General features: G+C 64.4%; 59 protein-coding genes, 4 tRNA genes and 1 other RNA gene (2 of these 64 running past the window's edge). 36 read left to right on the top strand and 28 right to left on the bottom strand.

What is annotated here, in order from left to right:
• The 6 genes from GXY01S_RS04895 to GXY01S_RS17955 form a co-directional block, all read left to right on the top strand.
• Positions 1 to 1094: the 3' portion of a TSCPD domain-containing protein gene (locus tag GXY01S_RS04895; RefSeq protein ID WP_174520910.1), read on the top strand. 469 nt of this gene lie to the left of the window's left edge; 1094 of the gene's 1563 nt are visible here — the last part of the coding sequence; the start codon falls outside the window, past its left edge; it ends in the stop codon at positions 1092 to 1094.
• A 43-nt stretch (positions 1095 to 1137) separates the two neighbouring features.
• Positions 1138 to 1605: a RidA family protein gene (locus GXY01S_RS04890; protein ID WP_061272444.1), complete on the top strand. Its 468-nt coding sequence runs from the start codon at positions 1138 to 1140 to the stop codon at positions 1603 to 1605.
• A gap of 78 nt (positions 1606 to 1683) precedes the next feature.
• A complete protein-coding gene (locus GXY01S_RS04885) occupies positions 1684 to 2838 on the top strand; it encodes a GNAT family N-acetyltransferase (RefSeq protein WP_061272442.1) in 1155 nt (384 codons plus the stop codon).
• A gap of 219 nt (positions 2839 to 3057) precedes the next feature.
• Positions 3058 to 4044, top strand: coding sequence for a zinc-dependent alcohol dehydrogenase family protein (locus GXY01S_RS04875; protein WP_061272437.1), 987 nt, complete (start codon positions 3058 to 3060; stop codon positions 4042 to 4044).
• A gap of 285 nt (positions 4045 to 4329) precedes the next feature.
• Positions 4330 to 6120, top strand: coding sequence for a DEAD/DEAH box helicase (locus GXY01S_RS04870; protein WP_061272435.1), 1791 nt, complete (start codon positions 4330 to 4332; stop codon positions 6118 to 6120).
• Between the two features lie 50 nt (positions 6121 to 6170).
• Positions 6171 to 6395 carry a hypothetical protein gene (locus tag GXY01S_RS17955; protein WP_110570407.1) on the top strand — a complete coding sequence of 75 codons (225 nt, stop codon included), beginning with the start codon at positions 6171 to 6173 and terminating at the stop codon, positions 6393 to 6395.
• Positions 6396 to 6439: 44 nt separating this feature from the next.
• On the opposite strand, the gene GXY01S_RS04865 is transcribed toward GXY01S_RS17955, so the two are convergent.
• A complete protein-coding gene (locus GXY01S_RS04865; RefSeq protein WP_061272433.1) occupies positions 6440 to 6922 on the bottom strand; it encodes a hypothetical protein in 483 nt (160 codons plus the stop codon).
• 318 nt (positions 6923 to 7240) lie between these two features.
• On the opposite strand from GXY01S_RS04865, the gene GXY01S_RS04860 reads away from it, so the two are divergent.
• The 5 genes from GXY01S_RS04860 to GXY01S_RS04840 all read left to right on the top strand — a co-directional run bounded on the left by GXY01S_RS04860 (position 7241) and on the right by GXY01S_RS04840 (position 11940).
• Positions 7241 to 7459, top strand: coding sequence for a hypothetical protein (locus GXY01S_RS04860; protein ID WP_061272490.1), 219 nt, complete (start codon positions 7241 to 7243; stop codon positions 7457 to 7459).
• On the top strand, positions 7456 to 8127 hold the full coding sequence (locus GXY01S_RS04855; RefSeq protein WP_061272431.1) for a S24 family peptidase: 672 nt from the start codon (positions 7456 to 7458) through the stop codon (positions 8125 to 8127). The genes GXY01S_RS04860 and GXY01S_RS04855 overlap by 4 nt, the downstream gene beginning before the upstream one ends.
• Positions 8128 to 8215: 88 nt before the next feature.
• On the top strand, positions 8216 to 10021 hold the full coding sequence (lepA, locus tag GXY01S_RS04850; protein WP_061272429.1) for a translation elongation factor 4: 1806 nt from the start codon (positions 8216 to 8218) through the stop codon (positions 10019 to 10021).
• A 144-nt stretch (positions 10022 to 10165) separates the two neighbouring features.
• A tRNA-Ser gene (locus tag GXY01S_RS04845) sits at positions 10166 to 10256 on the top strand.
• Between the two features lie 859 nt (positions 10257 to 11115).
• On the top strand, positions 11116 to 11940 hold the full coding sequence (locus GXY01S_RS04840) for an SDR family NAD(P)-dependent oxidoreductase (protein ID WP_082770718.1): 825 nt from the start codon (positions 11116 to 11118) through the stop codon (positions 11938 to 11940).
• An 18-nt stretch (positions 11941 to 11958) separates the two neighbouring features.
• On the opposite strand, the gene GXY01S_RS04835 is transcribed toward GXY01S_RS04840, so the two are convergent.
• Positions 11959 to 13326 (bottom strand): 8-oxoguanine deaminase, encoded by a 1368-nt coding sequence (locus GXY01S_RS04835; protein WP_082770717.1) that lies wholly within the window; start codon positions 13324 to 13326, stop codon positions 11959 to 11961.
• A 136-nt stretch (positions 13327 to 13462) separates the two neighbouring features.
• Here GXY01S_RS04835 and GXY01S_RS04830 point away from each other — a divergent pair, with 136 nt between their 5' ends.
• Positions 13463 to 14026 carry a DsbA family protein gene (locus tag GXY01S_RS04830; protein ID WP_061272426.1) on the top strand — a complete coding sequence of 188 codons (564 nt, stop codon included), beginning with the start codon at positions 13463 to 13465 and terminating at the stop codon, positions 14024 to 14026.
• Positions 14027 to 14123: 97 nt separating this feature from the next.
• On the opposite strand, the gene GXY01S_RS04825 is transcribed toward GXY01S_RS04830, so the two are convergent.
• A tRNA-Thr gene (locus tag GXY01S_RS04825) sits at positions 14124 to 14198 on the bottom strand.
• A 239-nt stretch (positions 14199 to 14437) separates the two neighbouring features.
• Complete coding sequence (locus GXY01S_RS04820) at positions 14438 to 16558, bottom strand: AsmA family protein (protein ID WP_061272423.1); 2121 nt, start codon at positions 16556 to 16558, stop codon at positions 14438 to 14440.
• A gap of 220 nt (positions 16559 to 16778) precedes the next feature.
• Here GXY01S_RS04820 and ilvD point away from each other — a divergent pair, with 220 nt between their 5' ends.
• Positions 16779 to 18641 carry a dihydroxy-acid dehydratase gene (gene ilvD / locus GXY01S_RS04815; RefSeq protein ID WP_061272421.1) on the top strand — a complete coding sequence of 621 codons (1863 nt, stop codon included), beginning with the start codon at positions 16779 to 16781 and terminating at the stop codon, positions 18639 to 18641.
• A gap of 84 nt (positions 18642 to 18725) precedes the next feature.
• On the opposite strand, the gene GXY01S_RS04810 is transcribed toward ilvD, so the two are convergent.
• Positions 18726 to 18938, bottom strand: a complete 213-nt coding sequence (locus GXY01S_RS04810; protein WP_061272419.1) for a hypothetical protein — start codon at positions 18936 to 18938, stop codon at positions 18726 to 18728.
• 494 nt (positions 18939 to 19432) lie between these two features.
• On the opposite strand from GXY01S_RS04810, the gene GXY01S_RS04805 reads away from it, so the two are divergent.
• Complete coding sequence (locus tag GXY01S_RS04805) at positions 19433 to 20089, top strand: hypothetical protein (protein ID WP_255210359.1); 657 nt, start codon at positions 19433 to 19435, stop codon at positions 20087 to 20089.
• A gap of 91 nt (positions 20090 to 20180) precedes the next feature.
• Here GXY01S_RS04805 and GXY01S_RS04800 read toward each other — a convergent pair whose 3' ends face one another.
• Entirely contained in the window at positions 20181 to 20363 is a 183-nt protein-coding gene (locus GXY01S_RS04800) for a hypothetical protein (RefSeq protein ID WP_061272417.1), read from the bottom strand.
• Positions 20364 to 20432: 69 nt separating this feature from the next.
• Here GXY01S_RS04800 and GXY01S_RS04795 point away from each other — a divergent pair, with 69 nt between their 5' ends.
• Complete coding sequence (locus tag GXY01S_RS04795) at positions 20433 to 21278, top strand: DNA/RNA non-specific endonuclease (RefSeq protein WP_255210358.1); 846 nt, start codon at positions 20433 to 20435, stop codon at positions 21276 to 21278.
• 156 nt (positions 21279 to 21434) lie between these two features.
• Positions 21435 to 21698 carry a hypothetical protein gene (locus tag GXY01S_RS04790; protein ID WP_061272485.1) on the top strand — a complete coding sequence of 88 codons (264 nt, stop codon included), beginning with the start codon at positions 21435 to 21437 and terminating at the stop codon, positions 21696 to 21698.
• 94 nt (positions 21699 to 21792) lie between these two features.
• On the opposite strand, the gene rpsI is transcribed toward GXY01S_RS04790, so the two are convergent.
• Entirely contained in the window at positions 21793 to 22296 is a 504-nt protein-coding gene (rpsI, locus tag GXY01S_RS04785) for a 30S ribosomal protein S9 (protein WP_061272413.1), read from the bottom strand.
• A gap of 5 nt (positions 22297 to 22301) precedes the next feature.
• Entirely contained in the window at positions 22302 to 22784 is a 483-nt protein-coding gene (gene rplM / locus GXY01S_RS04780) for a 50S ribosomal protein L13 (RefSeq protein WP_061272411.1), read from the bottom strand.
• A 232-nt stretch (positions 22785 to 23016) separates the two neighbouring features.
• On the opposite strand from rplM, the gene GXY01S_RS04775 reads away from it, so the two are divergent.
• Positions 23017 to 24363: a hypothetical protein gene (locus tag GXY01S_RS04775; RefSeq protein ID WP_061272483.1), complete on the top strand. Its 1347-nt coding sequence runs from the start codon at positions 23017 to 23019 to the stop codon at positions 24361 to 24363.
• Positions 24363 to 25229: an NAD(P)H-binding protein gene (locus GXY01S_RS04770; protein WP_061272409.1), complete on the top strand. Its 867-nt coding sequence runs from the start codon at positions 24363 to 24365 to the stop codon at positions 25227 to 25229. Before GXY01S_RS04775 ends, GXY01S_RS04770 begins: the two co-directional genes overlap by 1 nt.
• Positions 25230 to 25275: 46 nt before the next feature.
• Here GXY01S_RS04770 and GXY01S_RS04765 read toward each other — a convergent pair.
• Positions 25276 to 25351, bottom strand: a tRNA-His gene (locus tag GXY01S_RS04765).
• Positions 25352 to 25412: 61 nt separating this feature from the next.
• Complete coding sequence (locus GXY01S_RS04760) at positions 25413 to 26600, bottom strand: aminotransferase (RefSeq protein WP_061272406.1); 1188 nt, start codon at positions 26598 to 26600, stop codon at positions 25413 to 25415.
• A gap of 154 nt (positions 26601 to 26754) precedes the next feature.
• Here GXY01S_RS04760 and GXY01S_RS04755 point away from each other — a divergent pair, with 154 nt between their 5' ends.
• The 6 genes from GXY01S_RS04755 (at position 26755) to GXY01S_RS04730 (ending at position 33488) form a co-directional block, all read left to right on the top strand.
• On the top strand, positions 26755 to 27093 hold the full coding sequence (locus tag GXY01S_RS04755) for a P-II family nitrogen regulator (protein ID WP_061272404.1): 339 nt from the start codon (positions 26755 to 26757) through the stop codon (positions 27091 to 27093).
• Between the two features lie 122 nt (positions 27094 to 27215).
• Entirely contained in the window at positions 27216 to 28676 is a 1461-nt protein-coding gene (gene glnA, locus GXY01S_RS04750; RefSeq protein WP_061272402.1) for a type I glutamate--ammonia ligase, read from the top strand.
• Between the two features lie 185 nt (positions 28677 to 28861).
• Positions 28862 to 29938 (top strand): NAD(P)H-quinone oxidoreductase, encoded by a 1077-nt coding sequence (locus tag GXY01S_RS04745; RefSeq protein WP_174520909.1) that lies wholly within the window; start codon positions 28862 to 28864, stop codon positions 29936 to 29938.
• Positions 29919 to 30710 (top strand): alpha/beta fold hydrolase, encoded by a 792-nt coding sequence (locus GXY01S_RS04740; RefSeq protein ID WP_061272399.1) that lies wholly within the window; start codon positions 29919 to 29921, stop codon positions 30708 to 30710. Before GXY01S_RS04745 ends, GXY01S_RS04740 begins: the two co-directional genes overlap by 20 nt.
• 127 nt (positions 30711 to 30837) lie before the next feature.
• Positions 30838 to 32004, top strand: coding sequence for an energy transducer TonB (locus tag GXY01S_RS04735; RefSeq protein WP_061272397.1), 1167 nt, complete (start codon positions 30838 to 30840; stop codon positions 32002 to 32004).
• Positions 32005 to 32033: 29 nt separating this feature from the next.
• Positions 32034 to 33488 carry an AMP nucleosidase gene (locus tag GXY01S_RS04730; protein WP_061272395.1) on the top strand — a complete coding sequence of 485 codons (1455 nt, stop codon included), beginning with the start codon at positions 32034 to 32036 and terminating at the stop codon, positions 33486 to 33488.
• 133 nt (positions 33489 to 33621) lie between these two features.
• Here the strand turns inward: GXY01S_RS04730 and GXY01S_RS04725 are convergent, their stop codons facing one another.
• From GXY01S_RS04725 to GXY01S_RS04705, 5 genes are all read right to left on the bottom strand, one after another.
• Entirely contained in the window at positions 33622 to 34437 is an 816-nt protein-coding gene (locus GXY01S_RS04725; RefSeq protein WP_061272393.1) for a TIGR00282 family metallophosphoesterase, read from the bottom strand.
• A 15-nt stretch (positions 34438 to 34452) separates the two neighbouring features.
• A complete protein-coding gene (locus GXY01S_RS04720; protein ID WP_061272392.1) occupies positions 34453 to 35064 on the bottom strand; it encodes a 5-formyltetrahydrofolate cyclo-ligase in 612 nt (203 codons plus the stop codon).
• Between the two features lie 9 nt (positions 35065 to 35073).
• A non-coding RNA gene (gene ssrS, locus GXY01S_RS04715) (6S RNA) lies at positions 35074 to 35232 on the bottom strand.
• Between the two features lie 9 nt (positions 35233 to 35241).
• Positions 35242 to 35583: a cell division protein ZapA gene (locus GXY01S_RS04710; RefSeq protein ID WP_061272389.1), complete on the bottom strand. Its 342-nt coding sequence runs from the start codon at positions 35581 to 35583 to the stop codon at positions 35242 to 35244.
• A gap of 3 nt (positions 35584 to 35586) precedes the next feature.
• The gene (locus GXY01S_RS04705) at positions 35587 to 35853 is read right to left on the bottom strand and encodes a hypothetical protein (protein ID WP_061272387.1); all 267 of its coding nucleotides are present in this window, start codon (positions 35851 to 35853) and stop codon (positions 35587 to 35589) included.
• An 80-nt stretch (positions 35854 to 35933) separates the two neighbouring features.
• Between GXY01S_RS04705 and GXY01S_RS04700 the strand changes: the two genes are divergently transcribed.
• From GXY01S_RS04700 to thiE, 3 genes are all read left to right on the top strand, one after another.
• Complete coding sequence (locus GXY01S_RS04700) at positions 35934 to 36320, top strand: hypothetical protein (RefSeq protein ID WP_242501209.1); 387 nt, start codon at positions 35934 to 35936, stop codon at positions 36318 to 36320.
• Between the two features lie 59 nt (positions 36321 to 36379).
• Positions 36380 to 37300: a class I fructose-bisphosphate aldolase gene (locus GXY01S_RS04695; RefSeq protein WP_061272383.1), complete on the top strand. Its 921-nt coding sequence runs from the start codon at positions 36380 to 36382 to the stop codon at positions 37298 to 37300.
• An 83-nt stretch (positions 37301 to 37383) separates the two neighbouring features.
• Positions 37384 to 38016, top strand: coding sequence for a thiamine phosphate synthase (gene thiE, locus GXY01S_RS04690; RefSeq protein WP_061272381.1), 633 nt, complete (start codon positions 37384 to 37386; stop codon positions 38014 to 38016).
• A 56-nt stretch (positions 38017 to 38072) separates the two neighbouring features.
• Here thiE and GXY01S_RS04685 read toward each other — a convergent pair whose 3' ends face one another.
• From GXY01S_RS04685 to epmA, 3 genes are read right to left on the bottom strand one after another with little or no spacing between them, the layout of a single operon-like run.
• On the bottom strand, positions 38073 to 39089 hold the full coding sequence (locus GXY01S_RS04685; protein ID WP_061272379.1) for a hypothetical protein: 1017 nt from the start codon (positions 39087 to 39089) through the stop codon (positions 38073 to 38075).
• A 25-nt stretch (positions 39090 to 39114) separates the two neighbouring features.
• Complete coding sequence (locus tag GXY01S_RS17950; RefSeq protein WP_146222774.1) at positions 39115 to 39336, bottom strand: hypothetical protein; 222 nt, start codon at positions 39334 to 39336, stop codon at positions 39115 to 39117.
• Positions 39308 to 40333, bottom strand: coding sequence for an EF-P lysine aminoacylase EpmA (epmA, locus tag GXY01S_RS04680; RefSeq protein WP_061272377.1), 1026 nt, complete (start codon positions 40331 to 40333; stop codon positions 39308 to 39310). Before epmA ends, GXY01S_RS17950 begins: the two co-directional genes overlap by 29 nt.
• Before the next feature lie 51 nt (positions 40334 to 40384).
• On the opposite strand from epmA, the gene GXY01S_RS04675 reads away from it, so the two are divergent.
• The 6 genes from GXY01S_RS04675 (at position 40385) to GXY01S_RS04650 (ending at position 46100) form a co-directional block, all read left to right on the top strand.
• Positions 40385 to 41449, top strand: a complete 1065-nt coding sequence (locus GXY01S_RS04675) for a lysine-2,3-aminomutase-like protein (protein ID WP_061272375.1) — start codon at positions 40385 to 40387, stop codon at positions 41447 to 41449.
• 86 nt (positions 41450 to 41535) lie between these two features.
• Positions 41536 to 42102 carry an elongation factor P gene (gene efp / locus GXY01S_RS04670; RefSeq protein WP_061272374.1) on the top strand — a complete coding sequence of 189 codons (567 nt, stop codon included), beginning with the start codon at positions 41536 to 41538 and terminating at the stop codon, positions 42100 to 42102.
• A 105-nt stretch (positions 42103 to 42207) separates the two neighbouring features.
• Entirely contained in the window at positions 42208 to 43029 is an 822-nt protein-coding gene (locus GXY01S_RS04665) for an inositol monophosphatase family protein (RefSeq protein WP_061272372.1), read from the top strand.
• A gap of 72 nt (positions 43030 to 43101) precedes the next feature.
• A complete protein-coding gene (locus GXY01S_RS04660; protein ID WP_061272370.1) occupies positions 43102 to 44052 on the top strand; it encodes an OmpA family protein in 951 nt (316 codons plus the stop codon).
• A 12-nt stretch (positions 44053 to 44064) separates the two neighbouring features.
• Positions 44065 to 45111, top strand: coding sequence for a hypothetical protein (locus GXY01S_RS04655; protein WP_061272368.1), 1047 nt, complete (start codon positions 44065 to 44067; stop codon positions 45109 to 45111).
• A 26-nt stretch (positions 45112 to 45137) separates the two neighbouring features.
• Positions 45138 to 46100: a peptidoglycan -binding protein gene (locus GXY01S_RS04650; protein WP_061272366.1), complete on the top strand. Its 963-nt coding sequence runs from the start codon at positions 45138 to 45140 to the stop codon at positions 46098 to 46100.
• Positions 46101 to 46215: 115 nt separating this feature from the next.
• On the opposite strand, the gene GXY01S_RS04645 is transcribed toward GXY01S_RS04650, so the two are convergent.
• The 3 genes from GXY01S_RS04645 to GXY01S_RS04635 form a co-directional block, all read right to left on the bottom strand.
• On the bottom strand, positions 46216 to 46830 hold the full coding sequence (locus tag GXY01S_RS04645) for a tetratricopeptide repeat protein (protein WP_061272364.1): 615 nt from the start codon (positions 46828 to 46830) through the stop codon (positions 46216 to 46218).
• 76 nt (positions 46831 to 46906) lie between these two features.
• Entirely contained in the window at positions 46907 to 47032 is a 126-nt protein-coding gene (gene ykgO / locus GXY01S_RS04640) for a type B 50S ribosomal protein L36 (RefSeq protein ID WP_003617324.1), read from the bottom strand.
• A 99-nt stretch (positions 47033 to 47131) separates the two neighbouring features.
• Positions 47132 to 48070, bottom strand: coding sequence for a hydrogen peroxide-inducible genes activator (locus GXY01S_RS04635; RefSeq protein WP_061272362.1), 939 nt, complete (start codon positions 48068 to 48070; stop codon positions 47132 to 47134).
• A 127-nt stretch (positions 48071 to 48197) separates the two neighbouring features.
• On the opposite strand from GXY01S_RS04635, the gene GXY01S_RS04630 reads away from it, so the two are divergent.
• The 3 genes from GXY01S_RS04630 (at position 48198) to GXY01S_RS04620 (ending at position 49625) form a co-directional block, all read left to right on the top strand.
• On the top strand, positions 48198 to 48740 hold the full coding sequence (locus GXY01S_RS04630) for a peroxiredoxin (protein ID WP_061272360.1): 543 nt from the start codon (positions 48198 to 48200) through the stop codon (positions 48738 to 48740).
• Between the two features lie 141 nt (positions 48741 to 48881).
• Positions 48882 to 49409, top strand: a complete 528-nt coding sequence (locus GXY01S_RS04625; protein ID WP_061272358.1) for a carboxymuconolactone decarboxylase family protein — start codon at positions 48882 to 48884, stop codon at positions 49407 to 49409.
• 139 nt (positions 49410 to 49548) lie between these two features.
• Positions 49549 to 49625: transfer RNA gene (locus GXY01S_RS04620), tRNA-Asp, on the top strand.
• A 144-nt stretch (positions 49626 to 49769) separates the two neighbouring features.
• On the opposite strand, the gene GXY01S_RS04615 is transcribed toward GXY01S_RS04620, so the two are convergent.
• The 7 genes from GXY01S_RS04615 to GXY01S_RS04585 all read right to left on the bottom strand — a co-directional run.
• A complete protein-coding gene (locus GXY01S_RS04615) occupies positions 49770 to 50591 on the bottom strand; it encodes a fructosamine kinase family protein (RefSeq protein ID WP_061272356.1) in 822 nt (273 codons plus the stop codon).
• A complete protein-coding gene (locus GXY01S_RS04610) occupies positions 50588 to 51061 on the bottom strand; it encodes a low molecular weight protein-tyrosine-phosphatase (protein WP_061272354.1) in 474 nt (157 codons plus the stop codon). The genes GXY01S_RS04615 and GXY01S_RS04610 overlap by 4 nt, the downstream gene beginning before the upstream one ends.
• On the bottom strand, positions 51062 to 51622 hold the full coding sequence (locus GXY01S_RS04605; RefSeq protein ID WP_061272352.1) for a gluconokinase: 561 nt from the start codon (positions 51620 to 51622) through the stop codon (positions 51062 to 51064).
• A complete protein-coding gene (gene rpiA / locus GXY01S_RS04600; protein WP_061272351.1) occupies positions 51619 to 52323 on the bottom strand; it encodes a ribose-5-phosphate isomerase RpiA in 705 nt (234 codons plus the stop codon). Before rpiA ends, GXY01S_RS04605 begins: the two co-directional genes overlap by 4 nt.
• A 98-nt stretch (positions 52324 to 52421) precedes the next feature.
• Entirely contained in the window at positions 52422 to 53171 is a 750-nt protein-coding gene (gene pgl, locus GXY01S_RS04595) for a 6-phosphogluconolactonase (protein WP_061272349.1), read from the bottom strand.
• The gene (locus tag GXY01S_RS04590; protein WP_061272347.1) at positions 53164 to 53994 is read right to left on the bottom strand and encodes a Cof-type HAD-IIB family hydrolase; all 831 of its coding nucleotides are present in this window, start codon (positions 53992 to 53994) and stop codon (positions 53164 to 53166) included. The genes pgl and GXY01S_RS04590 overlap by 8 nt, the downstream gene beginning before the upstream one ends.
• Positions 53995 to 54022: 28 nt before the next feature.
• Positions 54023 to 54216, bottom strand: partial view of a Cof-type HAD-IIB family hydrolase gene (locus GXY01S_RS04585; RefSeq protein ID WP_061272345.1) — the end only. The gene runs 643 nt beyond the window's last position; only the last 194 of its 837 coding nucleotides appear in the window; its start codon lies off the right edge, out of view; the stop codon is at positions 54023 to 54025.

Below are 54216 nucleotides of genomic sequence, written 5' to 3'. Positions count from 1 at the left end.
CCGTGGCCCTGCCCACCGCCAGCGAGACGCATGAACGCCCCACGGTTGCGGGCGCGCTGCTGCTGACCAACCTCGATGCCTGCCTGGCCGGGCTGGGGCTCGATTACGACAGCGAGGCCGGGCGCGACGCGGCATGCAGCATCGTGGCCCTTGCCACCCTCGTGGCCCATGCGGGCGAAGGGGCCGATGCCATGCCCCTGCCCCCCGTGCGCAGCATCCTGCCCGGCGTGAGCCAGATCGCGCGCAGCGTGTGGCAGGAAGCGGCGGTCGAGACCGACCAGCCCGCAGCCCGCGTCGAGACCGGCTTTTCCACCCCCGGCCCCATTGATGCGCTGCTCGGCGTGGAAGCCTGCGGGCTGGCCCCCGTCTTTTCTCCGCTGCGGCCTGACGGGCGGCTGGCCATGAGCACGCTGGCCCGGCTGGCCAGCCGGGGCCTGACGCTGGAGGCAGCCTTCGCCGCCACCCTTGCGGGCGAGAGCGTGCTGCCCCTGCCCGCCGCCGCCTCGCACCAGGCCATGCACCGCGCGCTGAGCGGGTTTGTCGATCGCGTGCCCGCCCGCCCCGACGCCACGCGCGACACGCTGGCCACCCGCGCGGGGCTGGAGCGCGGCGTGCGCCGCCACCTGCCCGCCCGCCATGGCGGCTTTACGCAGAAGACCCGCATCGGCGGCCACCGCCTGTTCCTGCGCACGGGGGAATATGCCGACGGCTCGCTGGGCGAAATCAGTCTGACGCCCACGCGGGAAAGCCCGATGGTGCGCAGCCTGATGGACACGCTGGGCCAGGCCGTGAGCATCGGCCTGCAATACGGCGCGCCGCTGGAAAGCTATGTGGAAGCCTTTGCCTACACCCAGTTCGGCCCCGCTGGCACGGTGGAGGGCGACCCGGTTGCATCCTACGCCACATCCATGCTCGACTATGCTTTCCGCGCCCTGTCTGATGCCTATCTGGGCCGCAGGCTACCCGATGCCCCGCATGAGGAGACGCTGGCCGAAAGCCCCGCCCCCATGCTGCCGCTCGACCTGCCCGGCTCCGGCAATGACGATGGCGATGACACGCCCCCCCGGCGGCGCGGGCTGCGGCTGGTCGGATAACCCGGCCCGGCACCCCGCCGCCTGAATACAAGGATTGTTGCCCATGCCTGATACAACACCCGAACAGCGCCTCAAGCAGCTTGGCATCGTGCTGCCCACGCCTGCCACCCCCGTGGCCAATTACGTGGGCACCGTCATCAGCGGGTCATCGCTGGTGGTGTCAGGCCAGTTGCCGCTGGTTGATGGCAGGCTGCTGACCACCGGCAAGCTCGGCGGCACCGTGGCGGTGGAACTGGCGGTGGAAGCCGCGCGCTACAGCATGATCAACGTGATCGCGCAGGTTAAGGCCGCCCTTGGCGATCTTTCACGCGTGAAGCGCGTGGTGCGGCTGGGCGGGTTCATCGCCTGCACGCCCGACTTCACGCAGCATGCCGCCGTCATGAACGGGGCCTCCGACCTGGCGGTGGCCGTGTTTGGCGATGCGGGCCGCCATGCGCGCTCGACCGTGGGCGTGCCCTCGCTGCCGCTCGACTCCGCTGTCGAGGTCGAGGGCCTGTTCGAAATCGGCTGATGTAACCACCACGCACAAACATAGGGAGCCAGTCATGACCGCACCGCCCCGCACGGCCCGCACCCCGGCGCAGGCATCATGACCGGCACCACCATGACCCTGCACCGCCGGATTGCCGAGATCCCGGCGGTGCAGTGGGATGGCTGCGCGGGCGATGAAAACCCGTTTGTCAGCCACGCCTTCCTCTCGGCCCTTGAAGACAGCGGCTCCACCGGCCCGCAGACCGGCTGGATGCCCCAGCACCTTGCCCTGCGCGACGGCGAAGGCAGCCTGCTGGCGGTCGCCCCGCTTTACGCCAAGGGCCATTCCTTTGGCGAATATGTGTTCGACCACGCCTGGGCCCGTGCCTTCGAGCAGGCGGGCGGGCAGTATTACCCCAAATTGCAGGCGGCCGTGCCGTTCTCGCCCGTGCCGGGGCCGCGCCTGCTCGTTCACCCCACCGCCCCCGATGCCGACAGCCTGCGCCTGCTGGCGGGCCGCGCGCTGCGGCAGGCCTGTGGCGAGATGGGGCTTTCCTCCGTGCATGTCACCTTCTGCACGACGCATGAATATGACCTGCTGGGGGAAAGCGGCTGGCTGCAACGCCTTGGCGTGCAGTACCACTGGGATAATCAGGATTATACCAGCTTTGATGATTTTCTGGGCATGCTCGCCTCACGCAAGCGCAAGGCCATCAGGCGCGAGCGGCGCGATGCCAATGCCTGCGGGCTGACATTCCACACCTATCGCGGCACGGAAATTACCGAGGCGCTATGGCAGGATTTCCATCACTTCTACCTCTCCACCGTGGACCGCAAATGGGGCAGCGCCTATCTGCAACCCGCCTTCTTTCCGCTGCTGTCCGAACGGCTGGGCGACAGGGTGGTGCTGATGATTGCAAGGCAGGACGGCGTGCCGGTGGCCGGCGCGCTCAACCTGATGGGGCGCGATACGCTGTACGGCCGCAACTGGGGGCGGCACGAGGGGGAGTGGCCGTTCCTGCATTTCGAGCTGTGCTATTACCGCGCCATCGACTTCGCCATCGCCCACGGGCTGAAAAGGGTGGAAGCAGGTGCCCAGGGCGAGCACAAGCTGCAACGTGGCTACCGCCCCTGCCTGACCCATTCCGCCCACTGGATCAGCCATCCCGGCCTGCGTGAGGCCGTGGGCGAGTTCCTGCAACACGAGCGCGCGGCCATACGGGCCGAACTGCCCGCCCTTGATGCCATGACGCCTTACCGGACAGAAGAATAGGTCCAGAACCGGTTCAAAAGTTTCTGGTGAAGCTTTTTTCAAAAAGCTTCAGGGAATACCGCCTTGTTGAAAAAAAGGCGGCACCCAAAAACTTCTGTTTTTTGAAACGGCACAGCGCGATGATGCAGGTCATGCCGCAGGGGCCACTGCCATGCTAGCCTGCACGTCATGGCACCGGCGGCCAGCAGGCCGCGCCTGTACAGCCAAAGGAGCGCCACCATGTACGCAATGCGACTGCTCGCCCCCCACACCCCCCTGCAATGGACCGAACTGCCCGACCCGCAGCCGGGACCGGGGCAGATCCGCGTAACCGTGGGGGCGTGTGGCGTGTGCCGCACCGACCTGCATGTGGTCGATGCCGACCTGCCCTTCCCCGGCCATGCCCTCACGCCAGGGCACGAGATCGTGGGCCGGATCGACGCCATCGGCCCGAATGTGGAGAGGCTGCACATGGGCCAGCGCGTGGGCATTCCATGGCTCGGCCATACCTGCGGCTGCTGCCACTACTGCCAGACCGACCACGAGAACCTGTGCGACCACCCGCTTTTTACCGGCTACACGCGTGATGGCGGCTACGCCACCAAGGCGGTGGCGGATGCACATTTCACCTTCCCGCTGCCTGAGGGCGATGACGACGTGGCCACCGCCCCGCTGCTCTGCGCGGGGCTGATCGGCTGGCGCTCGCTGGTCATGGCAGGCGAGGCGGCCCGCAGCATCGGGCTGTATGGCTTTGGGGCCGCGGCCCACATCATTGCGCAGGTGGCGGTATGGCAGGGGCGCAAGGTCCATGCCTTCACCCGCCCCGGTGACACCAAGACGCAGGAATTCGCCCGCTCGCTGGGCTGCGTGTGGGCTGGCGGCTCGGATGAGGCCCCGCCCGAACAGCTTGACGCCACCATCATCTTCGCCCCCGTCGGCTCACTCGTGCCTGCGGCACTCAAGGCGGTGCACAAGGCAGGCCGCGTGGTGTGCGCGGGCATTCACATGAGCGAGATCCCGGCCTTTTCCTATGACCTGCTATGGGAAGAACGCCAGATCATGTCGGTGGCCAACCTGACACGGCAGGACGGGATCGACTTCCTTGAACTCGTGCCGCGCGTGGGCATCCGCACCACCACCACGCCGTATGCGCTCAAGGATGCCAACAAGGCCCTTGATGACCTACGCCACGGCCGCTTTGAAGGCGCCGCCGTGCTGGTGCCCTGAAAAACTGATCAAGTTTCTGGTGAAGGTTCTTGCAAAAAGCTTCAGAAAGAACGCCGCCTTATAAACAGTAAGACGGCATCCAGAAACTTTTTCCCCGCCTCCTGCCGCGCACTGATGGTGCCTGAGCGCGCGTGCAAAAATACCCCGGCCATTATTAATTCTGGCTTTTGAGGCAATCCTTCTTTATGCACCGGCCTTCTCCCCTGACGCATGAACACGGCCGGCGGCCAGTTTCCTTCCTGCGTCGCCCATGTTCTTCATGTTTTTGTCCGGATTGCCCGATACATGCCGTTTCCCGAAACCCACCCCGCCCTGCAACGCGCGCTGGACGAGCGTGGGTACGATAACCCGACTCCCGTCCAGAAAGCGGTCCTGGATGTCGCAGCCGAGGGGCGCGACCTCCTCGTCTCCGCCCAGACCGGCTCGGGCAAGACCGTTGCCTTTGGCATCGCCATGGCCGACACCCTGCTTGGTGGCGCCGAGCATTTTGGCCCCGCAGGCCCGCCGCTGGCCGTCATCATCGCGCCGACGCGCGAACTGGCCATGCAGGTCACGCGCGAACTGACCTGGCTCTACGCCCCTGCAGGCGGGCGCATCGTGTCGTGCATTGGCGGCATGGACGCCAGGCGCGAGGCGCGTGCGCTCCAGATGGGCGCGCATATCGTGGTCGGCACGCCGGGACGGCTGTGCGACCATCAGTCCCGTGGCCGTCTGGACATGTCGGACCTGCGCGTGGTCGTGCTGGATGAAGCCGACGAGATGCTTGACCTCGGCTTCCGCGATGAACTCGAGCAGTTGCTCGACGCCATGCCCAAGACCCGCCGCACGCTGCTGTTCTCGGCCACCATCGCCAAGGAAATCGCATCGCTCGCGCGCCGCTACCAGAACGACGCCGTGCGCATCGATACGCTGTCGGGCGCCAAGCAGCATGCCGATATCGAATACCGCGCCATCGTGGCCGATGCGCGCGAACTGATCCCCGCCGTTGTCAACGTGCTGCGCTATACCGACAGCCAGACCACCATGGTGTTCTGCGCCACCCGCGAGATGGTGCGCCACATGCAGGCGGCCCTGGTCGAGCGCGGCTTCTCCTCGGTCGCCCTTTCGGGCGAGCTGGGGCAGAACGAGCGCACGCGCGCCATCGACAGCCTGCGCAAGGGCCAGGCCAATGTGTGCGTGGCGACCGACGTGGCGGCCCGTGGCATCGACATTCCCGCACTTGCGCTGGTGGTGCATGCCACCCTGCCGACTGATTCGGCCACGTTGCTGCACCGTTCGGGCCGCACGGGCCGCGCGGGCCGCAAGGGCGTGTGCGTGCTGATGGTGCCCATGTCGCAGCGCCGCCGCGCCGAGCGCCTGATGCAGGGCGCCAAGATCACGGCCACGTGGTCCGGCGTGCCGACGGCCGCCGAAATCCGCGCGAATGACGCCAAGCGCCTGCTGGCCGACCCCGTGCTGAACCAGGACGTGGCGGAAGCCGATGCCGAACTGGTGGGCCAGCTTGTGGAAGGCCGCACGAGCGAACAACTCGCCGCAGCCCTGCTGCAGATGTACCGCGCCCGCCTGCCCGCGGCAGAGAACGTGCGCCACATCACGCCCGATGCCCCGCGCCCCGTGCGTGATCGCCCCGAGCGCGATGGCCCCCGCCCCCCGCGCGAGAGCTATGGCAACGGCGAGCCGGGTGCCTGGTTTGCCATGAATGTGGGCCGGCAGGAAAAGGCCGACCCGAAATGGCTGATTCCGCTGATCTGTCGCCTTGGTGGCGTGCGCAAGGCGGATATTGGCGCCATCCGCATCAACGATAACCAGACGCTGTTCGAGATCACGCCGGAATCGACCGAGAAGTTCCGCTCGTGCATTGCCGCGATCGAGAATGACGAAGTCCAGATCTCGCCTGCCGCTGCTCCGGCCGGTGGCGCAGGCCCGCGCCGTAGTGGCCCGCCGCGTGGTGGCCGTCCCTTCGCCCGCAAGCCCGGTGGTGCTGGCGGTGCTGGTGGCGGTGGTCGCCCCGGTGGCGGATTTGGCGGGGGGCCGCGTGGTGCGGCATCATCGCGCAAGCGCCCGCCGCGTTCGTAAGCGCCAGACGCCTTTCTTCCGTTATCCTTCATGCCCGGCATTGTCCGGGCATGTTGCGTTTCAGGGCCGTGAAACAGGGCCATCTTTCATGCGGCGCAGCCCGTTCCGCCTTTTCCGTTGCCTGGCCTAAAAGACTGTTTGAAAAGTTAGCTCAGAAAACATTCAGAAATCATAAGGAAGTTTTTGGTAAAGCTTTTTTCAAACAGCTTCGAAGAACGCCGCCTTTTTTGAAAAAAGGCGGCGACCAAAAGCTTTTATTATTTTTTTATCAATGATTTGCTTTCAAACAGTCTTTTAAAAACCATTCGCAAACAATTCTTTACTGGTTGTTCTGGCCATTGCCGCCGAACAGGCTGCTCACGTCAGAGCCGGTCTGGCTTTTCAGGTTATCCCAGCGCTGGCGTTCCTCGCTGCCTGCATCACGCAGCTTGTCGAGGCGATTTTTAGGCGCGTTGCGAATCGCATCAAGCCGGTCACGGCCGTTCTGGATCTTCTGGTCCACGCGGTCGCGGTCATCGGTCAGATTCTGCTTTTCGTTGTCCCACCGGCCCACGGTGTTCTGGCGCAGCGTATCCTTGCGGTCCTGATAGCCCTGCTCAACGTTCTGCTGCTTGTCCTTCCAGGCCTGCTCACGGTCCTGCAGCCGGGTGTTGGCGCAGTCACCGGCCTGCGCCACGCGGCCGAGCACATCCCATTTGGAGGTGGTCTGGCTGCCATCACAATCAGCGGCCCGCGCCGTGATGGAAACGCCCGTGCCTGCCGCGACAACTGCCAGAACAAGCATATATTCACGAAACTTCATTAACGGAGCCTTGTACAAAATGATTTCGACCTGAAACTTTACAGAAACATATGTCAGATTCCGGTCAGAAACATGACAATGCACTGTCATCATTCCTGAATATAGTAATCAGGCGCCAAAAGCGTAGCGCATGCAGCACATGCCACCTGCCCTGCAAACGCAGATGAGCCCGATACCCATGGTGGACAGCCCACGATAATGGCACTATGTGACACTTAAACACCTAGATCCATTCCGAACTATAACCCTGAACCCGGTTGCCCTCCGCCACTTCCGTTGCGGTCATGCTGCCGCCTGCCAGCAATGGTCACTGCCGCGATGTGGAATGAACCATACCTTGAAACCTGCTGCCGCTCGGCCCTGCACCGGCTGAAGCTGAGTGGTGAAAACGGACGCCCGGCCGGCCTGCGCGATGACCCCTGCCTGCGCAGGCTCACCGGCATGGGCCTGGCCCATATGCATGGCGAGACCCGCTTCACCATCACCGGGCAGGGGCAGGCCCGCCACCGGACCGAAATACTGAAACTGGCCCCATGATCACCCATGCCGACATCTGGCGCGCAATCGACCGCCTGGCCGCCGAGCGCGGACTGACCCCTTCAGGCCTGGCACGGGCGGCAGGACTGGACAGCACCACCTTCAACCCTTCCAAGCGGATCACCCCCTCGGGCCGCCCGCGCTGGCCGGGTACCGAAAGCCTTGCCCGCACGCTCAGCGCCACCGGCATATCCTTCGAGGGGTTCAGCCGCCTGCTTGCGGGCCATGACGACCCCGAGGCGGATGGCAAGGTGCATCATTCCCACCTCCGGATCGCCCCGTTCTCGCAACTGGCGCACCCCGAGCTGTTCGACGAGACCGGGCTGCCCGAGGGCGAGCGGTGGGAAAAATGGGATTATCACGGCATGGCGGACCATCATTCCTATGCCGTGCACGTGGATTGCGATTCAATGGAGCCGATTTTCCGCAAGAATGGCACGCTGATCATCTCGCCCACGGCGGCCATACGCGTGGGCGACCGCGTGCTGCTCCATACCGCGCAGGGCATGGCCTGCTGCGGGCATGTGGTCGAGCGCTGGCATGACGCACCCGTAACCGCCCCGCTGCATGAGCTTGTGCGCATCCGCGGCCTTGGCGCCATTGATGGCCAGGAAATCATTCTCGATGGCACCACGCGCATCCATCGCATCACGATGGCGTGCATGTAGGCGGCCGCGCGGTCCCGCCCCGATATTTTCCTGCCCGGCATGACAGGTAGCGGCTGACTTTCATGCAAATTTACACTATGTCTCGCCCATGACCGACACGCCCCTCTCCCTGATCCGCAATTTCTCGATCATCGCGCATATCGACCATGGCAAATCGACCTTGGCCGACCGCCTGATCCAGGCCTGCGGCGCGCTGACCCAGCGGGAAATGACCAACCAGGTTCTGGACAACATGGATCTGGAACGTGAACGCGGCATCACCATCAAGGCGCAGACCGTCCGCCTGGCCTACCCGGCGGAAGATGGCAAGACCTACGTGCTCAACCTCATGGACACGCCGGGCCATGTCGACTTCGCCTATGAGGTCAGCCGTTCGCTTGCCGCATGCGAGGGCTCGCTGCTTGTCGTCGATGCCTCACAGGGGGTGGAGGCGCAGACGCTGGCGAATGTGTATCAGGCCATCGACGCCAATCACGAGATCGTGCCGGTGCTCAACAAGGTCGATCTGCCTGCCGCCGACTGCCCGCGCGTCAAGGAGCAGATCGAGGAAGTGGTTGGCATTGACGCCGAGGACGCCGTCGAGGTTTCAGCCAAGACCGGGCTGAACATCGAGGCCGTGCTTGAAGCCCTCGTCAAGCGCCTGCCGCCCCCCACGGGTGATGCCGAAGCCCCGCTCAAGGCATTGCTGGTTGATAGCTGGTACGACCCGTATCTGGGCGTGATCACGCTGGTGCGCGTGAAGGAAGGGCGGCTCAAGCGCGGCATGCGCATCCGCATGATGTCGTCTGGCGTGGTGCATCTTGTGGACCAGGTGGGCGTGTTCGCGCCGCGCATGACCAACGTGGCCGAGCTTGGCCCGGGCGAGATCGGCTACATCAACGCCGCCATCAAGACCGTGGCCGACACCAACGTGGGCGACACCATTACCGATGACCGCCGCCCCGCCGAGACGCCGCTGGCAGGCTTCAAGCCCTCCATCCCGGTCGTGTGGTGCGGCATGTACCCCATCGTGGCCGATGATTTTGAAAAGCTGCGCGACAGCCTGGCCAAGCTGCGGCTCAATGATGCCTCCTTCCACTACGAGGCCGAGACATCCGCCGCCCTGGGCTTTGGCTTCCGCTGCGGGTTCCTTGGGCTGCTGCATCTCGAGATCATCCAGGAACGGCTCAGCCGCGAATTCGACCTCGACCTGATCGCGACCGCACCTTCGGTGGTCTATAAGATGAAGCTGACCAATGGCGAGACGGCGGAACTGCACAACCCCGCCGACATGCCCGACCTGTCGCTGATCGAGACGATCGAGGAGCCGTGGATCAAGGCCACCATCATGGTGCCCGATGAATATCTGGGCGCGGTGCTGACCCTGTGCAGCGAACGGCGCGGCGTGCAGGAAGACCTGACCTATGTGGGCAACCGCGCCATGGCGGTCTACCGCCTGCCGCTCAACGAGGTGGTGTTCGATTTCTATGACCGCCTGAAATCCGTCACCCGCGGTTATGCCAGCTTCGACTACCAGATGGATGGCTACGAGGAGAGCGACCTCGTGCGCATCTCCATCCTCGTCAACCAGGAACCGGTGGATGCGCTGTCCTTCATCGCCCACCGCTCGGCCGCCGAGACGCGCGGGCGCTCCATCTGCGCCAAGCTCAAGGAACTGATTCCGCGCCAGTTGTTCAAGATTGCGGTGCAGGCCGCCATTGGCAGCCGCATCATCGCGCGCGAGACCATTGGCGCCATGTCGAAGGACGTGACCGCCAAGTGCTATGGCGGCGACATCTCGCGCAAGCGCAAGCTTTTGGAAAAGCAGAAGGAAGGCAAAAAGCGCATGCGGCAGTTCGGCAAGGTCGAAATCCCGCAGAGCGCCTTCCTCGCAGCCCTCAAGATGGACCAGTAACCCCTGCCCCGACCGCCTGCCGGGCCGAATTGCGGCAGGCGGTCAGGGCATGCCGTTTTTCGCTTGCGCGGACGGAATTTGGTGATATGTTCCGCACCCATCGGATACCGCCACCCCACGGGCGTGGCAGACTTCGATACGGCTGGAGAGATGGCCGAGCGGCTTAAGGCGCACGCTTGGAAAGCGTGTGTACGTTAATAGCGTACCGTGGGTTCGAATCCCACTCTCTCCGCCATGTCCCTTGGACATTGTTTGAAAACAACCCATTGATAAAAGTTTTTGGGTGCCCGTTTTTTCAAAAAGGCGGCGTTCTTGGAAGCTTTTTGAAAAAAGCTTTACCAAAAACTTCCTTATGATTTGCGGATGTTTTCCGGGCTGACTTTTCAAACAGTCCCTTATGAAATCAGTAAGATCAGATACCTCCGGCGTTACAGTCGTGCATGGTATTGCTCCATGCGCAGCGTTGCATATCGCAAGGTATGAGCGGCATGCACAAGCTGTTCCGGCGTTCCGGTGCCCAGGTATGGAGCGCGCGCTTTCATGTGCATGTACGCGCCCCCCGGACGGAGGCAGGAACTTCCAGCGGGCAGAAAGGAACTCCAGACACAACCAACCCCAAGGCCGCGATGACTCAACGCCCCTGGTTGGGCATCGGGGAACTGTCCGGCTTAATGAAGAACAGTTCAAAATAGCATGATGTGACGATGCGTACAGGGGTTTTGCAGTAACAGGGCATTGCCAGTCATCGAATAGTGCGAATACCTACAATCCAGATATATAAATGCGCTGATGATATGCCAATATCATCAAAAAATAACATTTTCCTGTTCATATTCTTCTTCGCCCCTTCATGACCGGAACAATGCTTTTCAGGCGCGCATGCATGGGCGTTGCGTCAATCAACTCGGCCATAACGTAACAAAGAGTGACTGCTTCTTATCGACGGATTATTTTATTCCAGTTAGCATGGTCCCATGGCCGCCACGAGGGTGACATGATTCCGTCATGGCACGACAAAACAGCTTGCGGAATATCCGGTCTGGCGCGTATCAGGCGCGACAACAGGCATTGCGCTCAGGGAAGTACGAAGATCATTGGAAAAGAGTGCGTTAAACGAAAAACCCGGTGCAGGTGAAGGCCGGGTTGCCGTTGTCACGGGGGCAACGGGCGGTATCGGGCAGGCTCTCGTCCGCCGCATGCGCGCGCGGGGTTACACCATCATCATCCTGTCGCGCCAGGCGCGGGCCGCAAGCCCCGGCATCAACACCGTCGTGTGCGACCTGACCGATAGCGAGAGCATAAAGCAGGCTACAACCCACATTGCCGCCCACACGCCCGAAGTGGATGTGCTGGTACACTGCGCGGGCATCATTACGCCGCAGGCAGTGGGCGAACTCGACAGCACCACCATTGCCAGCCAGATTGCCGTTGACCTGACCGCGCCGATCGAACTGACCAATGCCCTGCTGCCCATCATGCGGCGCAGGGGGCATATTGTTTTCGTCAATTCCATGGCCGCGGCTTTTCCGCTTGCGGGCAGCAGTGTCTATACGGCAGCCAAATTCGGCCTGCGCGGGTTCGCGCGCGCGCTCGAGCAGGAACTGCGGCCCCGGCGCATACAGGTTTCCTCCATCTATCCCGCCAGCGTCAACACCCCCATGCTCAGCCAGGAAATGGCGGCAGGCGGGTCGATCTACAACTTCATCGACCCACCACAGGAACCCGATGTCACCGCAGGGCGCATTCTTGAATGCTGCGAGCGTGGCAGCCGCGAGATCTTCAGTTCCGTGTTCGACAAGCTGTTCACCCATGCCTGCCTCACCTCCATGCGGCTGCTCAACCTGAGCCTGCCCATCATGAAACTGCTCGGGCGCAGGGGCTACCGCCGCTACCAGCGCGGCCTCACCCCCCGACCCTGAGCCACGGCAGGGCCGGGTTCAGGCCTTTTGCAGCAGTTCGCGCGCCAGTTCATTATGCCGGTGAGCCAAGCGTGCGGGGTCATGTTCGGTAAACTGCCCGCCCCGGACCAGCACGCGCCCGTTGACAATGGTGCAGGCCACCCGGCGGGGCGTGCAGAACACAAGGGCCGCCACCGGGTCGGCCTGCGCGCCGGCATGGTCGATGCCGCGCAGGTCAAACGCCACGATATCCGCCGCCATGCCCGGCGCGAGATGGCCAATATCGTCACGCCCCAGCACGGCTGCCCCACCACGCGTGGCCAGTTCCAGCACTTCACGCGCCTGCATCATGGGCTGGCCATCGGGCGTATCAAGCAGGCGGCCAAGCAGCATGGCCTGCCGGGCCTCGCCCAGCATGTGGCTGCCATCATTCGAGGCCGAGCCATCCACGCCCAGCCCCACCCGCATGCCCGCCGCCGCCATGCGCCGCACGGGGGCAATGCCCGAGCCGAGGCGCATGTTGGAGCACGGGCAATGCGCCATGCCGGTATGGGTGGCGCCAAAACGGTGAATGCCCGCATCATCAAGCCGCACGCAGTGCGCATGCCACACATCGGGGCCGATCCAGCCGGTATCCTCGGCATATTCGGCGGGTGTCATGTTGAATTTTTCGCGGCTGTAGGCGATGTCGCTGGCATTTTCGGCCAGATGGGTGTGCAGCATGGTGCCGGTGGCGCGCGCCAGGGCGGCGGCATTGCGCATGAGGTCACGGCTCACTGAAAAGGGTGAGCACGGCGCCACCGCAATGCGCTGCATGGCCAGCGGTTCGGGGTCATGATAGGCCGCGATCACGCGCGCGGTGTCGGCCAGGATCGCGTCTTCCTCCTCCACCACGCTGTCAGGCGGCAGGCCACCCTTGCTTTCACCCACGCTCATGGCACCCCGGGCGGCATGAAAGCGCATACCCATCTGCCGTGCCGCCTCGATCTCGTCATCCAGCCGCGCGCCATTGGGGAACAGGTAAAGGTGATCGCTGCTTGTGGTGCAGCCTGACCACAGCAGCTCGGTCATGGCCGTGCAGGCGGAAACGCGGATCATCTCGGGCGTCAGCCCCGCCCAGATGGGGTAGAGCGCCTGCAGCCACCCGAACAGCGAGGCATCCTGTGCTGCGGGAATGACGCGGGTCAGCGTCTGGTACATGTGGTGATGGGTGTTGACCATGCCGGGCATGACCACATGGCCGGTCATGTCCATCACGTCATCGGCGGCGGGCAGCGGGTCGGCGGGCGTGCCAATAGCCGCCACCTGCCGGTCACGCACCAGCACCCACCCGCCTTCGATCTCGCGCCGCGCGGCATCCATCGTCACGAGACGCAATGCATTCTTGAGCAAAAGGGTACGCGCCATGGGCCACCACCATACAGAAACGGGAAAACGCATGCTTATGCCGCATTTTGCGTGCCATGCCCATGGAACCACGCGAACGGGTATGGTTTCTAGAATTCTGTCACCGGCTTGCCCCAACCCTGAAGGAGTTCCCAACATGGCAGCACCCGCCGATACCCTGCATGTCGATCCGCTCGTATGGGGCCACGGCCCGAAAGTGTTCGAGGCGTTTTTGGAGCCGACCTGCCCGTTTTCCGTCCGGGCCTTCACCAAGCTGCCCGAACTGCTCGAGGCCGCGGGGCCGGAGCGCATCACCATCAAGATCCGCCTCCAGTCACAGCCGTGGCACATGTTCTCGGGCGTGATCGTGCGCTGCATCCTTGCCGCAGCAACATTGCCCGACGGGCGGGACGCCGCCCGTGCCGTCATGTCTGCCGTAGGCGCGCACCGCGAGGAATTCGAGTTTACCGACCACTGCGCCGGGCCGAACATGGATGCGACCCCCAACGACATCATCCGCCGGATCGAACGCCATAGCGGGCTGAAACTGGCCGCAGCCTTTGCCGTGCCCGCATTGCAGAAGGCCATCAAGTGGCAGTGCAAATATTCCCGCCAGAATGGCATTCACGTCTCGCCCACTTTCATGGTCGATGGCCTGATCGACCCTGCCATCAGCAGCGGCGATACGGTGGAGGAATGGATGGCGCGTATTTTTGCCTGAAAGGCCTGGCGCGCTGCCTTTAATTTTAAAAGGCAGCGTCTTTTCAAAGCTTTTTGAAAAAAGCTTCACCAAAAACTTTTCATGATTTTTATGCAAATGGTGCCGGGTGAGGGATTTGAACCCCCGGCCTTCGGTTTACAAAACCGCTGCACTACCACTGTGCTAACCCGGCATTATAGCATTTCTGCCATGCTGTTTCCCCTTTTTGCCGAAATGGCCTGCACGGTCAAGCAGGGATTCGCGGGGCTGGCGGCTGCATGAAAAGCCCAAACAGAAAACGGCATGCAGACAGAAGAACGTTTTTGGTGAAGCTTTTTTCAAAAAGCTTCAAGGAATGCCGCCTTTTTGAAAAAAGGCGGCACCCAAACACTTTTATCATTTATTATCAATCAATTAATTACAAATAACCCTTCAATGCGCCGCCATCTTTTTAGCCCAGGCGGCATGAATGCGCGCGCGTTCAGCAGCACTCAGCCCGCCGCTGCCAACCGACGGAGCCGTGGCATGCGAAGCCCTTGCCCGCGCATGGCTGCCGTGGCGCACCGGGCGCGAGGCATGCGGCGCGATACCCGCGGCCGGGTTCTCGTTCACGTCATGAATCGCGCTGGCGCAGGATGAGTTCTTGCCCACGCCGCCTTCAATGGTGGGCAGCAGCCCGATGGGCGAAAACACGAAACCCGTCAGCACCGAGGCCACGGCACGACCGATAATCTCGGCGCCAGGTCGGATATGGGGGCTTTTAAGCGGCCCGGTGATGTAAAGCGGGCCGGGAAAGGATGCAATGGCGAAATGCCGCGAGTGCGTGAGCAGCGTATAGTCGATGGTATTGTTGGTGAACTTGATGTCTCCCTTGCCTACCGTGCGGGTATCGCCCGTTTCAAGCAGCATGGTGCGGGTATGGAAGACGCCCTCATTGAGCGGCATGTCGGCTATGAGGCATTTGAGGTCGGTGCGCGCGGGCAGCCCAAGGGCGGAGAGCAGCGCCTTGCCCAGTTCCAGCCCCAGCAGGTCGGGCAGGATGGCCGAAATATCACCGCCCTCATCCAGCGCTACGGTAATACCACCATTGCCACTGCCCACGATCTGGGCCAGCGACTGGCCATGGCCATGCACCATGATGTGGCCGCCGATAATGCCCTGCCCATGCAGGTTGCGGCCCATGGCCTGCATGAGGCGGGCAAGGTCGATCTGTTCCATGTCGATGCGGATGCGCGCATCCACCCCGTTGCCCTGCGGCACGAAGGTGCCGCTACTGGCCAGACGGCCACGGCCCACGCCAAAGTTCAGGTGATGTACATCGATCGTGCCATCGCGGATATCGGCCAGCACGTCGATATTGTCGAGCGGGACATGCCGGTTCTCGATATGGTCGCCATGATAGGCGAGATGGACATTGGTGGCCTTGAGCCTGGGCATGTTGATCGGCGTTGTGGGCAGTACGGCCCCACTGGCCTCATGCGCCTTTTCCTCCGCCGCCTGCTGCGCGGTCGAGGGATGGTCGCCCGGCGTCGCACCAAAGAAGCCGCCCAGATCGGCAAGGTCCACATGGCGCGAGTGCAGGTCGGTATCAACAAAGGTCACGGCCTGGTGCGGGTCCACGCTGAGCGTGCCGCCCAGATCGCTGGAGCCCACCGTGCCCTCGAATTCATGAAAGCGCACCCGGCCATCAACATAATCAAGCCCGCCCGCCACATGGTAGGCGGGGGTTTGCGGAATCACCACGCCGGTCAGCGGGTAAAGCAGCGACATGTCCGGCCCCGCCAGCGTCAGCCGCAGCCGCGCGCCCCTGAACGCAATCGGATCATCAACCGACCCCGCCAGTGTCAGCCGCGTGGGGCCGTGGCGCACGTCCACGTCCACCGGGTAGGGTTTTGTCCGGTCCGCCAGCGAGACCAGCGCCCCACCCGAGAAATGGCCGATAATCGCCTGCCCGGTATAGGTGCCGCGTATGTCAGCCACGATGCGGGGCTGGATGTCGCCCTTGCCGGGCGTGGTATGCACTTGCGCGCGCATGTCGCTGCGCAGGCCCGCATGCACGAGGTGAAGCGCGCCGTCATTGATGTTGAGTTCACCAATCCGCGGCATGCCGCCCGATGAACTGCCACCACTGTCAGGAAACTGGTAGTTGGCCCGCCCCCCGCGCGGCGCGTTGAGTTCAACCACCGGCCTGTCGAGTGCTATGACCGGCAGGTCGATCCGGCCTTCAAGCAGGTGCCACAGGTTGAAGCCCACCATCAGGTGGTCGGCCGTGGCGAAGGGCGGCAGCTTTTCAAACCCGTCCGGCTCGTCAATGCGCACGTCATCGGCGCTGACGCGGATCACGCGCCCGATATGCACATGCAGGTGCGCCACCGTGACCTTGCGGCCAAGGGCCGCGCCCGCCCTGCGCTCCACGATGGGAATGAACCAGTCCCATGACCAGAAGATGACCAGCGCCATGATCGCGATAGCCAGCACCCCCAGAACCGGAAAACGTATCTGCGCCAGCACCCCGCGTCGTGCCGTGCTGTTCTTGGGTTCCGGTTGAGGCATTGCTGCATGTGCTCCTTGTGCAGATGAGGATAAGCTATCAGATGAACGACTGGCCACGGGGTGGAGTTGCGCCCACCGCGCCCCACAGCCTTGCACACTCCCGGTTAACGGCTGGTTCAGGCCGGTGCGCTTTGGGGTGGCGCGGGGGGCGTGCGTCCTGTATGCGATCAGGCAACTTCAATCCCCTTCTGTAACCAGATTGACGCGAGAGGTCACTGTCATGCCCGCCTATCGTTCCCGCACTACGACCCATGGCCGCAACATGGCCGGTGCGCGCAGCCTGTGGCGTGCAACCGGCATGAAGGATGGCGACTTCGGCAAGCCCATCATCGCCATTGCCAACTCGTTCACGCAGTTCGTGCCCGGCCATGTCCACCTCAAGGACCTGGGCCAGCTCGTGGCGGGCGCCGTGGCCGAGGCCGGTGGCATTGGCCGCGAGTTCAACACCATTGCGGTCGATGACGGCATCGCCATGGGCCATGGCGGCATGCTGTACAGCCTGCCCTCGCGCGAGCTGATTGCCGATGCGGTGGAATACATGGTCAATGCCCACTGCGCCGATGCGCTGGTGTGCATCAGCAACTGCGACAAGATCACGCCGGGCATGCTCATGGCGGCGATGCGGCTCAACATCCCCACCATCTTCGTCTCTGGCGGGCCGATGGAAGCGGGCAAGATCCTCAATAACGGCACCGAGCAGCAGGTTGACCTCATCACATCAATGGTGGCGGCGGCCAACCCGGATGTCAGCGATGAGCAGTCAGCCACGATCGAACGCTCCGCCTGCCCCACCTGCGGCTCGTGCTCGGGCATGTTCACCGCCAATTCCATGAACTGCCTGACCGAGGCGCTCGGCCTGGCCCTGCCGGGCAATGGCAGCCTTGTCGCCACCCACACCGACCGGCGCGACCTGTTCGAGCGCGCGGGCCGCGACATCGTGGCGCTGGCAAAGCGGTGGTATGAAAACGATGATGCCACCGCCCTGCCGCGCGGCATCGCCACCAAGCCCGCGTTTGAAAACGCCATGACGGTCGATGTGGCCATGGGTGGCTCGACCAACACCGTGCTGCACCTGCTGGCTGCAGCCCACGAGGGCGAAGTGCCCTTCACCATGGCCGATATCGACCGCCTCTCGCGCCGTGTGCCCAACCTGTGCAAGGTCTCGCCCTCGCGCATGGACATCCATATGGAGGACGTGCACCGCGCCGGCGGCATTCCCGCCATCATGGGCGAACTGGCCCGCATAGGGCTGCTGCATCTCGATGCGCCGAGCGTGCATGCCCCGAGCGTGGCGGCCGGTCTGGCGCAGTGGGACATCAACGCCGATACGGCCAATGAAGCCGCCCGTACTTTCTTCAGCGCCGCCCCCGGCGGCGTGCGGACCACGCAGGCGTTCTCGCAGTCCAGCCGCTACAAGGCCCTTGATACCGACCGGGCGAATGGCGCGATCCGTGATGCGGAGCATGCCTATAGCCGCGATGGCGGGCTGGCCGTGCTGTTTGGCAACCTGGCCGAGGATGGCGCCATCGTCAAAACCGCAGGTGTTGCGGACAACCTGCTCACCTTCACCGGGCCGGCCCGCATCTTTGAAAGCCAGGATGCCGCCGTCTCCGCCATTCTGGGCAACGAGATCGTGGCGGGCGACGTGGTGGTGATCCGCTATGAAGGCCCCAAGGGCGGTCCGGGCATGCAGGAAATGCTGTACCCCACCAGCTACCTCAAATCGAAGGGCCTGGCCGAGAAATGCGCTCTGATTACCGATGGCCGCTTCTCGGGCGGCAGTTCGGGGCTTTCGATCGGCCATATCTCGCCCGAGGCGGCGGAAGGCGGCATCATCGGCCTGCTGGAGGAAGGGGACACGATCGAGATCGACATCCCCAACCGCATCCTGCGCACCACCGCAAGCGATGCCACGCTGGCCGCCCGGCGCGAGGCGATGGAAGAGCGCGGCGACCGCGCCTGGCAGCCTGACCGCACGCGCACGGTCTCGGTCGCATTGCAGGCCTATAGCGCGCTGACCACCAGCGCTGCCCGTGGCGCCGTGCGCGATGTCAGCCAGCTTGGCCGCCGCACCAGCCGCTAGAATTTACAAGTGCCGCCGTGATTGGCCACGGCGGCACTCTTTATCGAAGCTTTTTGAAAAAAGCTTCACCCGAAACTTTCAGGTTTATGCGCCCGGCAGGCAGGCCCTGCCACGCCCCATGCGGCGAAACGTGGCCGTAACATGGTGCCGCAGCGCCGCAAGGTCGGGCAGAATGGCGTTATGCAGCGAGCGCACGCTTTCATGCGTGGCATAAAAGCGCAGCGACGTGGCCAGCCCGGTAATGATGGCCGCCCCCACAAACACGCCATCAACTTCTATGATCTTTGAATCAAACATGACTTCCTGCCCTGAGCGGCCCTTTGCACCAGCATGCCGTACGGTTTCCCCTCATCTGGAGACAACCCGCATGCCGGTCATGGCCTGTTTCTTGCTATTACCGTAACGCGCCAACGCGGCCCGGACCGAAGGGTTTCCCGGCGTATTGGCTGTTAAAAACATTTTTTTACAGACACTTGCGTCCGATTTCGCAACGCTGTGCCGTATCGTGTTGCCGCATGCTGTAGCATTTGCCGGCAAGGATAGAAAGAGCATTATTGTGGCATTTCAAGGGCCACTTTTATGAATGGATAAATCGATACTGGAACAATACATTAAAGATATAATATATTTTTAATAAATGCAGAAACATAGGTGCCGATTACATAGATTTGATATGCAACCCTGCCATGAGGCATACCCCGCCTGCCGGGCAGGGCTGGCAAGACGCCCCTCTTCATGACAGGAAAGGGGTCAGCCTGTTTCCCTACCCCTGAATACGGACTCCTGCCGCCTTGTACCGCCCTGCATGCTTTCCCCGCCCGCATCGCCTGCGCCACCTGCTTGAAGGTGCGGGGGCCTGTCTGGCCGTGGCCCTGCTGCCCGTTCCGGGCCATGCGGCACCGGCCTATCCCGCCCCGATCATGGGGCCGCAGACCACGGCCCATGCCTGGGGCATCGACACCCGTTTTGCCCAGAGCACGCCCTGCCGGGTGGACATGACCATCAATCAGGCAACCTTCCTGGCCCACATATCGGAAATGATTCAGGCAGGGCTGTTCAACACGCAGGTCACGCCCGCGCTACAGAAACAGATCCCCCACTACCTCATGAACACAGTGCAGATCGATGTGACGCCGGGCTTCGTGCATGCGCTGTTTACCCAGCGCGGCGCGCCTGCAAGCTGCCATTTTGCCTGGTTCTATACCGCCCCTGATGGCACCCGCCACCCGATGGTGGCCTTTGACATGACCCGCGCCGCCGATGCGCGGATTGACTGGGCGCATCTGCGCTTTGGCGACATGGCAGCGGCTACCCGCAACCCGGTAGTCGACCCCGGGTTCGATGCGCTGGTCAATCAGGAGACGGTGGACGTCACCATTGCACTCGGCCGTGCCACGCCAGAGACCGACCTGCCGCCGCCCTCACACGCGGGCACCGGCGCACGGTAACTGGTGCCGTCTGTGTTTGAAAAAGCCTTTTCTTTCAAAGCTTTTTGAAAAAAGCTTTACCAAAAAATTTTATCGGTTTTCTTTCCGTGCGCTAGGCGGGATGCCTGATGTACTGGAGCGCCAGATCAATCAGGGCCGCTGCCAGCAGCAGCACCGTCACCACGCGCAGACCGAGCCGCAACCGGCGCTCGCGCGGGGTCGGGGCCAGTTCGTGCCGGTTCATGATAAAGGGCTGCGACTGCTGCGGATTGCCTTGGTCGGGTCGTTCAGCCATTGCCCTGCTCCAGCAGATGTTTCATGGATAAGCTGCCGTTTTACCAGAACAGATGGATAACACCAGAGCGTGCCTCACCCCTTTCTCTGCCCGCGCATGGCCTGGTCCGCGCTGCTTTTTGCCACGGCCCTTGCAGCCACTTTGCCCGCCCGCGCCGAAGGCTGCGCGGAACTCGGCGCAGGCCAGCAACTGCCCGTGGTGGATAACCCGAAACTGGCGCACGATACGCAACTCCTGTGCAGTACCCGCTTCGCCGTGCTGTATTCCGCCCTGGCGCGAGAGCCGTTATGGGTGACCGAGCACCTCGACACCGCCATGGTCCGCGCGGCCATGCAGACCCCGCGCGAAGGTGAATTCCACCCTGACACGCGCATTGCCCCCGGCGCGCGCGCCGAACTTGAGGATTACGTGCGCTCCGGCTTCGATCGCGGGCACATGGCGCCCTCGGGCGACATGCCCGACCGGCAGAGCCAGCAGGAAACCTTCGCGCTCTCCAACATCGTGCCCCAGCGCGCGGCGCTGAACCGGGGCCGCTGGGCCGAGATCGAATCCGCTGTGCGTGGCCTGGCCCTGCGCACGGGCAATCTTTACGTGGTGACCGGCCCCGCCTTCCACGCAAGCAGCCTGTCAGCCATCGGACCGGACCGGGTGCTTGTGCCGACCTCCACATGGAAGGCGGTCTATGACCCCCGCAGGCAGCAATCGGGCGTGTATGTCTGCCATAATGTGGCGCGCAGCCCCGGTTGCAGCCATGTCAGCGTGGTGGAACTGACCCGCATCACCGGTGTCGATCCCTTCCCCGCGCTGCCAGCGAACGTAAAGCAGACCTGCATGGCGCTGCCGCTTGGCCATGCCCGCACGGCCACGAAGCACGCGCGGCGGCGCACCCGGCGGCGTGTATATGCTCGTTGGTAAAAAGAAAAATTAAAAGTTTTTGGGGGCTGCCTTTTTTCTAAAAAGCGGTGTTCCTTGAAGCTTTTTGAAAAAAGCTTCACCAAAAACTTCGGCTTGTTTACGAGCGGATTCTGCACCTGCCCTGCAAGAAATATTCTGGATGAAGGAGACATGACCATGACCGCCCACTCCCCCGCCCTCGTGCCCTTCGCCGATAACAGCGCCAGCCGCACCATTGGCGGCATGACGGTGGAAAACGGCACCGACAGCATCGCTTTCTATGGCCAGACGGATTTCTGCCGCGACAGGGCCGGGCTGGCCCGCGCCCAGGCGCTGCTCGCCTTCATGCAGCAGGTGGTCACGACGCTTGAGGCACAAAAAGACCTGCCCGATGCCCTGCCGCCACGCAAGCCTGCCAAGGTGGACAATCCTTTCCTGTAAAGCCGCCCGGACGCACAACGGGGCCGGTCCATTGCTGGACCGACCCCGTTGAAAAACCCGTTCCCCGCAGCACAGGGCTGCGGGAAAAGCCGGATCAGCGCTTGCTGAACTGGAAGGAGCGGCGGGCCTTGGCGCGACCGTACTTCTTACGTTCAACAACACGCGAATCGCGCGTCAGGAAGCCAGCGGCCTTCAGGATGCTGCGCAGCGCGGGTTCGTAGTGGGTCAGCGCACGGCTGATGCCGTGACGGACCGCACCGGCCTGGCCAGACAGACCACCACCAACGACCGTGCAGTACACGTCGAACTGGTTGTAGCGGTCAGCCACGAGGAAGGGCTGCGTGATCAGCATGCGCAGCACGGGGCGCGCGAAGTAGGTGCCGACCGGACGGCCATTGACGATGATGTCGCCCTTGCCCGGCTTGATCCACACGCGGGCCACGGCATCCTTACGGCGACCGGTGGCGTAGGCACGGCCCTGCGCGTCGCGCTTGGCTTCGTAAACCGGAGCGGCTTCCTGCGCGGAGGTCACCTGGCCGGAAGCAACGGCTTCCTTGAGGTCAGCAAGCGTGCCTGTACGTTCTTGGGTTTCGGACATGTGGTTCAGCCCCCGACCTTCTGGGTGTTGACGGCGTTCTTGCGGTTGAGCGATGCAACATCGAGAACCTGCGGCTTCTGCCCCTCATGCGGGTGCTCGGCACCAGCATAGACATACAGGTGCTTCATCTGCGCGCGCTGCAGCGGGCCGCGCGTGATCATGCGCTCGATGGCCTTGCGCACGACATGGCCGGGGTTCTTGCCGGTCAGGCGCTGGGTGATGGTGCGCTCCTTGATCCCGCCGGGGTAGCCGGTGTGATAATGGAACAGCTTCTGGTCAACCTTGTTGCCGGTCAGGCGAACCTTCTCGGCGTTGATGATGACGATATTGTCGCCACAATCAACATGCGGGGTGAACTGCGGCTTGTGCTTGCCGCGCAGGCGCTGGGCAACGATGGCGGCCAAGCGGCCCAGAACGAGCCCCTCGGCGTCGATCAGGGTCCAGCCACGCGTCACCTCGGCGGGCTTCAGCGAAAGTGTGGTCTTCATGGATCTAGTGTTCCGTCCAGTAATGTAGCGGTAACAGGTGGCGCGTTATCAGCCGCATCATGTGCAAACGTCAAGCACATAATCCCTTGAGGGCGGCATTTTTCCGCTAAAAAATCGCGTGTGGTATCATGATACCGCCATCTTTCGCATCACGACCTTCCCACGGGCGATTGCCGAGGGGGGGGCACAATGCGATAGCAGTCAGTTCACGGTCATTACGGATATCAGCCTCGTGAAGAAACTCTATCCCGCCATTCCCCTGCTTGTACTGGTGCTGCTGGTTGGTAGCTGGGGGGTGCATCACTTTGCCCAGCACAGGCTTGAAGCCGGCATAGCCGACTTCCGCGCCTCCATCGGGCCGAACGCCACGTTCAGCTACGCCACGGCCCGGCCGCGCACGCTGGCGCGGGGCGCGCATTTTACGGCCGTCACCTACCACAACCCCGCCATGACGCTGATCGCGGCTGACGTGCGGCTTGGCGGGCTGACCGGCAATAACGTGCAGGGCGAGAAGATCGGCAGCATCGTGCTGCGCGATGTCAAGATCATGACCCAGGCCAGCACCATCTCGCTTGACGAGGTGGACCTGCGCAACCTGGTGCTGCCCAATACCGACCGCGCGAGTGCCGATGCCAGCCGCCCGCTCGGCTTCGATTCCCTCGTGCTGGATGACGGCACGCTCACCAACATGCATCTCGCCATTCCCTCCAGCCAGACCGACGTGACCGTGGCCCGCATGACCGTGGAGCAGTACGGGGTGGGCCGCACCTCGCATCTCGATCTCGACCGGCTGGCCACCCAGATCAACCTCGCGCCCACGCGCCGGATCTCGGTCGATCACATCAGGATCGACGGGCCGGATTTTGCCAGCGAGGTCGCAAGCCTGATCCAGTCGGGCCACCTGATCCATGAAAGCCATCCGCATACGATGGACCTCAGGAAGGTGGAGATCGACAGCACCCACCCCATGCTCCAGATCGACCATGTCGCCACCTCCAGCTTCTCCACCGCCACCGAGGACAAGATGGACACGACGCTGGGCAACCTCACGCTGTGGTCCACCGGCAATGATAACCAGACGATTCTCAATGCGTTTGGCTATGACCATTTCAACGGCAACATCCATATCAGCAGCACCAGCGACCGCAGCGCGGGGCGCGTGCATCTTGAGCCGATGACCATCGAGTCGGCCGACATGGGCAACCTGACCGTGGTGGCCGAACTCGACCAGATCCCCTTTGATGACATGGCCATCATCCCCGAGACTGCGCGCATCGTCTCCGCCGCCATGACGTGGGAGGACCACTCCCTGGCCAGCCATGTGCTGGCGGGCCTGGCAAAGAGCCGCAATACCGACCCCGAAATCTACCGCCAGAACCTGCTCGCCTCGCTGGCCGCGTCCGATGATGCCTCGCTGCGCGCCATGGGCCGGTTCCTGCAATCGCCACAGGATCACCCGCTGCAGATCGCGCTGCGCCCGATGAAGCCGGTCAACCTGATGATGCTGGGCATTGCCCTGTCGATGGCGGGCGACCCGTCTGTCGCGGCCCCGCTGGGCCTGACCATTTCCACGCCCTGATGCACCACTCCGGCCCCGTGCATGTCATCGGGGCCAATGGCCGCTCGGGGCTGGCGCTGTGCCGGGCGCTACGGGCGGCGGGCAGGGATTTCGTGCCCATCGTGCGCGACGGGGCGCGCTGGCAGGCAACGCGCCTGCCCATGCCCGCGCGGCTGGCCGACCTTGCGCATGATCCCGACCGGCTGCGCCATGCCCTGCGTGACGCCACCACCATTGTCCTGACCGCCCATGCCCGCCACCTGCCTGCCGTGCTTGCGGCAGCACCCGCGCAGGCGCGATTCGTGGCATTGGGCAGTACCCGCATCTTTACCCGCTGGCCCGATGCCCATGCGCGCGGCGTGCTGCACGGCGCGCAGGCGCTGGCCGGTTCGGGCCGCGATGGCGTGCTGCTGCACCCCACCATGATCTATGGCGCAACGGGCGAGAACAATGTGCAGCGCCTGGCCGCCCTGATGCGCCGCCTGCCGGTGCTGCCGCTACCCGTCGGCGACCGCGCGCGGCTCCAGCCCATATGGCAGGGTGACGTAACCCGTGCGCTGCTCGCCGCCATCGGGCGCGACTGGCATGGGCCGCAGAGCCTGATTATCGCGGGGGGGGATCAGGTCAGCTACCGGGATTTCACGCGCATGGTGGCCCTGGCCGCCGGGCTACGGCCCCGCCCGGTGCTGCCGGTGCCCGGCACGATGCTGATGGCGCTCGCACGGCTCAGCCTGCCGGGCCTGCCCGCCATTACGCCCGCCGAGGTCCGGCGGCTCATGGAAGACAAGGTTTTCGACATTGCCCCCATGCGCGCGCAACTCGGCCTTGAGCCGCTGCCACTAGCCTTGGGGCTTGCGCGCACGTTCAAACCAGCGGCTTTTTGCTGAAAAGCCGCACAGGACAGAATGTTCTGATTTTAAGGGAAATACGGGTTGGGGCGAACGACGGGGCTCGAACCCGCGACCACCGGTACCACAAACCGGCGCTCTACCAACTGAGCTACGTCCGCCACAACTGGAGCGGTTATTTAGAGAAGGCGGGCAAACCCGTCAATTACCCTTTTTGCATTTTCATGCATTTTCCGCGCAGAGCTGTCCGCGCACGCCTTGCAGCCGCTGCACCGCCTGCGAAATGACGCCCGTTTTCTTGCAGAACGCAAAACGCACGTAGCGATCGGGAATATCCGCCCCCGCCTGATCATAGAAGGCCGAGACGGGAATGGCGGCCACCCCCACCGTGCGCGTCATCTGCTGGCAGAACGCCACATCGCCCCCCGCAAAGCCCAGCGGCGCGATATCGGCAATCAGGAAGTAGCTGCCATCGCACGGCAGCACGTCGAATCCGGCCCGGCCCAGCCCTTCGGCCAGCCAGTCGCGCGCCGAGCGCATGCTCTCGGCCAGCCGCTCGAAATAGGCCGTGTCCTTGTCCAGCCCCACCGCCACGGCGCGTTGCAGGTTGGGCGCCACGGTAAAGGTGAGCAACTGGTGCGCCTTGGCCACGAGGGCGGCCAGCGGCGCGGGCGCGGTGACATAGCCCACCTTCCACCCGGTCATGGAGAAGCTCTTGCCCGCACTGCCAATGCGGATGCAGCGCCCGCGCATGCCCGGCAGCGCCATCAGCGGCACGTGGCGGGCGGGGGCGAAGGTCAGGTGCTCATACACCTCGTCGCACACGGCATAGGCATCATGCTTCGCCACGAGGCCCGCGATGAATTCCAGCTCATCACGCGTGAACACCTTGCCCGTCGGGTTCATGGGCGTGTTGAGCAAGATGGCCTTGGTGCGCGGGGTAAAGGCGGCCGCGAGTTCCGCGCGCGGCAGGTCCCAGCGCGGCGGGGCAAGGCGCACGGTGCGCACCACGGCGCCAAGCAGGCGCAACACCGGCAGGTAGGTGTCGTAAAGGGGTTCGAACACCACCACCTCGTCGCCCCGGTTGACCAGCGCCATGAGCGAGGCGGTGATGGCCTCGGTCGCACCACAGGTCACCACCACCTCACGCGCGGGCTCGACGGCAATGCCATAAAAACGCGCATTCGACCGCGCCACCGCGCCCTGCAATTCGGGCAGGCCGGCAAGCGGGGGGTACTGGTTGCGTCCGTCACGCAGGGCGGTGGCCGCGGCCTCGACAAGGTCAGCCGGGCCTTCGGTATCAGGAAAGCCCTGGCCGAGATTGATGGCGTCATGCTCCATGGCCAGGGCCGACATGACGGAAAATATGGTGGTTGGCAGCCCTGAAAGCATCGCGTTGGCGGGTTTCATCGTCTTATCCTGTCCGTGTGCGCATGGGTGCGGGCAATGCGTATTTTTGCCCATATCACCCGATTGCCTGAAAATGAAAGCCGTGCAACCCTGCCACGGCAACACGGGCGGCATGCACTACAGATGCCATGAGACGGAAGACAGACCAACAGGCATGAAAAAGATCGAGGCCATCATCAAGCCCTTCAAGCTCGACGAGGTGAAGGATGCCCTCCATGAGATCGGCCTGATGGGCATCACCGTCACCGAGGCCAAGGGCTTTGGCCGCCAGAAAGGCCATACGGAACTGTATCGCGGCGCGGAATACATCATCGACTTCCTGCCCAAGGTAAAGCTCGAGGTCGTCTGCACCGATGACATGACCGAGCGCGCGGTCGAGGCCATCATGGCCGCCGCCCGCACCGGTCGCATCGGCGATGGCAAGATCTTCATCACCCCGGTCAGCGAGGTCATCCGCATCCGCACGGGCGAGCGGGGGCCTGATGCCATCTGAGGGTTGGCCTGCAAACATGGGTCTCATGGCCGCTGGCCTATCGACAGCGGCCTTGCGTTTCCGTAACCATAACCGCCGCGCCGCATGGAACGGCACACCAAAGTCAGGACAGGTAATTTAACATGGCAAAAAAAGCACAGGCTTCAGCCTCGGTTTCAACACCGTCGCATTCTGCTGAAGCCATCGCGAAGGTCTTTGAAATCATCAAGGAAAACGCGGTCGAGATGGTTGACCTGCGTTTCACCGATCCGCGCGGCAAGTGGCACCACACCACCCAGTACGTCACCACGATCGAGGATGACACCTTCCGCGAAGGCTTCATGTTCGATGGTTCCTCCATCGCAGGGTGGAAAGCCATCAACGAAAGCGACATGATCCTGCTGCCTGATCCTACCACCGCGGTGATGGACCCGTTCTCCGCCAAGCCGCAGCTGATCCTGATCTGCGATATCGTGGAGCCCTCCACCGGGCAGTTCTACAACCGCGACCCCCGCGCCACCGCCAAGCTTGCCGAGCAGTACCTCAAGTCAACCGGCCTTGGTGATACCGCCTTCTTCGGCCCCGAAGCCGAATTCTTCATCTTTGACAGCGTGCGCTTTGGCACCGGCCCGAACTTCGGCACCTATGAGCTTGAAAGCATCGAAGGCCCCGGCGCGTCGCTCAAGGACTACCCCGAAGGCAACATGGGCCACCGCCCCGGCGTGAAGGGTGGCTACTTCCCGGTAGCTCCCGTTGACAGCGAAGGCGACCTGCGCGCCGAAATGCTGACCACCATGGGCGAGATGGGCCTGCCCATCGAGAAGCACCACCACGAAGTGGCACAGTCGCAGCACGAGCTGGGCACCAAGTTCGACACGCTGGTCCGCTCCGCCGACTTCATGCAGATCTACAAATACTGCGTGCACAACGTCGCCCATTCCTACGGCAAGACGGCAACCTTCATGCCCAAGCCGATCTATGGCGACAACGGCTCGGGCATGCATGTGCACCAGTCGATCTGGCGCAACGGCAAGCCCACCTTCGGCGGCAACGGCTATGCCGACCTGTCCGATGAGGCGCTGTACTACATCGGCGGCATCATCAAGCACGCCAAGGCGCTCAATGCCTTCACCAACCCGTCCACCAACTCCTACAAGCGCCTGATCCCGGGCTTCGAGGCTCCTGTGCTGCTGGCTTACTCCGCCCGCAACCGTTCCGCCTCGTGCCGCATCCCGTATGCGACCAGCCCGAAGGCAAAGCGCGTCGAGGTCCGCTTCCCCGATCCGACCGCAAACCCCTACCTCGCCTTTGCCGCCATGCTGATGGCCGGCCTTGACGGCATCAAGAACAAGATCCACCCCGGCGATGCCATGGACAAGGATCTGTACGACCTGCCGCCCGAGGAACTCAAGCAGATCCCGACCGTGGCCGGCTCGCTGCGTGAAGCCCTGACCGCGCTGGAAGCCGATTACGAGTTCCTGCTCGCTGGCAACGTGTTCACCAAGGACCAGATCGAGAGCTACTGTGAAGTGAAGTGGCAGGAAGTCTACAAGTTCGAGCACACGCCGCACCCGGCTGAATTCGAGATGTACTACTCCGTCTGATCCCGCCTTCCCCCACGGGGAACGGGACCGACATGAAAAGCGCCGGAACCTTGAGGGTTCCGGCGCTTTTTTCATGTCCGGCCCCATGCCCGCGCGCACGTTTGCTCGATTGCACTTCCCGCGCACTGGTCGCAGCCCTCATATCGCCTAAACCTTGGAGGCCTCCACCAACGCAAGGACAGACCATGACCCAGGCACCCCCCGCCACCATGCAGGCCGTGACCGTGAGCGAACCGGGCGGCCCCGACTGCCTGCACATCACCACCGTGCCGGTGCCCCGCCCCCGCGCGGGCGAGGTGCTGGTGCGGGTGATGGCCGCAGGCATCAACCGCCCCGACATCATGCAGCGCCAGGGGCTGTATCCACCGCCGCCGGGCGCCAGCCCCCTGCTGGGGCTGGAAGTGGCGGGCGAGGTCGTGGCGGTGGGCGAAGGCGTGCCGCCCGATGCCTTTCCAGCACCCGGCGCGCGGGTATGTGCGCTGGTCAATGGCGGGGGCTACGCGCAGTACTGCACCGTGCCCGCGGGCCAGTGCCTGCCCTGGCCCGCGGGATTTGACGCGCTGCATGCAGCCGCCTTGCCCGAGACATTCTTTACCGTGTGGTCCAACCTGTTCATGGCGGCGGGGCTGAAACCCGGCGAGAGCGTGCTGGTGCATGGCGGCACCAGCGGCATCGGCACAACGGCCATCCAGCTTGTGCACGCGCTGGGCGGCACGGTTTACGCCACCGCCGGCACGGACGAAAAATGCACGCTGTGCACCACGCTGGGTGCGCGCGCGGCCATCAACTACCGCACCGAGGACTTTCCCACGCGCATAAAGGAACTGACGGATGGCGAGGGGGTCAATGTCATCCTCGACATGATTGGCGGAGCCTATATGGAGGGCAACCTCAAATCCCTGGCCATAGCCGGGCGGCTGGTCATCATAGCACTCCAGGGCGGGGCGAAGGCCGATGGCGTGAGCCTGGCACGCATCATGACCCGCAGGCTGGTGGTGACCGGCAGCACGCTGCGCCCGCGTGATGCGGCCTACAAGGCCGAAATTGCCCGCGACCTCGAGGCCCGTGTCTGGCCGCTGCTGGCACGGCGGGCCATCCGCCCACTCATCCATGCCACCTTCCCCTTGGCGCGGGTTGCCGAGGCCCATAAACTCATGGAAAACGGAACCCATATGGGCAAGATCATGCTGGACCTGCAACATCCCGCCCAGACAGACGACCGGACGATAGGAACACAAGCTGGTGCTACTGAACGTCATTGAGCGCGGCCCCGAGGAAAGCGGGCCCGACACGGCCGGCAGGCCCCCCATTGTCCTGCTGCACGGCCTGTTCGGGCGGGCGCGCAACCTTGGCTTCTTCCAGCGCAGGCTTGCGCGCACCCGGCGCACGCTGGCCATCGACCTGCGCAACCACGGCGAAAGCCCGCATGGCCTGATGGACTACAACACCATGGCGGGCGACCTGCTGGAAACGCTGGCCCACCACAACGCGCTGCCCGCAACGCTGGTCGGCCACTCCATGGGTGGCAAGGTGGCCATGACCTTGGCCCTGACCCGGCCGGGCATGGTGCACAGCCTGCTGGTGGCCGATATTCCGCCCGCGCGCACCGGCCACGGGCAGTTCGCGCTGGGCGAGCAGATGCTGCGGATGCCGTTCCCGCCCTTTCTCAACCGGACGGGGGCGGAACGGCTGCTGCAGCACTACATCCCCAACACCGATGTGCGCGCACTGATGCTGCAGAACATCCGCGTGGGGGAGAACCCCGGCTGGAGCATCGGCCTGCGCGAGATGGTGGAATCGATGTCCAACGTCGAAAGCTGGCCCTACATCCCCGAAGGCTACACCTATCCCGGCCCCACGCTGTTCCTGGCGGGCGGGAATTCGCCCTATATCCGCCCCGAACATTATGCCATCATGCGCAGGCTTTTTCCGTGCTACCGGCTTGAACTGATCGAACGGGCGGGGCACTGGCTGCATGTCGAAAACCCGGAGAGATTCGCCGAATTACTGGAAAACTTTGTCGAAAGCTACTGAAGTAGCCCTCCGTTACGCATCCGGTCCTTGACAGGCCACCCACCCGCGTCAGTTATGCTGGCAACATGCCAGGGCAGGCAGGCAGGCCCCGGCAACAGACCCACATGGCGGAGACCCGCAGCCTTTCATGACGGTGACACTCAGTCCCTCCTCCCGGCGGCCAGAGGCCGTGGAGCCCGTACTGATCCCCCGCGACCCGCTGCCCGCCGGGGGCCGCCTGCCACGCAATGGCCGCACGGAACAGTACAACCCGCCCGCGCGCGAAAGGCTGCTGCCCGGCACCCCCGTGCCGCCGCCACCCGGCTACCGCAAGCTGCGCCCCATGATATCGGGCCTGATCCGTCCCGATACGGTGGAAACGCCCGGCCCGGGGCGCGCCATTGCCATATCGGGGCTGCTGCACGCCGCCCTGCTGGCTGCCATCCTGATCGAATCCGCCCATCACAGCCAGCATGGCACGCCCGACGCCACGCGCACGGAACCGCAGGTGGAGATGGTGTTCTCGCCGCCCACATCCAGCGGGTTGCAGGGCCAGTCCTCGCCCGACATGGCGGGCGGCCAGAACGCGCCCAAACAGCAGCAGGACAAGCAGCCCTCGCCCAGCGCGCAGCAGAATACAAACAGCCCGCAGCACAACAGCGAGGATTCGTCGCCCTCCGCCAATGCCCCCAGCGAGGACACCCCCTCCGCCCCGCCGCTGAGCGAGGCACCCTCCGACCTGTCGGTGCCGCAGTCGCAGCAGCAGGACAAGTTCAACCCCGCCATGCAGAACTCCGGCCACGGCAGCCACGCGGCCCAGCAGTCGCAGAGCCAGTCCTCGCCCAACGCCTATGCGGCGTTGCAGCACCCGATGAACTGGTCGCTCTCCGCCTCACCCCTGCCCCGGCGCAGCAGGCAGGGGCGCGCGGGTGGCACGGGCGGGCCGATCGACCTCTCGCTCGGGCCGGTGGTGCAGAATGGCAAGATCAATGCGCCCTACTCCACCAGTACCCAGATCAAGGGCGTGAGCGACGATTACGGCGAGGAACTCGAACGCTGGATCCGCAGCCATATGTACTACCCGATGGAAGCCGCCCAGGCCGGCGAGGAAGGCCCCTCCTCGGTGCATGTGGAACTCGACCGCGACGGCCACGTGAAAAAGGTGCGCCTGACCGGCCAGTCCGGCTCGTATTACCTTGATGCGGCGACGACGGGCATGTTCCGCAACGCCCAGCTTCCCCCCGTGCCGCCGGACATGCAGGGCGATACCTTCCCCATCGACCTGACCATCAACTACATCCTGATCCGCCGCTGAACGCACGGGCAGAAGGAGATTTCATCGCCATGGACACAGCACGACTCCTGCAGCAGGCCGGGCATGACTTCCACGCCTTCGATGATGCCGATGCCGCCGTGGCCCGCATTACCGAGCTTTATGACCACGCCGCCGGGCTGATCCGCCACGCCTTCGCCACGCGCGATACATCGGGGCTGGCGGATGCGGTCTATCCCTACCTTGCCTTCATGCCCGCTGCGGCCCTGCCCGCCCATGGACCGCGCCCGCCCTTTGACGTGGTGCTCGAGCCCGGCTTCTATGGCACCACGCTGACCCGCCCTGCCCTGTTCGGCGCCTACTGGCGCGAACAGATCGAAAGCCTGCTGCGCCATTACCGCACGCCGGTCATGGTCGGCCTGTCGCGCCAGCCCATCCCGCTCTCCTACGTGATGGAGGAGGCGGTAACCTCGCTGACCGAGTCGGATCTTGCGTGGATCCAGGCCCATTTCGCGCTGCCCGATCTGCACGTGACCGACGATTCAATCGCCAATTGCGACTACATCCCCCGCCCCGACGTGCCGCGCCCGCTGGCATTGTTCACAGCCCAGCGCACCGATTACTCGCTGGCGCGGCTGCACCACTACACCGGCACGGCGCCAAGGCATTTCCAGCGCTTCATCCTGCTGACCAACTACCAGCGCTATGTCGATGCGTTTCGGGAATACGGGCATGCGCAGGTGGATGCGGGGTCGGAATACACGGCGTTTGTCGAGCCGGGCGAGATCATCCACACCCGTGATGCGCCGCACGCGGCCACCCATGCGGGCCAGAACCTGCCGCAGATGCCCGCCTACCACCTGTGCCGCCCCGATGGCGATGGCATCACGCTCATCAACATCGGCGTAGGCCCCGCCAACGCCAAGACCATTACCGACCACCTGGCCGTGCTGCGCCCGCATTGCTGGCTGATGGTGGGGCACTGCGCGGGGCTGCGGCGCAGCCAGAAGCTGGGCGACTACGTGCTGGCGCATGGCTACCTGCGCGATGACCACGTGCTGGACGACGACCTGCCGCCCTGGGTGCCCGTGCCCCCCATTGCCGAGGTGCAGATGGCCCTGCAGGACGTGACCGCCCGCGTGACCGGCCTGCATGATGCCGAGGTCAAGACCCGCCTGCGCACCGGCACGGTCATGACCACCGACAACCGCAACTGGGAGCTGCGGCTGGGTGCGCTGTTCACGCGCATCAACACCTCACGCGCCATTGCGGTGGACATGGAATCGGCCACGATCGCGGCCAATGGCTTCCGCTTCCGGGTGCCATACGGCACGCTGCTATGTGTTTCGGACAAGCCGCTGCATGGCGAACTCAAGCTGCGCGGCATGGCCAATGCCTTCTACCGCGAGCGCGTGCGCCAGCATCTTGTGGTGGGAATCGAGACCATGCAGCAGTTGCGCGCGCAGGGCGTGGACCGGTTGCACTCGCGCAAGCTGCGCGGGTTTGACGAGCCAGCCTTCCGCTAAATCATAAGAGTTTTTGGTGAAGCTTTTTTCAAAAAGCTTCGAAGAACGCCGCCTTTTTGAAAAAAGGCGGCACCCAAAAACTTTTGTTATTTTTTATCAATCAGTTGTTTTCAAACAGTCTTTTATCTGCTGATCAGAAATCCGGCAGCGTGGGGGCCAGATGCCCCCCCTGCCGCACCGGCGCCATGCGGCGGGCGAGGCCGGTGGCGTCATCGGTTTCCACCATCATGCCTGCAATGCTGGCCTCGCCCTCGGCGGGTTGCAGGCGCTCGCCGGGCATCTTGCGCACGAATCGGGCAATGGCAGCCTCCTTGCCCATGCCGATCACGCTGTCATAGTCGCCGCACATGCCCGCATCGGTCTGGAAGGCGGTGCCGTGGGGGAAGATGCGGTGGTCCGCCGTGGGCGTATGCGTGTGCGTGCCAATGACCAGCGACACGCGGCCATCAAGGAAATGACCCATCGCCCATTTCTCGCTCGTGGCCTCGGCATGCACGTCCACCACGGCGGCGTGCATGGTCACGCCCAGCCGGTGGCGCGAGAGAATATCGCTCACGCTGCGGAAGGGGTCATCCATCGCATCCATGAACTGCCGGCCCATGATGCTGACCACCAGCGCCTTGCGGCCATCGACCAGTTCCACCACCACGCTGCCCTGCCCCGGCGTGCCGGGCGGGTAATTGGCGGGGCGGATGATGCGGGGTTCGCTGTCGATATGGCCGATCAGGTCGCGCCGGTCCCAGCTATGGTTGCCCAGCGTGATGACATCAGCCCCCGCCGCAAGCAGGTCGCGGCCGATGGCGGGCGAAAGGCCGAAGCCGTGGCTGGCGTTCTCGCCATTGACCACCACCAGGTCGAGGGCAAGGTCGCGCCGCAGGCCGGGCAGGCGGGAGATGACGGCCTCGCGCCCCACGCGCCCGACAATATCGCCCAGAAACAGTATTCTCAAGAAAACAGCCTTTATCTACCGCGTCCGCCCGTCACCACGACACCGGATCCATTCACGCTCGGTCACGATCGCGGGCAGCGCCACGTCATACCGGCCGGTCGGGATGCACGCCACTTCCTGAAAGGAAAAGCCAAACCCCACCGCCCGCGCCGCAGGCAGGCTGGCCAGCGTGCGATCATAATAGCCCCCGCCATATCCCAGCCGCATGCCCCGCCTGTCAAATGCCAGCAGGGGCACGCACACCACATCAGGCTGCACGATGGGGCCATCGGGGTGGGATGTGCCATAGCGGCCCGCGCGCATGGCGCAGCCCGGCTGCCACAGGCGGAAGACCAGCTTATGGCCCTTCGGCGTGGTTTCGGGCAGGGCAATGCACAGGCCATCGGCGTGGAGCGCGTGCATGACGGGCTCGAGCGCGCTCTCGCCCGGCAAAGGCCAGACAAGGGCGATGGAATCGCCTGCCGCCGCCATGCCGCGCAGGGCACGGACCATGCGGTGCTGGAGGCTTTTCTCGGCCATCCCGCGCCCGGGGTCTGCGGCAAAGGCGGCCCGCCTGCTGGCCATGACGCCGCGCAGGGCCTGTTTGGCATGCGCGGTGGACCACGATTCGTTTGCGATGGAAGTCATGGAAAATGATACGGAGCCGCCATGGCCGTTGGTCGGATCAGCCCTCCCGGACCTGCTGACGCAGGTGGGCGCCAGGTAACGTGACCACGATCACGACAGTGCCAGCTCCCTAGGAAGTGCTTATCGGCCCAGGGGTTGAATCATGCCTGACGCACCCGGCAGCCCCGCCCCTTCTATCTAGTCTTCTTCCAGTGCGTCCGCAATGTTTTCCGCACGTTCGACAAGGTGGGCAAGCTGCTCCTTGCGGCGTTCGTTCTCAATGCGCGCCTGCCGGCCCTGCGCAAGCTGGTGGGCGGTGTCCGATGACATTTTTTCCGCCGTCAGGTCATGAATTTCGTCAGCCATGAGCAGGGCGGCAAGCGCAAGCAGCCGCCCCTCGCCGCTATGGCCGCCGAGTTCACGGATGCGCTCGATCCGGCGCTCGACTTCCTGCGCCATGGCCTGGAGGTGTTTTTCCTGTCCCTCCTTGCACCCCACGGCGTAGGAAAAACCATTGATGCGCACGGTAACCTGGCTCATGGCCTATTCCTCCCCGCTGGTGGTTTCCCCACCATCATCAAGCACGTCGCGCACGCGGGCAATGAGCACGTCAATATTGGCGGCGAGCGCCTGCAGGTCGATATCGGGCGCCGCGGGTGGCTGGACAGGGGCCTGGTCGGTGCGGCGATCAAGGGCGAAGGCGATGCGGTTGAGGGCGAGTTCGAGGCGGTCAGCCGGATTCTCTCCAGCCTCCGAAGGGGAGCGTGCGGCATCCTGTTCCGGTGGCATGATAATATCAGACACGTTCATCCTTTCCCTCGTTCCTCCCCTTGAACTGATCGCGCGGTGCGGTTTCAACGTCAAGCATGATCGACAAACATGACCATTATATGCCGCTTATCACGGTTTCAGGCGCAGGCGAGCTGGCGCTGGTCACCACCACGGCGGCATCGTTACGCACGGACTGCGCCGTAGTTTCCCCGCCCGGGGCGGGGTGTTTCATGGGCGTGCCGTGGTGGGCGGCGCTGGTGGCGGACTGCCCGCTGCCCGCCTGGCTGGACTGCGGGCAGGCGGCGGGCCACGCCGCAGCCGCCCTGCGCGCAGGATTGAGCGGTGTCATTGTCAGCGCCACGGCAGCACAGCACGATGCGCTCGTATCACTGGCATGCATGACGGGTGGCCACGTGCTGCGCACGCGCCCGCACGCGCTGGACCTGCCCGCAAGGGGTGCGAGGGATGCGCTGGAAAGATACCTGCGTGCCCCCCACATCCCATGACAGAACCGTCCGGGCAGGCGCAGGATGCTACGGACAGCCATTTGCAAGGGGAACAAGACATGACACTGACACCGCGGGTCAAGGCAATCCTTGACCACTACGAAAGTGACACGCCGGGCACCAAGGCCAATCTCTACCGGCTCATGAACACCGGCAAGCTCGCGGGTACCGGCAAGCTGGTGATCCTGCCGGTTGACCAGGGCTTCGAGCACGGGCCGGGCCGCTCGTTTGCCCCCAACCCGCCCGCCTATGACCCGCATTATCACTACTCGCTGGCCATCGAGGCGGGGCTGAACGCATTCGCAGCCCCGCTGGGCATGCTCGAGGCCGGGGCCGGCACGTTTGCCGGCCAGATCCCCACCATTCTCAAATGCAACAGTTCCGACAGCCTGACCACGCAGAAGAACCAGGCCGTGACCGGTACGGTCGCCGATGCGCTGCGGCTGGGCTGCTCGGCCATCGGGTTTACCATCTACCCCGCCAGCGACTACCAGTTCCACCAGATGGAGCAACTGCGCGAGATGGCGCGCGAGGCCAAGAATGCAGGGCTTGCCGTGGTGGTGTGGAGCTACCCGCGCGGCCCGATGCTCGACAAGGCGGGCGAGACGGCCATCGATATCTGCGCCTATGCCGCCCATATCGCCGCCGAACTGGGTGCCCACATCATCAAGGTCAAGCCCCCGACCGAGGATCTGTGCCTGCCCGCGGCCAAGAAGGTCTATATCGATGAGAAGGTCGATATCGCCACCCTGCCCGCGCGAATCCACCATGTGGTGCAGTCGGCCTTTGCGGGCCGCCGCATCGTGATCTTCTCGGGTGGCGAGCACACCACCACCGAGCACCTGCTCGACACCATTCGCGGCATCCATCAGGGTGGCGGGTTCGGTTCGATCATCGGGCGCAACACCTTCCAGCGCCCACGGGCCGAAGCCCTGAAGCTGCTTGGTGACATTACCGACATCTTCCTCCAGAAGGTCTGATCGTGCTACCGGTGCCCCGCATGGCGAAGCTGGCCATGCGGGGGCTGTTCGCAGCCGCCCCGGTGGCATAGGATCGGCCCGACATGACCGATTGCCAGCTCTATCTCATCACGCCCGAATCGCTTGATCCGGCGACCTTCGCCCCCCTTCTGGCCCAGGCGCTGGACGCAGGCCCGGTTGCGGCGGTGCAACTGCGCCTTAAAAACGTTGATGACGACACGATCCGCCGCGCGGTGGATGTGCTCCAGCCCGTGACCCATGCGCGTGACGTGGCCTTCATCATGAATGATCGCCCCGACCTTGCCGTAAGCTGCGGCTGCGACGGCGCGCATGTGGGCATGGACGATACCGACGTGGCCACCGCCCGGCGCATATTGGGTGACGACCTGCAACTCGGCGTATCGTGCTATGACAGCCGTGACATGGCCCTGCGCGCGGGCGAGGCCGGGGCGAATTACGTGGCGTTTGGCGCGTTTTTCCCCTCGCCCTCGAAAGAGACCGAAGTGCGGGCCGACCCTGCGCTGCTCACGTGGTGGAGCAGCATGATCGAACTGCCGGTAGTGGCCATTGGCGGCATCACGCCAGATAACTGCGGCACGCTGGTGCGCGCGGGGGCGGATTTCCTGTCGGTCATCAGCGCTGTGTGGTCGCACCCTGATGGACCGGGTGCAGGCGTAAAGGCCATGAACGCGGCAATCGTGGCCGCAGAAGGATAAAAGCTTAGGGGGAACGCCGCCTTTTTGAAAAAAGGCGGCACCCAAAAACTTTTAATTTATGGCCGTGCCTGCTGCTGCAGGTACCCCGCCCATCTGCGCACGGTCGGGCTGGGATCCGCCTCAAGCGCAGGCAGCATCGTGGCCAGATCGGGAAAATCCCGCCTGCACTGCGCCAATGCCCGCAACGCCGTGCGCCTGACCATGGCGGCACGGTCATGCAGGGCCGTGGCGATCAGGACCTTACGGTCAACGGACAGCGTGACATTACGCCGCGCCAGTTCTGGCGCGGGGCGCGCAAGGCCCAGCGACTTGTCCACCCATTCCTGCCGGGTGCCCGTTTTCCATCGCGCCTGCCCCCATAACAGCACCTGCAGCGCGGTCGCCCGCACGCTGGCCTGCCGCGCCATGGCCGCCAGCATGGGCAGGGCGGCATCAAGCAGCGGCGTGCGCAGGAAATAACGCAGGGTCACGCCCAACGGGGCATCGCACACGGTGGCGAACCGCGCGACCAGTTCCACCCGCACGGCGGGGCGGGCACATAACAGGTCCATGCAAGCAGCCTGCGCGGGTGCCCAGCGGGTCCAGTCCTGCCAGCTTCCCCGCAGGGCCAGGCCCATGGTGACCGCGACATCAGGCGCAACCTGCAAGAACAGCCTGCCTGCGCACCGCGTAGCAGCCTCGCGCACGGGGGCTGCCCAGTCATTGAGGCGCATGGCAAGGGCCGCCAGCATGAAAGGGGAGCGCGGCACGGTGGCCAGCGCGTTGAGGGCAGCCTCGCGCACATGGCCATCGCGGTGCACTATGAGAACCTGCGCCAGCATGGGCATGGTGGCCAGCACGCCGCATATGCGGCGGCGATCCTTTCGGGGGTCTGTTACGGGGTAACAAAAACAGCACAACGCCTGTCCGGCCCGCACACTGGCCGTAACAACCTGCGCCGCTGGCAGGCCATCAAGCCTTGCAACACACGCCGCGACAAGGGCGGGGGGCGGCGCAATCCCTGCCAGCAGGCATTGACCAAGCGCAACGAGGTCCGCCTCAAGCGCAGGGGGCAGGTCGTAATCCGTCAACATGGCAAGAAATGCTCCATGACCGGGTTCAGGCACCCCGAACGGGATGAATACCTGCCGACATGAGGCCGGTGGTCTTTTTACCAGCGAGGCCGCGGGTTGCAAATCCTGATAGACCAAAAAGTATAAAAATTTTGGTGAAGCTTTTTTCAAAAGCTTCGAAGAACGCCGCCTTTTTGAAAAAAGGCGGCACCCAAAAACTTTTATTACTTTCTAGTATTTTACGATCTGGTTCCCAGCCACTGCACATCCGCAATCCGGTTCGTGCCCGCCGCCAGCATCACCAGCCGGTCAAAGCCCAGCGCAATGCCCGCACACGGCGGCAGGTTGCCAAGGGCGGACAGGAAAGCCTCGTCCATCGGCCAGTCCAGCCCGGATTCGCCGGGGTAAAGCGCCAGCCGCCGCGCCCGGTCAGCCTCGAAGCGCGCGCGCTGCTCGGCAGGGTCGGTCAGTTCCTCGAACGCATTGGCCAGTTCAATGCCGCCTGCATAAAGCTCGAAACGCAGCGCCACGCGCGGGTCCGCCGGGTCACGCCGGGCCAGCGCCGCCTGGCTTGCGGGCCAGTGGGTGAGAAAGGTGGGGCGCGTGCGGCCGATATGGGGCTCGATGCGTGCCATCATCAGGCGGAAGAACAGATCCTCCCACGTCTCATCGCGGCGCAGGTCGCACCCTGCGGCCTCAGCCAGCGCCGGGGCGTCGCCCTCATGCGCCAGAATGTCCACGCCTGCATATCGGGCAAAGGCTTCGGCCACGCTCAGCCGCTCGAAGGGCGCGGCAATGCTGATCTCATCCCCGCCGCCCGCCCGCACCACCGGCGGCAGGACCGCGCGCAGCAGGGCTTCGGTTTCATCCATCAGCCCTGCCAGCGTCGCACCCGGGCGGTACCATTCCAGCATGGTGAATTCATGGGCGTGCAGCCTGCTGCCCTCGGCATTGCGCCACACCCGCGCCAGTTGGTACACGGGCAGGCCGGTGGCGGCGACGATGCGCTTCATGGCAAACTCAGGACTGGTGTGCAGCCATAGCCGCTCACGACTGCCATCAGCGCCCGCACGCTCGGTGGCAAACACCTTGAGGTGCACTTCCTCGCCCGGAGTCGGCACGGCATAGGGGGTCTCGACTTCCGTGTAACCGCGCGCATCAAAAAAGGCCCGCACGCCGCGCAGCACGAGGTTGCGGCGCAGCAGCCGCGGCAGCCGGTCGGCAATGCGGGCGCAGTCGGGGCGTGGGGGCAGGGACTCGGGCATGGGGCACGCTCCTGGGTTGCAGCAAGGGAAAGCGCGCAGTACAGCCCCCGCATGGCACTCCCGGTCAATCCCCCCCAGACCCCGCGCACGTTGCGCAGCGTGGCCGACCTGCTTGCGGCAGGGCTGGTTACGCCCGCGCAGGCTCCGGCGCTGGAAAACGTGGCGCAACACTACGCCACCGCCATTCCCCCTGCCTTTGCCGACCTGATCGAAACGCCAGATGACCCGATCGGCCGCCAGGTCATTCCCGATGCGGCGGAATGCCACGCCGACCCGACCGAAGACCCGGACCCGATTGGCGATGATGCGCTCTCCCCCGTGCCGGGCATCGTGCACCGCTATGCCGACCGCGCGCTGCTCAAGCCGCTGCTGGTCTGCCCGCTTTACTGCCGCTTCTGCTTCCGCCGCGAGCATGTCGGCCCCGGCGGCGGCGTGCTTGATGAGGCGGCACTCGAAACCGCGCTCGACTGGCTGCGCACCCACCCCGACATTCATGAAGTCGTGATGACCGGCGGCGACCCGCTCATGCTCTCGCCGCGCCGCATGCGCATGATCATGCAGGCACTTGAGGGCATGGAACATATCCACACCATCCGCATCCATTCCCGCGTGCCGGTGGCCGACCCCGACCGGCTGGATGAGGAAATGGCGGATGCGCTGGAGACCACGCGCTCGATGTGGCTGGTCGTGCATGTCAACCACGCGCGCGAACTCACGCCCGCGGCCCGCGCCGCCATCCGCCGCGTGCAGGCGCGCGCCATACCGGTGCTGGGGCAGTCCGTGCTACTGCGCGGAGTCAATGACACGACCGAGGCGCTCGAGGCGCTCTTGCGCGCGCAGGTGGCCGCCCGCATTCGCCCCTATTACCTGCACCAGCTTGACCCGGCGCCGGGCACCGCGCGCTTTCACGTGCCCATACGCGAGGGACAGCGCCTGCTGGCCAGCCTGCGCGGGCGGGTGACGGGCATTGCGTGGCCGACCTATGTGCTCGACATTCCCGGCGGGCATGGCAAGGTGCCCATCGGGCCGGATTACCTGCGCATCGGCCCCGATGGCATGCTCGCGGCGCTGGCGCCTGATGGCACGCTGCACCGCCTTGCGCGCGAACAGGGCTGAAAAGAAGGGCGCCAAACCTTGCCCTTCCGCGCGCGGGGCGCTAGAAGCCGAACCGCCATACTTCCCACAACCATACAGGGACCACCATGAAGCAGCAGGCAAACCTGATCCGTGCCGGGCAGGTCATCGAGCACGACGGCCGTCGCTGGACGGTCCTGAAGCAGCAGATCATCACGCCGGGCAAGGGCGGCGCATTCATCCAGGTGGAAATGCGCGACCTCAAGACCGGCAACAAGACCAACGAGCGCTGGCGCACCGCCGACACCGTTGAACGCCTGATGACCGAGGAGAAGGAATACACCTACTCCTACATGGACGGCGACAACATCGTGCTCATGGACCCCGAGACCTTCGAGCAGCTTCTCCTGCCGCTTGACCTGCTCGGCGATCAGGCTCCCTTCCTGCAGGACAACATGACCCTGGTGCTCAACCTTGTGGAAGGCGACCCGGTTGGCGTCGTGCTGCCAGCCCAGGTGACGCTTGAGGTGGTCGAGGCCGACCCGGTGGTCAAGGGCCAGACGGCAAGCTCGTCCTACAAGCCCGCCCGCCTGTCCAATGGCGTGAAGACCATGGTGCCCCCCTTCATTGAAGCTGGCGAGCGCATCGTGGTCCGCACCGAGGACAGCAGCTACGTCGAGCGCGCCAAATCCTGAGCCCACAGGGGCTGTGGCCTGCCTGCCCGCAGGCCGCGGCCCGCCTTTTCTTCACCCCTTACACCCGTTCCACCGCCGAACCAGACAGGACCGATCACCGTGGCAATGCGACTCTCTCCCCATATGACGGTGATGCAGAACGCTGCCCAGAAGGCCGCACGTCGCCTTCTGCGTGACTTCAGCGAAGTCGAGCAGCTTCAGGTCAGCATCAAGGGCCCTGGCGATTTCGTCTCGCAGGCCGACCTGCGGGCCGAAACCACCATCCACGAGGAACTGGCCCGCGCCCGGCCCGGCTACGCCTTCCTGATGGAGGAAAGCGGTGCCTCGGGCAGCGAGGGCTGGACATGGCGCTGGGTGATCGACCCGCTGGACGGCACCACCAACTTCCTGCACGGCGTGCCGCACTGGGCCATTTCCATCGGCCTGCAGCGCCGGCTGCCCGATGGCACGATCGAGATCGTGGCAGGGCTGGTGTACAACCCCGTGGTCAACGAGATGTTCTGGGCCGAAAAAGGCGTGGGCGCGTTCCTCAACGACCGCCGCCTGCGCGTTTCCGCCCGCCGGTCGATGAACGAGGCGCTGTTCGCCACCGGCATTCCGTTTGCCAAGGTCTCGGCGCGCAACCGCCTGTCATTTGCCCGCACGCTTGGCGCGCTGATGCCGCAGGTTGCTGGCATCCGCCGATTCGGTGCCGCCGCCCTCGACCTCGCCTGGGTCGCGGCAGGCCGGTATGACGGCTACTGGGAACTGGGCATCAAGCCGTGGGACTGCGCAGCCGGCATCCTGCTCGTGCGCGAGGCCGGTGGCTACGCAACCGACCCCGCGGGCGAGGATCTGAACGATCTTGGCGCCTCCATCGACGCTGTGGTGGGCAACCCCCACATGCACGGCCCGCTGCGCGAACTCGTGGCCAGCAGCATCGGTTGATGCACGGCAGGGCCCCTGTGGCCCGTTTGCCGATTGCGCCCCCGCCTGCAGCCCGGTAGCCTGCCGGGCATAATGCAGCACTCATTCCCCTCCCTTCCCCGCCGGTCGGCACGCGTGCTGGCCGTGCTCGGCGTTGCCACCTGCGCCCTTCTGGGCAGCGCACAGGCACAGGTCACCACCAGCAAGAGCGCGCTTGACGCACTTGGCGCGCCCCAAAAACGCGCCGCCATGCTGCCTGATGGCGGCAGCATGAGCCTGTCGGGCGCCACCACGCCTGATACGCCGGAAAGTGCGGCCAGCGCGCCACCTGCAGCCCAGGTGCCCCCCACGCCCACTTCCCGCCCCCGCAACGGTGCCAGCAGCCCGTCAGCCGCCACCCGTCATGCCGCTACGGCCCCGGCGCCGCAGGCAGCCCCCCCCGTGGCAGCACCCGCCACGGCAAAAGCCCCGGCCGGCACCCACGCCGCGGCCACAGCCCCCATGCCCAGCAGCAGCACCAACGCCGTGGCCCCCGCCGCCGCCATTGCCGCCCTGCCGCCAGTAGCCGCCAGACCACCCGACAACCCGGTGCTGCACCCGCCCGAGACGCATGTGCCGCTGCACCCCTTCACGCCTCCGCCCGAGGTCAAGCCCGACCCGCAGGCACGCGGCCGGGCGGAAAAGGTGACGGGTGGCACGCGCCTGCACTTCGCCACCCAGTCAGCCGACATGAATCCGCGCATGATGACGGCCCTGCAAACATTTGCCACACTCATGCAGAAGCTGCCTGACCAGCACATCAACATCGTAGCCTATGGCGAAGGCCGCCCCGATGATCCCTCAACGCCACGGCGGGTTGCCTTGAGCCGCGGGCTTGCCGTGCGTTCGGTGCTGATCCACGCGGGCGTGGCCCCGACACGCATCTATGTGCGCGCCATCGGCCTGCCCGACGCGGATGCCCAGGGCGCGGGTGCGGATTGTGTTGACGTGACCCGTTCCGGTGTGGTGGCCTCAACCACCCAAACCGAGCCACCGGCGCATTAAGGAAACCACTGCGTGACACGACCGACGACCTACCTTTTACGGGTTCTTGTGTTTCTTCTGGCTGTCGGGGTTGTCACAGCCCTGCTTTCCCCCACCCTCTATCAGGCCTTCTGCAACAATCCCTATCTTGATGGCCTGATCATCGGCATCCTCGTGCTCGGTGTGGCGTGGAACATCATCATGATCCTGCGCCTCATCCCCGAGGTGCGCTGGGTCAACATCCTGCGCCACCCGCGTGAGGGGCTGACCACGCCGCCGCCGCCGCGCCTGCTCGCCCCCATGGCCTCGATGCTGGCCACCCACGACAAGGGCCGCAGGCTCACGCTGTCCGCCCCGGTCATGCAGTCGCTGCTCGACAGCCTCTCCGCACGCCTTGACGAGGGGCGCGAGCTGTCGCGCTACCTCACCGGGCTGCTCATCTTCCTCGGCCTGCTCGGCACGTTCTATGGCCTGCTGCTGACCGTGGGCTCCATTGCCGATGTGATTGGCAACATGTCGGTGGGCAATGGCGACACCAACGCCATGTTCGACCAGCTCAAGACCGGGCTGGCAGGCCCGCTGCATGGCATGGGCACGGCGTTCTCCGGCTCGATGTTCGGCCTCGCCGGCGCCCTTGTGCTGGGCTTTCTTGACCTGACGGCAGGTCAGGCCCAGACCCGCTTCTTCAACGAGCTTGAGGAATGGCTGGCCACCATTACCCGCCTCTCGGCAGGCGGGCTGCAGGTTGGCGGCAATGATGCGAGCGTGCCCGCCTATGTGCAGGCGCTGCTCGAGCACACCGCCGAGAACATGGAAAAGCTGCAGGCCCTCATGGCCCGTAGCGAGGAGACGCGCGCGCAGGAGCAGCGCCTGCTGACCGCGCTGAACGACCGCCTGGCCCAACTGGCCGACAACCGGGGCGAGGACCACCTGCAGGGCATCGAATCCCTGCTGGCCCGCCTTGTGCAGGAATCGGCGGCAGGCCGTGAGCAGATGGCAGCCGACATCCGCAACGACCTGCGCCTGCTTGCGCGCACCATTGCCGCGAGCACGCCCGGAACGGGCCACTCCGCTTCCTGACCGCAGATCAAGGCAAGGTTTATTTCATGGCGCGCCGTTCCCGTCGCTCGATCCGTTCCGAACTGAATGCCTGGCCGGGCTATGTTGATGCGCTGTCAACATTGCTCATGGTCATCATCTTCGTGCTGCTGGTGTTCGTTCTGGGGCAGGCTTTCCTGTCCGTAACCCTGAACAAGCGCCAGCAGGCCCTTGACCAGCTCGAGCACGAGGTGGCCCGCCTGGCCCAGATGCTCTCGCTCGAGCACAGCCACACCACGGCGCTCCAGACCGAGATCGCCACCCTGCACAAGGAGCATGAGGCGGACGTGTCCACCGCCACCTCGCTCACCGCCCAGCTCAACCAGCAGACCAGCGAGCGCGATACCGCCCAGAGCCACGCCAGCGCGCTTGATACGCAGCTTGCCCAGCTCAACGCGCAGCTCAGCGCCGTCAGCGCCGCACTCGAAGTCAGCGAACAGACGGTGCAGGAGCGCGACCACAAGATCGACAACCTTGGCATGCAGCTCAACGTGGCGCTGGCGCGCAAGGTGGAGCAGTTGCAGCAGTACCGCTCCGAATTCTTTGGCCGCCTGCGCAGCGTGATGCAGGACCACAAGGGCGTGCAGATCGTAGGCGACCGCTTCGTGTTCCAGAGCGAGGTGCTGTTCCCCGTAGGCAGTGCCGACCTGTCATCCGAGGGCGTGGAGCAGATCAAGATCCTGGCCAAAACGCTGCGGCAGGTCGCCGCCCAGATTCCACCCGATGTGCCGTGGATCCTGCGCGTGGATGGCCATGCCGACCGGCTGCCCATTCACACCGCCTTCCCCAGCAACTGGGAGCTGTCATCCGAGCGCGCCATTACGGTGGTCAAGCTGCTGATTGCCGAGGGCATCAACCCGCACCATCTGGCCGCGACCGGCTTTTCGGACTACCAGCCGCTTGATAACGGCACCACGGCAGAGGCCTATGCGCGTAACCGCCGCATCGAGTTCCGCCTGACGGACCGCTGATAGGCAAGGATCAGGATCAAACGTTTTTGGACGCCGCCTTTTTTCAAAAAGGCGGCGTCCTTCGAAGCTTTTTGAAAAAAGCTTCCCCAAAAACTTTTATTTTTAATGAGATTTTTCAGGTAGGCTGGCCAAAGGCCTTCAGGCGCAACTGCTCGGTCTGGTGGGCGGCGTCGGGAATGGTGGGTTCAAGTTCCACCACATGCTGCCACGCTTTCCACGCGGCCTGCCAGTCGCCGCGCTGGGCTTCCGCCTCCTGCAGAATCTTCCACGCCATGACATCGCGCCCGTCATGGTGCAACGCCACGCCAAGGTCGGCCACCGCGCCATCAGGGTTGGCAGCGGCAAGGCGGGCCTGCGCGCGGTTGCGCCACAGCACCTCAACATCGGGCTGGAGCAGCAGGGCATCGTCCATGTCCTGTTCGGCATCGAGCGGACGCTGGGCATCAAGGTCATCCTGCGCGCGGCGCACCAGCAGCGTGGTGGTGGGCGCCAGATCCTTCAGGCGCACCTGCTCGATGCGCCCGAGCAGGTCGCGCGCGCCGCGTGCGGTGGCCGCATGGGCCAGTTCCGTCTCGAGGCTGTCCAGCGATGGCTCGGCGGGGGTGCTGCCCTGCATCCTGGCAGGCGGGCCTGCATGCCGGTCGAGCCCATGGGCCGGCGCATCCGCCGCATGGGCCTGCAGGGGCAACAGGCTGGCCGCAAGCATGAGTACGCACGAAAAGCCACGCATACAGGTTAGTGAAAACCTGCCTGCGCGGCTTTGCGGCTGTTCAAAGATGAACCGGACGGTCAAGGCCGCCTGGCAATCAGCCCTGACGGGCCTTCATGCGCGGGTTCTTCTTGTTGATGACGTAGACCTTGCCACGGCGACGGACCACACGGCAGTCCTTGTCCCGAACCTTGGCCGATTTCAGGCTGTTTCTGATTTTCATGATCCGACCCTCGACTAGCGGCGATGTGCCGCAAAAGAGGCACCCGAATACCCTTGCCTGCGCCATGAGTCAACTCCAGCAGCAGATTCTGGCGCCATTTTACAGCAGGGAATTCGCCTGCGGGATGGAATCTGGCACGAAAAGCGGGGCAATGGCGTGGAAATCCGCCATGCGGGGCGAACGCGGCCGCCAGGCCAGGCCAATGGTGCGCCATGCCTGCGCGCCGCTTACGGGGCGCACGGTCAGGCGGGTCCAGTCCATCAGCGGCGACTCGACCGCCAGTTGCGGCAGCAGGGCCAGCCCCATGCCTGCCGCCACCATTTCCACCAGCGTAAACAGCGAGGTGACGGCGCACTGCGTCTCGTCCGCCGGGCCGGAGGACCACCCTCCCGCCTGGCGGCACATGGCCAGCGTCTGCTCGCGCAGGCAGTGCCCATCCTCGAGCAGGATCATGCGCTCATGCGCAAGGTCGGCCACCGGCACCACGTCAAGGCGGGCAAACGGGTGGGCGCGCGGCATGACCAGCATGAAGGGATCGCGCCACAGCGGCAGCGTTTCGCTATCGGCGCAGTCGCACGGCATGGCCAGCAGCACAAGGTCGAGTCGCCCCCGCGCCAGCTTTTCCATCACGTTATGGGTCAGGTCCTCGCTCAGCGAGAGGTTCAGCCGCGGATACTGGCGCGGCAGGCGGGCCACGAGGGTGGGCATGACAAACGGCCCGATGGTGGGAATGACACCCAGCCGCAAAAGCCCGCTCATCGGCTCACGCGAGGCCACGGCCATGTCGAGCACGCCCTGCAGGGCCTCGAGCGCGTGGCGGGCCTGGCACACCACCCTGTCGCCCAGAGGGGTGAACACGACTTTCTTGCCCACCTCACGGTCGAGCAGTTGCACATCCATCTGGCGCTCGAGGGCCAGGATACCGGCGGAAAGCGTGGACTGGGTTACGGCGCAGGCCTTGGCCGCGCGGCCAAAATGACGCAGTTCGGCCAGCGAGACCAAATAACGGAGCTGCTGGGCGGAGGGCATTGGAAGCATCGATGACGCCGATCAATATATCCATGAATTATTCACTGGCATGATAGCAGCATCCCCGCCATAGATACACTTGCCGGATTGCAATACCAATCCGTTCCATATTTTAACCCAAACAGGAGATTTCCTGATGCTGACAGTCGGTGACAAGTTTCCCGCCTTCAACCTGACCGCCGTTCCCGGCGGGCCTGAAGGGCTCAAGGGCGAGTTCGTGCAGATCACGGACGCATGCAACGAAGGCAAGTGGAAGGTCGTGTTCTTCTGGCCGCTCGACTTCACCTTCGTCTGCCCGACCGAGATCGTGGCGTTTGGCAAGCTCAACGGCGAGTTCAAGGACCGTGACGCCGTGGTGTATGGCGTGTCGATCGACAGCGCCTTCGTGCACCTGAACTGGCGCCTGAACCACGAGGACCTCAAGACCCTCGAGATCCCGATGCTCGCCGACATCAAGCGCGAGCTGATCGAAAGCTGCGGCGTGATGGCCCAGCAGGCCGGTGCCGCGCTGCGCGCCACCTTCATTGTCGACCCCGAGGGCATCATCCGCCATGTCAGCGTCAATGACCTGTCGGTTGGCCGCAACCCGCAGGAGGTGCTGCGCATCCTCGACGGGCTGCAGAGCGACGAGCTGTGCCCGTGCAACTGGAACAAGGGCGACGCCTTCATCAAGGCCTGATCCCTTTCCAGTCCGGGTTTCCGCGCGGGTCATGGCCCGCGCGGCAGCCCGCGCCGCCTGCCCCGACCCCTGCCGCGCGCAGGCGTGGGGACAAGCGGGGCCATGCCCCCTCATATCCCCTGACATCCATGGAGAACCCCCATGTCGATCGACTCCATCAAGGCCGCGCTGCCCGATTACGCCAAGGACCTCAAGCTCAACCTGAGTTCGCTGGCCAATGACATAACACTTACGCCCCAGCAGCTTGGCGGCACGTTCGTCGCCTCCGCCATTGCCACGCGCAACACGGCGCTGACCCATGCGCTCGTGGCCGAGTATGGCCCCAAGCTCACCCCCGAGGCGCTGGAAGCCGCCCGGGCGGCGGCGGCCATCATGGGCATGAACAACGTCTATTACCGCTTCGTGCACCTTGTGGGCGGCGATTATGCCAAGATGCCTGCACGCCTGCGCATGAACATCATTGCGCGGCCCGGCGTGGAGAAGGCCGATTTCGAGCTGTGGTCCATGGCGGTCTCGGCCATCAATGGCTGCGGCATGTGCATGGAAAGCCATGAGCAGCAGCTCCGCGCGGCAGGCATGAGCACCGAGCAGATCCAGACCGCCGTGCGCATTGCCGCAACCGTAAGCGGCCTGGCCGTTGCGCTCGAAGGCGTGGAAATTCCTGCCTGATTACAGCCCCGCCCCTGAAAAACGCCATGAATCGGAAGATCATGGCGTTTTTTTTTCGCCTGCCCTGTTGCCATGGCGGGGCCAGCCTGTTATTTGCCCTTTCACCGAATGGTTGCCACCCCACGGGGTTGCAGCGGATGCGGGTGTAGCTCAGTTGGTTAGAGCGCCGGCCTGTCACGCCGGAGGTCGCGGGTTCGAGCCCCGTCACTCGCGCCACTTTATGGTGCCCTCCCAAAATCAAAACTGTCTCTATCAGAGATTAAGTAGAAAAAGTTTTTGGTGAAGCTTTTTTCAAAAAGCTTCAGAAGAACGCCGCCTTCTTGAAAAAAGCCGGCACCCGGAAGCCTTTGCTTTTTAGCCTCAACCTGCCCCGGCATCATCCAGATACTGCGCCACCATGGGCCGGTATGTCGCGCCAAACAGGCGCAGGTGCACTAGCGCGATCCACAGCCGGTAAATGGCAAAACGCACCGCATACCCTGCCTCCAGCGGGCCCCCGGCCATGTAGAACGCCGCTGGCGGCTGCGAGAACACGCCCACGGTTGCCAGATCCACCTCCACATGCCCGTAATAGCAGCACGGGTCGATCAGGCCGGTCACGCTCCGATGCGCCACCAGCACGTTGCCACTCCACAGATCGCCATGCAGCAGGGCGGGCGCGGGCGTTGCCGGCAGCAGGTCGGGCAGGCGGCGCATGAGCTGTTCAAGGCGGCGGGCCACGTCAATGGGCACATGCGCCAGATGTACGCCCAGGCGGTACGCGGCCCAGAATTCAGGCCAGCGATCGGCCCATGTATTGCATACGCTGACCGCGCCAAGGGCGTAATCCCCCGCCCAGCCATAGCGGATCATGCCACCTTCGGGGCGGGCTTCATGCACCTGCGCCAGCACGCGGCCCAGATCGCCCCAGCAGGTAGCCAGCGTGCCCTCCATGGGCCGGTATTCCATCACCAATGCATCCGCATCCACGGCCAGCACAGCGGGCACCGGCGCACCGGTTTCGCCCATGGCGCGCAGCATGGCGGCCTCGGCCAGCGGGTCAGGGCCACTCTTGGCCACCACCGTGCGCCCGTCATTGAGGTAGACCAGCAGGGTCTGGGCAATGTCGCCGCCCTGAAGCGGATGCCAGTTCCACAGCCCTGAGCCCAGCAGCGTGGCGGCATGGCGGGCGAGGCGGCTCATGGCCGGGCCAGCAGGCGCCTGACCAGCGCCTGCGCCCCGGCGCTGACATCGCGCCATGTGGTCTCGAAGCCGCTGGCATCGCCATAATACGGATCGGCCACCGCCTCCCCCTGCCTGCCGGGCACGTGATCGAGCAGCAGGGACAGTTCGGCACGCGCCCCCTCTGGCCGCATGGCACGCAGATGCGCAAGGTTGGCGTGATCGAGGGCGATGATGTGGGTAAAGCGGGTAAAATCGGAAGGCGCGACCACCCGGGCACGGTAACGGCCCATGTCGATGCCATGCTGGCGCGCCACGGCACGGGCCCGCCGGTCGGGTGGCGAGCCGGCATGCCAGTTGCCCGTGCCCGCCGAATCGACCACCACCTCCAGCCCTGCCGCGCCGGCGGCCTGCCTGAAGGCAGCCTCGGCCAGCGGCGAGCGGCAGATATTGCCCATGCACACGAACAGAACGGCAGGGCGGGCGGTCATCTAGCCCCCTTTGCGTTCAGGGAATTTCTGCGCCAGAATTCCCAGCGTCTCGGCAATGAGGGCGGCGGGCGTTTCCTCAAGATGCACCACGATGGGGTGCTCATCCGCCGTGGGCGGCTCGAGTGTGGCAAGCTGGCTGGGCAGCAGGCTGGGCGGCATGTAATGCCCGCGCCTGCGCCTGAGGCGGTCGTAGAGCGTGTCCTCGGGAATTTCGAGGTAGATGAACACGATATCCGCCGCCCCGTCCGCGCGCAGCAGATCACGGTAGGAGCGCTTGAGCGCCGAGCAGGTCAGGATGCCCCCCTGCCCCGACGCCACGCGCCCCAGCAGCCATTTATGGCATTGCTCAAGCCAGGGCAGGCGGTCGGCATCGGTCAGGGGAATGCCCGCGGCCATTTTTTCCACATTGGCGGCCGGGTGCAGCAGGTCGCCTTCCTGATAGGGCCAGCCCAGCACGTTGTGCAGCCCTTCGGCCAGCGTGGTCTTGCCACAGCCCGAAACCCCCATGATGACCAAGACCAGCGGCCTGATGCCCTGGTCCTGCAAGGCGCGGCCGGTCATGCCACGCCCAGCCGCTGCAGGCCATCGGCGGTGGCCACGATCACCTCCGACGTGCGGCCAATGAACAGCCCGGTCTCGATCACGCCCACGATCTGCTCAAGCTGGCGCTGCAGGGAGGCAGAATCGGCAATCGGGCCAAAGTGGCAGTCAAGGATCATGTTACCGCCATCGGTCACGAACACATTGCCGCCCCGGTCCAGCCGCTGGGTAATCTTGGCACCAAGCGCTTCAAGCTGGCGGGCGGTGCTGGTCCAGCCGAAATTGGCGACTTCCACCGGCACGGGCACGCGCGCGCCAAGGCGGTCGACGAGCTTGCTGTCGTCCACCACCACCACGAATTTACGCGCGGCGGCGGCCACGATCTTCTCGCGGAACAGCGCGCCGCCCAGCCCCTTGATCAGGTTGAGCGAGCCCCGCTCGACCTCATCGGCGCCATCGATGTCGATATCGATCTGCGGATGGGTGGCGAAGGTGACCAGCCTGATGCCGTGCGAGCGCGCCTGCTCGGCCGAGCGCTCGGATGTGGGAATGGCACTAAAGCGCAGGCCATCCGCCCAGCGGCGGCCAAGCTCCTCGATCATGAAGGCCGACGTGCTGCCCGAGCCAAGGCCGACCACCATGCCGTCCTTGACCATGTCGGCGGCTTCGATCGCGGCCTGCCGCTTCAGTTCTGCCCGTGGGTCCGCGTTCTGGGTGGACATGCGCTGCTTCCTCTTCCTGCGGGGCATCCCGGCCATGGGTGCCCCGTCGTTTTTATTTGGCCCTGTATCGTATCACGCCGATACGATACGCCACGCACTTATTGCCCCGCCGCCGCCTTGTCCATAAGCCAGATGAGTTCACCCTCGCTGGTGATATGGCTGGCAGGCTCCGCCGGGTCGCCCGCGCGCACCCTGGCGAAAGCTTCACGCTTGCCTGCACCCGCCAGCATGAACACCACATGGCGGCTGGAATGGATGGCGGGATAGGTCAGCGTGAGGCGCGTATGCGGCGCATCATCGGGCACGCAGGTCGAGACCCAGAGCTTTTTCTCCTCCAGCACCGGCTGGCGCGGAAAGAGAGATGCGGTATGCCCGTTATCACCCAGCCCCAGCATCACCACATCGAAGAGCGGGCGGCCGGGTTCCAGCGTCTTGCCACCATAAACCGCTTCGAGTTCCGCCTGATACTTTGCCGCCGCCTGCGCCGGGTCGCCCGATGTGAGCATGGGGTGCACGTTGGCGGGCGGCACCTTTACGTGCGCCAGCATCTCGGTCTCGACCATGTTGTAATTGCTGGCCGCATCGCTCTCGGGCACGAAACGCTCATCGCCAAAGAAGAACTGCGTGTTCGCCCACGGAAAGCGGTCGCGATATTCAGCGGAGGCCAGGATCTGGTACAGCCGCTTTGGCGTGGACCCGCCCGAAAGGGCGATTACGAACGGCCTCCCCTTTTTCGCCAGCGCCTGTTCCGTCAGCCATTTCGCCATGTGCTGGGCAATGGCCTCGGCATCGGGCAGGACAACCATCGCGCCCGTTTTCACATCATGTCCACCGGTCATCTCACGCATCCCCCAGCACGAATTTCTCGATTCCATTGGCGAATCCTTCCTCCTCGCACGAGGTGGAAACATGGGTCGCCTGCTTCTGCACCTCCGGGCTGGCCTGGCCCATGGCGATGGACATGCCGCTCTTGCGGAACATCAGCACATCATTGGGCTGGTCGCCCAGCGTCACCATCTGGCTGGCGGGAATGCCCAGCAGGCGCTCGAGCGTCATCACCACGCCGCCCTTGTTCGCGTCTTTATTGGTCACATCCACATAGTACGGCTGTGACAGCGCGGCGGATGCCGTATCGCCCAGCGCCTGCTGCAGGTCGTGCTCAAGGCGCTTCATCAGTTCAAGGTCATCGCTCACCCCGGTGATCTTGACCACCTGGTCCAGCTTCGCGTCCACATCGCCCACCACGGGCGGAAACTTGACCGTCCACTGCTCGCGCGCCACATGCGGCGCATCGAGTTTCGAGACGATCCAGTCATTGCCGTTATACACCCATGGGTCGGCCCTGTGGTCGCGGATGATGCCGATCACCTTGCGCGCGGTGTCAGTTGGCAGGGTGCGGGCCTCGATCACGGTAAAATCGGGCTTGACCATCATGCCGCCATTGAAGCCTGCAATCGGCTCGGAAATTTTCAGCGGGTCGATCACCATCTTCATGCCCTTGGGCGGGCGGCCACTGGTGATGGTGAAAAGGATGCCCCGCTCGCGCAGGCGCTCGACCGCGCGGATGGCGCGTGGGGTCAGGATCTTGTCCTTCGTGACCAGTGTGCCATCCACATCGGCCAGTACCAGCCTGATCTGGCCTGCTGGCGTTGCGGCTGCGTCGTGGGGCATGTTGCCTCTCCCTTCTGTGCCGCGCGCCTCAGGGGCGGGGCAGGACAAAGTTTTCGATCGCGTAGGCCCAGCCATCATTGGTGTTGGGCCGGGTCACGAAACGGGCATGGGCCTTGACGTTATCAAGCGCGTTGCCCATCGCGATGCTGACCCCCGCTTCCTTCAGCATGGGAATGTCGTTGTTCATATCCCCGATGCATGCCGTATCCCGGATATCAATAT

Source organism: Komagataeibacter xylinus NBRC 15237 (assembly GCF_001571345.1).
Lineage (GTDB): Bacteria > Pseudomonadota > Alphaproteobacteria > Acetobacterales > Acetobacteraceae > Komagataeibacter > Komagataeibacter xylinus.
This window is presented reverse-complemented; position numbering and strand designations above follow the sequence as displayed.

Coding starts and splice junctions, on each gene's coding strand:
- GXY01S_RS04890 (WP_061272444.1), top strand. CDS start 1,138: ATGCCTGATACAACACCCGAACAGCGCCTCAAGCAGCTTGGCATCGTG.
- GXY01S_RS04885 (WP_061272442.1), top strand. CDS start 1,684: ATGACCGGCACCACCATGACCCTGCACCGCCGGATTGCCGAGATCCCG.
- GXY01S_RS04875 (WP_061272437.1), top strand. CDS start 3,058: ATGTACGCAATGCGACTGCTCGCCCCCCACACCCCCCTGCAATGGACC.
- GXY01S_RS04870 (WP_061272435.1), top strand. CDS start 4,330: ATGCCGTTTCCCGAAACCCACCCCGCCCTGCAACGCGCGCTGGACGAG.
- GXY01S_RS17955 (WP_110570407.1), top strand. CDS start 6,171: ATGTTGCGTTTCAGGGCCGTGAAACAGGGCCATCTTTCATGCGGCGCA.
- GXY01S_RS04865 (WP_061272433.1), bottom strand. CDS start 6,922: ATGAAGTTTCGTGAATATATGCTTGTTCTGGCAGTTGTCGCGGCAGGC.
- GXY01S_RS04860 (WP_061272490.1), top strand. CDS start 7,241: ATGTGGAATGAACCATACCTTGAAACCTGCTGCCGCTCGGCCCTGCAC.
- GXY01S_RS04855 (WP_061272431.1), top strand. CDS start 7,456: ATGATCACCCATGCCGACATCTGGCGCGCAATCGACCGCCTGGCCGCC.
- lepA (WP_061272429.1), top strand. CDS start 8,216: ATGACCGACACGCCCCTCTCCCTGATCCGCAATTTCTCGATCATCGCG.
- GXY01S_RS04835 (WP_082770717.1), bottom strand. CDS start 13,326: ATGGCGCGTACCCTTTTGCTCAAGAATGCATTGCGTCTCGTGACGATG.
- GXY01S_RS04830 (WP_061272426.1), top strand. CDS start 13,463: ATGGCAGCACCCGCCGATACCCTGCATGTCGATCCGCTCGTATGGGGC.
- GXY01S_RS04820 (WP_061272423.1), bottom strand. CDS start 16,558: ATGCCTCAACCGGAACCCAAGAACAGCACGGCACGACGCGGGGTGCTG.
- ilvD (WP_061272421.1), top strand. CDS start 16,779: ATGCCCGCCTATCGTTCCCGCACTACGACCCATGGCCGCAACATGGCC.
- GXY01S_RS04810 (WP_061272419.1), bottom strand. CDS start 18,938: ATGTTTGATTCAAAGATCATAGAAGTTGATGGCGTGTTTGTGGGGGCG.
- GXY01S_RS04800 (WP_061272417.1), bottom strand. CDS start 20,363: ATGGCTGAACGACCCGACCAAGGCAATCCGCAGCAGTCGCAGCCCTTT.
- GXY01S_RS04790 (WP_061272485.1), top strand. CDS start 21,435: ATGACCGCCCACTCCCCCGCCCTCGTGCCCTTCGCCGATAACAGCGCC.
- rpsI (WP_061272413.1), bottom strand. CDS start 22,296: ATGTCCGAAACCCAAGAACGTACAGGCACGCTTGCTGACCTCAAGGAA.
- rplM (WP_061272411.1), bottom strand. CDS start 22,784: ATGAAGACCACACTTTCGCTGAAGCCCGCCGAGGTGACGCGTGGCTGG.
- GXY01S_RS04770 (WP_061272409.1), top strand. CDS start 24,363: ATGCACCACTCCGGCCCCGTGCATGTCATCGGGGCCAATGGCCGCTCG.
- GXY01S_RS04760 (WP_061272406.1), bottom strand. CDS start 26,600: ATGAAACCCGCCAACGCGATGCTTTCAGGGCTGCCAACCACCATATTT.
- GXY01S_RS04755 (WP_061272404.1), top strand. CDS start 26,755: ATGAAAAAGATCGAGGCCATCATCAAGCCCTTCAAGCTCGACGAGGTG.
- glnA (WP_061272402.1), top strand. CDS start 27,216: ATGGCAAAAAAAGCACAGGCTTCAGCCTCGGTTTCAACACCGTCGCAT.
- GXY01S_RS04745 (WP_174520909.1), top strand. CDS start 28,862: ATGACCCAGGCACCCCCCGCCACCATGCAGGCCGTGACCGTGAGCGAA.
- GXY01S_RS04735 (WP_061272397.1), top strand. CDS start 30,838: ATGACGGTGACACTCAGTCCCTCCTCCCGGCGGCCAGAGGCCGTGGAG.
- GXY01S_RS04730 (WP_061272395.1), top strand. CDS start 32,034: ATGGACACAGCACGACTCCTGCAGCAGGCCGGGCATGACTTCCACGCC.
- GXY01S_RS04720 (WP_061272392.1), bottom strand. CDS start 35,064: ATGACTTCCATCGCAAACGAATCGTGGTCCACCGCGCATGCCAAACAG.
- GXY01S_RS04710 (WP_061272389.1), bottom strand. CDS start 35,583: ATGAGCCAGGTTACCGTGCGCATCAATGGTTTTTCCTACGCCGTGGGG.
- GXY01S_RS04705 (WP_061272387.1), bottom strand. CDS start 35,853: ATGAACGTGTCTGATATTATCATGCCACCGGAACAGGATGCCGCACGC.
- GXY01S_RS04700 (WP_242501209.1), top strand. CDS start 35,934: ATGCCGCTTATCACGGTTTCAGGCGCAGGCGAGCTGGCGCTGGTCACC.
- GXY01S_RS04695 (WP_061272383.1), top strand. CDS start 36,380: ATGACACTGACACCGCGGGTCAAGGCAATCCTTGACCACTACGAAAGT.
- thiE (WP_061272381.1), top strand. CDS start 37,384: ATGACCGATTGCCAGCTCTATCTCATCACGCCCGAATCGCTTGATCCG.
- GXY01S_RS04685 (WP_061272379.1), bottom strand. CDS start 39,089: ATGTTGACGGATTACGACCTGCCCCCTGCGCTTGAGGCGGACCTCGTT.
- GXY01S_RS17950 (WP_146222774.1), bottom strand. CDS start 39,336: ATGTGCAGTGGCTGGGAACCAGATCGTAAAATACTAGAAAGTAATAAA.
- epmA (WP_061272377.1), bottom strand. CDS start 40,333: ATGCCCGAGTCCCTGCCCCCACGCCCCGACTGCGCCCGCATTGCCGAC.
- GXY01S_RS04675 (WP_061272375.1), top strand. CDS start 40,385: ATGGCACTCCCGGTCAATCCCCCCCAGACCCCGCGCACGTTGCGCAGC.
- efp (WP_061272374.1), top strand. CDS start 41,536: ATGAAGCAGCAGGCAAACCTGATCCGTGCCGGGCAGGTCATCGAGCAC.
- GXY01S_RS04665 (WP_061272372.1), top strand. CDS start 42,208: ATGCGACTCTCTCCCCATATGACGGTGATGCAGAACGCTGCCCAGAAG.
- GXY01S_RS04660 (WP_061272370.1), top strand. CDS start 43,102: ATGCAGCACTCATTCCCCTCCCTTCCCCGCCGGTCGGCACGCGTGCTG.
- GXY01S_RS04650 (WP_061272366.1), top strand. CDS start 45,138: ATGGCGCGCCGTTCCCGTCGCTCGATCCGTTCCGAACTGAATGCCTGG.
- GXY01S_RS04645 (WP_061272364.1), bottom strand. CDS start 46,830: ATGCGTGGCTTTTCGTGCGTACTCATGCTTGCGGCCAGCCTGTTGCCC.
- ykgO (WP_003617324.1), bottom strand. CDS start 47,032: ATGAAAATCAGAAACAGCCTGAAATCGGCCAAGGTTCGGGACAAGGAC.
- GXY01S_RS04635 (WP_061272362.1), bottom strand. CDS start 48,070: ATGCTTCCAATGCCCTCCGCCCAGCAGCTCCGTTATTTGGTCTCGCTG.
- GXY01S_RS04630 (WP_061272360.1), top strand. CDS start 48,198: ATGCTGACAGTCGGTGACAAGTTTCCCGCCTTCAACCTGACCGCCGTT.
- GXY01S_RS04625 (WP_061272358.1), top strand. CDS start 48,882: ATGTCGATCGACTCCATCAAGGCCGCGCTGCCCGATTACGCCAAGGAC.
- GXY01S_RS04615 (WP_061272356.1), bottom strand. CDS start 50,591: ATGAGCCGCCTCGCCCGCCATGCCGCCACGCTGCTGGGCTCAGGGCTG.
- GXY01S_RS04610 (WP_061272354.1), bottom strand. CDS start 51,061: ATGACCGCCCGCCCTGCCGTTCTGTTCGTGTGCATGGGCAATATCTGC.
- GXY01S_RS04605 (WP_061272352.1), bottom strand. CDS start 51,622: ATGACCGGCCGCGCCTTGCAGGACCAGGGCATCAGGCCGCTGGTCTTG.
- rpiA (WP_061272351.1), bottom strand. CDS start 52,323: ATGTCCACCCAGAACGCGGACCCACGGGCAGAACTGAAGCGGCAGGCC.
- pgl (WP_061272349.1), bottom strand. CDS start 53,171: ATGCGTGAGATGACCGGTGGACATGATGTGAAAACGGGCGCGATGGTT.
- GXY01S_RS04590 (WP_061272347.1), bottom strand. CDS start 53,994: ATGCCCCACGACGCAGCCGCAACGCCAGCAGGCCAGATCAGGCTGGTA.